The following is a 41448-nucleotide window of genomic DNA, read 5'->3' on the forward strand; positions in this document are numbered from 1 at the left end:
CGACCTGGAAGCATTGCAACCGTCAATCAACCGATTGGCCACGGCGAAGTAACGCAAGCCCCCACGCGCTCATTATGCGTGAGGCACCAGCTCACCCTTCGCGCTCACAATTAGGTGAGGCACCTCGACCCGGTCCAGGAAGCCCGCACACGACCGCAACCTTGATTACCCTGCCTACGTGGCATACGCCGGTGCTCCGCAGCAGTCATGGCCTCCTCGACCCCCTTTCGAGCGCAAAATTCGGCAAGTCGGAGCCCCGTTGGGCGTGCTCATCCTGCTCGGCACCCTCGCGGGGCTGATCGTCGTCGGCCTGACCGCGCTGAACCCCGTCGGGGCGTCGGTCGGGTTCGTACTGTCCGGGGTGGCGATCGGCGTGGTCGTCTTCGCCTACATTTGGCTCGACCGGTGGGAACCGGAACCGCCCCGCCTGCTGGTTTTCGCGTTTCTGTGGGGAGCGTCGGTCGCCGTGATCCTGTCGGTGATCATCGGCCTCTTCGTGGACTCGCTGATCGTGCAGAGCGGGTCCGAGGACGTCAGCTGGGTATCGATCGCCATCGGCGCGCCCGTCATCGAAGAGGCGGCCAAGGGCGCGTTCCTGCTGCTCATGATGACCGGGCGGCGACGCAATGAACTCAATTCCCTGACCGACTGCCTGGTGTACGCGGGGCTCGTCGGCGCCGGTTTCGCCTGGCTGGAGGACATCCTCTACATCGCAGGCGGTGAGACGCTGGGCGACTCGCTGCTGACGGCCGGCGTGCGGCTGATCATGGGACCGTTCGCGCATTCGCTGTTCACCACCATGTTTGCGCTCGGCGTGTGGTTCGCCCTGCAGAACCGCAACCCCGCCGTGAAGTCGTTCTACATCCTGCTGGGGTATCTCGGGGCGGTGATCATGCACGCGCTGTGGAACGGGTCGTCGGTGATCGGGCCGGAGACGTACCTCGTGGTGTACGTCTTCTGGATGGTGCCGGTCTTCGCTTTCGCGATCGTGCTCGGCGTACGAAGCCGTAAGAAGGAGCAACGGATCGTCGCTGCGAAACTGCCGGGCATGGTGGCCGCCCAACTCGTCACGCCGAGCGAGGCCACGTGGCTGAATTCGATCAAGAACCGAAAGTTGGCGATCGCCGCGGCCAGCCGCGCCGGCGGAAAGCCCGCCGGTAAAGCGGTCAAGGCCTTCGCCGCCCAGGTCGTGGAACTGGCGTTCGTGCGCGACCGCATCGATCGCGGTTTCGGCGACAACCGGGTCTATGCGATGCAGACCGACGAGGCCAATAGGGTGCACGCCGCCCGCATGGAGACACCCGCCCTGCAGGGACTCGTCGGGTTCCAGGCCCCGCCGGTGAAATAAAACGGCTTGCCGCCTCGGACATACTGCTCCCATGCAGGTGCAACATCTGATCGACGTCATGCCGGCGTTCCTGATCGCGTGCGTGATCCTCGCCGCCCTTCCCGGGCCGGCGACGGCGCTGTTCTTGCACCGCTCGATCCGCGACGGGCGCGCGGCGGGACTGGCCGCTGTTGCAGGCAACGAGATAGGGATTCTCGCGTGGACCCTGGCCGGTGGCGCGGGGCTGTCGGTGCTGTTGATGGCCAATCGCGCGCTGTCACTCACTCTGCACGTCGTCGGCGCGGCCATTCTGATCTGGCTCGGCGTCAGCGCCTGGCGCAACGCCAAACGTCCCGACGAGATCGAGGTGCCGCTGCCGCCACGCGGTAGGACCCCAGCGGCGGCATTCCGCGCGGCGCTGCTGTCCATCGCCGCCAATCCGAAGGCAGCCGCGTTCGGGATCGTCGTGCTGCCGCAGTTTCTACCGTCCAGTGGCACGGTGTTGCCTACCTTGTTCGTGCTCGCCGCCATTCAACTGGTCATCGACACCGCGTGGTGTGCGGGTCTGGTGCTGGCAGCGTCCCGCGCCCGAGAGGTGTTGAGCCGAGCCCATATTCGTCGCCGCATCGAACGAGCGATGGGCGCGGCGCTGATGGCATTGGGCATTGGTTTGGCCGCCGACGCCCGCTGACTAATGCGCCGCAGCATCCCAGCTTCGGCCGTATCCGACGGAAACCTCCATCGGTACGTCGAGCGGATAGGCATTGCCCATCTGCTCTCGGACCAGTTTCTCGACGGCGTCGCGCTCACCGTCGGCAACCTCGAACAGCAGCTCATCGTGCACCTGTAGCAGCATCCGCGATTTCAGCGCGGCCTCTTTGAGAGCGATGTCGACGTTGATCATCGCGACCTTGATGATGTCGGCAGCGCTGCCCTGGATCGGTGCATTCAGCGCGGCGCGCTCGGCGGCCTCGCGCACGTTGCGGTTGCTGCTGTCGAGCTCCGGCAGATAGCGGCGTCTGCCGAACACCGTCGACGTGTAACCGTCCTTGCGCGCCTGGTCCACCACGTCACGCAGATAGTCGCGGATGCCGCCGAACCGGTCGAAGTACTGGTCCATCTGTTCTTTGGCCTCCTCGGTGCTGATCTTCAGCTGCGCGGCCAGACCGTATGCGCTCAGCCCGTACGCGAGCCCGTACGACATCGCCTTGACGCGGCGCCGCAGCTCCGCGGTGACCTCGTCGATCGGCACGCCGAACGCGCGCGACGCCACGAACGAGTGCAGGTCCTCGCCGGTGTTGAACGCTTCGATCAGGCCCTCGTCTTTGGACAGGTGGGCCATGATCCGCATCTCGATCTGGCTGTAGTCGGCCGTCATGAGTTCGGAGTAACCCTTGCCGACGACGAACGCGTCCCGGATCCGTCGGCCCGCTTCGGTGCGGATCGGGATGTTCTGCAGGTTCGGCTCGGTGGACGACAACCTTCCGGTGGCGGCGATCGTCTGGTTGAACGTCGTATGAATACGGCCGTCGGAGCCCACGGCGTTGAGCAGCCCGTCGACGGTGACCTTCAGACGGGTCGCATCGCGGTGGGCCAGCAGGTGCTGCAGGAACGGATGCCCGGTCTTGTCGAACAACGACTGCAGAGCGTCCGCGTCGGTGGTGTAGCCGGTCTTGGTGCGTTTGGTCTTCGGCATCTCCAACTCGTCGAACAGCACGACCTGCAGCTGTTTGGGCGAGCCGAGGTTGATCTGCTTGCCGATAACCCCGTATGCCGCTTCGGCGGCGTCGCGGATCTGGTCGGCGAACTCGCTCTGGAGTTCGGCAAGTTGATCCAGGTCGACCGCGATGCCCGCGGACTCCATTTCGGCCAGCGCACGCTGCACCGGCAACTCCATGTTGCCCAGCAGCGACGACGAATCGATGCGGGCCAGCTCCTCGTCGAGCGCGTCGGCGAGGTCCATCACCGCGCTCGCGCGAAGGATCACCGTCTGGACGGCCTGATCGTCGACGCCATCAGTATCGTCGAGCAGCGAAAGCTGTTGCTGTTCAGGGTTATCCGCGCGGAGCTCCCGCTTGAGGTACCGCAGCGACAGATCGTCGAGAGCGAAGCTGCGTTGACCCGGCCGGACCAGGTAGGCCGCCAATGCGGTGTCGGAGGTGACACCGGCGAGCTTCCAGCCGCGGCCTTCGAGGTCGTGCATGGCCAGCTTGGCCTCGTGCAGTGCCTTCGGCTGGCCCGGGTCGGCCAGCCACGATGCGAGCGCGGCCTCGTCGTCGGCGTGCAGGGTCGCGGTGTCGAGGTAGCGGCCGTCGCCGTCGGACGCGACGATCGCCAATGCGGTGGCGTCGGCGTCGTAGGCCAGATGCGTACCGACAACGGCCATCCCGAACCGCTGGCCGGATCCGTGTTCGGACAGCCAGGCCGCCAATTCACCGTCCTCGAGCGCACCGCCTCGGACGTCGAAACCCTGGTCCACCTCGGGGTCTGTGGAGGCCAGCGTGTCGAATAGCCGGTCGCGCAGAACCCGGAACTCGAGGTCGTCGAAGAGGCGATGGATCTGGTCGCGATCCCATGGCTGCATCCGCAACGTGTCCGGCGTCTGAGCCAGCGGCACGTCCTTGACCAGCTCGGTGAGCTCGCGGTTGAGCACGACGGACGACAGGTGCGCCCGTAGCGCGTCGCCGACCTTGCCCTTGACCGTGTCCACCCGGTCGACCAACGTCTGCAGCGACCCGTACTCGGCGATCCACTTGGTGGCCGTCTTCTCCCCCACGCCGGGGATGCCGGGCAGGTTGTCACTCGGGTCGCCGCGCAGGGCGGCGAAGTCGGGATACTGCCGCGGGGTGAGCCCGTACTTGTCCAGCACTGCCTCCGGGGTGAACCGGGTCAGCTCGCTGACACCCTTACGTGGGTACAGCACGGTGACGTCATCGCTGACCAGCTGCAGCGCGTCCCGGTCACCGGTCACCACCAGAACGCGGTGGCCTTCGTTCTCGGCCTGCGTCGCGAGCGTCGCAATGATGTCGTCAGCCTCGAACCCGGCCTCCGCCAGCACCGTGATGCCGAGCGCGCCGAGGACCTCCTTGGTGATGTCGATCTGGCCGCGGAACTCGTCCGGCGTCGCCGAGCGACCCTCCTTGTACTCCGGGTACTTCTCCTTGCGGAAGGTCTGGCGGGACACGTCGAACGCGGCCGCGATATGGGTGGGCTGCTCGTCGCGCAGCAGGTTGATCAGCATCGCGGTGAATCCGTAGACCGCATTGGTGGTCAGGCCACTCTGGGTCTTGAAATTCTCGGCTGGCAGCGCGTAGAACGCCCGAAACGCCAACGAATTGCCGTCCAACAGCATCAATGTCGGCTTTTCGGTTGCCTTCTCAGTCGTTGCGCTCGCGGTCACGGCCCTACTCTATGCACGGCCGCTGACACGCCGTAGCCACCAGGCCGCTAGATCTGACCGGTGCGGATCCAGTCGATCGCCATGTCGACCGGATTCTGCGGATCGACGTACACCGCGAGCGTCATGCCTGGCTGCACCCGTACGACATGCATCTGCGCGACGACCTCATCGAAAACCGCGCCGTACGGCGGGGCGCCGTCCTCGCGTTGCACCCGCACCTGGACCCGCAGTACCGGCGACGTGTTCATATACGACCCGACCTGCCACACACCGTCGACGGTGACGGTGGCGGGCAGGCCGCCACCGTTCGACAGCTGCGAATGCCGCATCATCTTCATGCCGATCTCACTGGCATCGGCCGCCTCGTGAATGCGGTTGGGGATGTCCCCGATCTGGCCGAAGAATGACGACGGCCGGCCCTGCGACTCCAGGTACTGCTTGTTGGCGCCGTACATGCGCGCCCAGTCATTGAACGGATTGGGCATGGGAGACCAACCCTGATCAGTAGCCGAGGAACTTGCGGAACTGCTGGCCGACGGCCATCGACTGGCCCATCCGCTGCACCCAGCCGGCGAGGGCCGCTTTCGTGTCGGCCGGGTCCCAGCCGCGCTCTTGGGCGAGGGTGATCATGCCGGCCTCGTCATTGATCCCGCGGGCCTGTGCGTCGCGAGCCAACTCGGCGTAGTCCTGCAGTGAGATGCCGTTGATGGGCTGCCAGATCGGGTCGTCCGTCGACACCGAACGTGTCGAAGGGCCGCCCAGAATGGCGGGGTCGATCGGTCCGGCGCCGCGGACGTGCACCTGTCCGTCATTCTGCGGCGGAGCGAATGCCTGGCCGGCCTGCTGCGCAGCTTGCTTTGCCTTGTCGAAGAATCCCATCACTGACTCCAAATCTCCCTGGACGGCTGCCCCGATGGCGTCGCCGTTGCAGTCAGTACAGTCCGTGGCCGCGGCTACCGATCCCAAAAACCAATGCGCCATCTCCGTACCGGTACGCGCAAGCCAAACTGGAACACGTTTCAGTTCTGCCACCGGGTTGGTTAGGCTGACCGAGTGTCAGCATCTACTCAGCCAGCGGTCGACGGGTGGTTCGCCACCGACGAATCGGGCGCCGCGTACCTGATCGGCAGCAAGTGCCATGCGTGCGGGACGTTCGTGTTCCCGCCGCGCGCCAACAACTGCCCCAATCCGGCCTGTGACGGCGACGAGTTGGCCCAGGTGCCGTTGTCGCGGCGGGGAACGCTGTGGAGCTACACCGAAAATCGTTATGCCCCACCGCCTCCGTATCCGTCGCCGGACCCCTTCGAGCCGTTCGCCGTTGCCGCCGTTGCGTTGGCCGACGAGGGTGTGATCGTGTTGGGCAAGGTCGTCGAGGGTACGTTGGCCGCCGATCTGAAGGTCGGCATCGAGATGGAACTGACCACCATGCCGCTTTATGTCGACGACGACGGTATCGAGCGCGTCGTGCACGCCTGGAGGATCGCCTCATGAGTCCCGAACCGGTGTACATCCTGGGTGCGGGCATGCACCCGTGGGGCAAGTGGGGCCGTGATTTCACCGAGTACGGCGTCGTCGCCGCGCGCGCCGCACTGGCGGAGGCAGGTCTGGACTGGCGCCAGATCCAGCTCGTCGCGGGCGCCGACACCATCCGCAACGGATATCCGGGGTTCGTCGCCGGGGCGACATTCGCGCAGAAGCTGGGCTGGAACGGCGTGCCCGTCACCTCGAGCTACGCGGCATGCGCCAGCGGATCGCAGGCGCTGCAGAGCGCGCGGGCCCAGATCCTCGCCGGATTCTGCGACGTCGCGTTGGTCATCGGTGCGGACACCACGCCCAAGGGCTTCTTCGCCCCGGTCGGCGGCGAACGCAAAGACGACCCCGACTGGCAGCGCTTCCACCTGATCGGCGCGACGAACACGGTGTACTTCGCGCTGCTGGCACGCAGGCGGATGGACCTCTACGGCGCCACGCTCGAAGATTTCGCCCAGGTGAAGGTCAAGAACGCCAAGCACGGGCTGGACAACCCGAATGCGCGGTACCGCAAGGAGAGCTCGGTCGCCGATGTGCTGGCCAGCCCCGTCGTGTCCGATCCCCTTCGGCTGCTGGACATCTGCGCCACTTCCGACGGCGCGGCCGCCCTGATCGTGGCCAGCAAGTCGTTCGCCGAGAAGCATCTCGGATCGCTCGAAGGCGTGCCTTCGGTGCGTGCCGTGAGCCTCCAAACGCCGCAGTATCCTCAGCATCTGCCCGAATTACCGGACATTGCAACGGATTCCACCGCCGCAGTGCCCGCACCCGACCGGGTATTCAAGGATCAGATCCTCGACGCGGCTTACGCAGAAGCCGGTATCGGACCCGAGGACCTGAGCCTCGCGGAGGTCTACGACCTATCCACGGCGCTGGAGTTGGACTGGTACGAGCACCTCGGCCTGTGCGCCAAGGGTGAGGCCGAGAAGCTGCTGCGCAGCGGCGCGACGACGATCGGCGGCAAGATCCCGGTCAATGCGTCGGGCGGCCTGGCCAGCTTCGGTGAGGCCATTCCCGCCCAGGCGATCGCGCAGGTCTGCGAGCTCACCTGGCAGCTCAAAGGGCAGGCCACCGGCCGTCAGGTCGAAGGCGCCACGGTCGGCGTCACCGCCAACCAGGGACTGTTCGGGCACGGCTCCTCAGTGGTCGTCGCTCGTTAGTGACGCCATCGAGCGTGCGCAAAGTCAGTGATTCTGTCGGCGTGTCGGCCGCAAACACGCACGCTCGCGCGAAGTAGTGGTCGTCGCGCGCTAGGCGACGCCGAGGTAGGCGGCACGAATACTGTCGTCCCCCAACAGTTCCCGTGCATCGCCGGTGCGAGTGACCTCGCCGGTCTCCAGGATGTAGGCGCGGTCGGATCGACTCAACGCCTGTTGTGCGTTCTGTTCCACCAGCAACACCGTGGTGCCTCCGGCGTTGATCTCGGCGATGATCTTGAAGATCTGCGATATGACCATCGGCGCCAAGCCCATTGACGGCTCGTCGAGCAGTAGGACCCGTGGCCGGGCCATCAGCGCACGGCCGATCGCCAGCATCTGCTGCTCACCACCCGAAAGGGTCCCCCCGACCTGGCTGCGACGTTCCGCGAGCCGCGGAAAAGTCTCCAGAATCCAGTCAAGCCGTTGCTTGTGTTCGGCCTTGGAGTCGAACTTTCTTCCGTAGCAGCCCATTTCGAGGTTCTCGATCACCGTCATGCCCGGAAACACGCCGCGGCCCTCCGGCGCCTGCACCAAGCCGCGCGTGGCCCGCTGGTGGGCCTTGACCCTGGAGATGTCGGCACCCTCGAACCACACCGACCCCGACGTCAACGGCAGCAGGCCCGAAATCGCGCGCATCGTAGTCGTTTTGCCCGCCCCGTTGGAGCCCAGCAGCGTGACCAGCTCACCCTCCCGCACCTGCAGCGAAATACCATGCAGCGCACGGATTCGTCCATATTGCACGACGAGGTCGCGCACCTCGAGCAATATCGGCTTGTCCTCATTCGATGTCGTCATCGGGCACTCCCAAATACGCCGCGATGACCTTGGGGTCCTCGCGGATCTCGGCCGGCAGGCCGTCGGCGATCTTGCGGCCGAACTCCAGCACCACGATTCGGTCGGTCACTCCCATGACCAGCCGCATGTCGTGCTCGATGAGGAGCACGGTGTAGCCGTCGTCGCGGATCTTCTGAATCAGCTCGATCAACGCGGCCTTTTCGCGTGGGTTGAATCCCGCGGCGGGCTCGTCGAGGCACAGCAGCTTCGGCTCGGTGGCCAGCGCGCGGGCAATCTCGAGCCGTCGCTGGTCGCCGTAGGGCAGGTTCTTCGCCTTCTCCTCGCCGCGATGAGCGATGCCCACGAAATGCAGCAGGGCCGCCGATCTTTCGATCGCCGACCGCTCCTCCCTGCGATGGCGCGGTGTACGCACCAGCGCACCAGGCACCGACGTGAAGTGCCGTGCGTCCGTGCCGACCATGACGTTCTCCAGCGCGGTCATCTCGCCCCACAGCCGGATGTTCTGGAAGGTGCGGGCGATTCCGCGACGGGTGATCTGGTGCCGTTTGATGCGACCCAACGGGGCGCCGTCGAACATCACCGTGCCGGACGTCGGCCGATACACGCCGGTGATGGCGTTGAAGCAAGTCGTCTTGCCCGCGCCGTTCGGGCCGATCATGCCGAGGATCTCGCCGCGCCGAATATCGAAGGTGACCGAGTCCAGCGCGGTCAGTCCGCCGAATTTCATCGTCAGATCCATTGTCTGAAGCAGCGTTTCGCCCTCGGCCACCTCGATCTCGCGGTGGACGCCTGCCAGCTCCTCGATACTCATTTCGCGGACTCCTTCTCCGACGACCGCAGGTACTCGCGAGCGGCCTTGCCGTAGGCGAGCAGCTGCTGACGCGCCGGGAACAGACCCTGGGGTCGGAAGATCATCAGCGCCACGAGCGCCATTCCGAAGAACAGGTACTTGAGGTCGCCGAGGTTGATCCCGAGGAACTCGACGCCGAGTAGGCGGTTCGGCAGGTAGACGATGATGAACGCGCCGAACACCACGCCCAGCTTGTTGCCCTGCCCGCCGAGCACCACGGCGCACAGAAACAGCATCGAGTTGATGATGTTGAACGTCGGCGGTGCGACGAACTGCACCTGGCCGGCGTAGAGCGCTCCGGACAAGCCGCCGATCGCCGCACCGATCACGAACGCCCACAGCTTGAACTTGAACGCGTTGACGCCCATCACCTCTGCCGCGTCCTCGTCTTCGCGGATGGCCACCCAGGCCCGCCCGACTCGGCTGCGCTCGAGGTTGCCGACGAACAGCAGGATGATGACGATCATCACGATGCCCAGCCAGAACCACCAGGTGCCGTAGTTGGCATCGCCCATCGAATTCCCGCTGGAGAAGACCCCTTCGGGTAGCCGTTCGGTCTGCCCAACCCGCGGGTAGGCGACCTCGTTGAGGCCGCGGGGGCCGTTGGTGACGTCGGCCAGATTGTCGGCCAACAGTCGGATGATCTCGCCGAACCCCAGCGTGACGATGGCCAGGTAGTCGCCGCGAAGCCGCAGCGTCGGGGAGCCGAGGATCAGGCCGCTCAGCGCGGTAATGGCCATCGCCAACGGCACACACGCCAACCACGCCCAATCCTCGCTGAACCAGCCGCCGGGGCCCACCTTGTTCCAGGGGCTGTTGGGGCTGGTCAGCAGGGCAACGGTATACGCGCCGACGGCGTAGAACCCGACATAGCCGAGGTCGAGCAGACCGGTCTGGCCCACCACGACGTTGAGGCCGATCGCGATGATCGCCACCATTGCGAACTGGGCCATCGTGCCGCCGAAGCTGATGTTCGGCGTGTTCAGGAGCGGCGGCGGGAACAACGGCAGCAGGGCCAACAGCCCGAACCCGATGACTCCGAAACCCCACTTCTGTACCCGGGACAGCCGATCCCACCACCGACGCAGCCCGTCGCCGGGCGCCATCAACTTGTCGGACCAGGACGATGCGCGGTCCGCCTTCGGCGTCTCGTTGGCGCTCACGCTCTTGCCTTTCCGAGGCTTTCACCGAGTATTCCGGTCGGCCGGATCAGCAGCACCAGAACGAGGAGTACGAAGGCGACCACGTCCCGCCACTGGGTGCCGAACACCGCCTGCCCGTAGTTCTCCATGATTCCGAGTAGCAGCCCACCGAGAAGTGCACCACGCAGGTTGCCGATGCCACCGAGCACCGCGGCGGAGAATGCCTTGATACCGAGCAGGAAGCCGCCGGAGTAGATGATGCCCTGGGGCACCTTGAGCGTGTACATCAGCGCGGCGGCACCGGCCAGCAGCCCACCGAGCAGGAACGTCGTCATGATGATGCGCTCACGCGAGACGCCCATCAGCGTGGCCGTGGTGGGATCCTGAGCCACCGCGCGGATGCCCCGGCCGAACTTGGTCCGGTTGATCGCCATGTCGGTAAGCAGGGCGAAGATCAGCGCGGAAGCCACGATCACCAGCGTGACGTTGGAGACCGTCGCACCGAAGATGGTGAACTGAGTTTTGGGCTGCATCAAGATGATCGGCTGCTGGGCGTTGCTACCCCCGTAGCCCGGCAGCAGTTTCGGCAGCACGAAGTGCACGAACTCCTGGAGCACGAACGACATGCCGATAGCCGTGATCAGGAATGTCAACGAGCGCGCCCCGCGTTTTCGCAGTGGCCGATAGGCGATGAACTCGAGCCCGACCGCCGCCGAACCCGACACCAGCATCGCGAAAAGCATTGCGACACCGAGGTATAGCACCGTCAGCGCGACGCCCTTCTCATAATCGTTGCCGCTCGGGGTGAAGCCCAAGATGATGTCGAGGCAGAAGTAGGCGCCGAACATGCCGAGCATGAAGATCTCGGAATGCGCGAAGTTGATCAGCCGTAGCACACCGAACACCAGCGTGTAGCCGACCGCGACCAATGCGTAGATCGCGCCCCACGAGAGACCGTCGATCGTCAACTGCCAGAAGCCGTCTCGCAGGCCTTCGAGGTTGAAGTTGATGTTCGCGGCCACGCAGGTGTACTGATCCAGGCACTGTTGAATCATCCGGGGGCGGCTCCTTGCAAAATCACTGTGCTCACGAGAACGCGCCCGAGCCGTGAGGTCTCGGACGCGTCTCGATCAGCTTCCCTACTGAACCTTGTAGATCCAGATCAGGCTGGTGGTCAACTCACCCGTTGGTGTCCACTGGTACTGACGGGCCACGCCCTGCCCGTTGTAGGTGCGCACGAACTCCAGCAGGTCCGGACGGGTGATGGCTCCGGAGTCGATGCCCTTGAGCAGGATCGTGCCCAGGTCATAGCCTTCCGCGCTGTACGTGCCAGCCTCCTGGTTGAAGGCCTTGGAGTACTCCTCGGCGAAGGTGCCGGTGGCAGGACCGCACGGGCAGGACAGGATGGCGTCCTTCGAAGCTTCGCCGGCCTGTGCGACGAACTGGGGATCCTTGGTGCCGTCGGCACTGACGAAGGCGCCCTCGAAGCCGCCGTCCTTGAGCTGCTGAACGAAAGGCGCCGCCTCGGCGTAGTAGCCCGCGAAGAACACCGAGTCCGGGCTGGCGCCCTTGATCTGGGTCACCGCTGCGGAGAAGTCCTTGTCGCCCTTCTTCACGGAGATGTTGCAGGCCGCATCGGCAACCGGGCCGAGGGTCTCGCGCACCGCCTGTGCGAGACCGAGACCGTAGTCGGTGCTGTCATCGACCACACACACCTTTTGGTGGCTGAGCGTGTTCTTCAGATAGTTGGCGACCGACGGGCCCTGTACGCCGTCGTTGCCCAGACCGCGGAAGAACGTCCGCCAGCCATTCTCCGACAGCGTGACATTGGTGGCCGATGCGGTGGCCGCAACCAGGCCGGCCTGGTTGAACACGTCGCCGGTGGCGTTGGTCTCGCCTGAGAACGCCGGTCCGATCAGGCCGATGGTGAACGCGTCGTTGATGATCTGCGGCGCGATCTGGGTGGCCTTCTGCGGGTCGCCCTCGGTATCAAAGGTCTTCAGCTGCACCTGGCACCCCGCATTGGCGGCGTTGTGCTGGTCGACAGCCAGCTGGATGCCATTCTTGATGTTGATCCCCAGCGCGGCGTCGGGCCCATTCAGCGCGCCGGCCATGGCCAGCGACACAGGTGGGCACTGCGCGTTTCCGTCGCCGGCAGGATCGGCAGCCGCCTCTTCTGCGGGCGGTGGCACCTCAGCACCGTTCTCGTCGATCTGCACCTGTTCGACGATCCTCAGCTCAGTCGCCGCTTCACCGCCCTCACTGGGCTCGGATTGTTGTTGGCAGCCCGCTATGCCGAGCACAAGCAAGCTTGCGCTACCGATAGCAAATGCTTTCCGTGTCACGCTACCGCGCACACTTCACCTCCGGGTCAGTGGTTTCATCGGCGCCGGCGCCCCTGCGCAGGTCGGCGGGGGCGGCGATGCTTCGGGACGACCATAGCCAACACATGGCGGTGGTGCGCCGTGTTCACAAAGGGACCATGTCGTTTGGGTGGGTCATCGAAACAAATTGCGGGGTCGGAAACGCACATTTAACGGTTGGCCGGGGGAATCGCCGGTTCCACCGTTACGCGTCCTTGGGCGTGTCGAGGGTTTCGACGACCACCTCGGCGACCCGCTTCATAGTTGTCCGGCGATCCATGGCGGCACGCTGAATCCACTTGAAAGCCTCGGGTTCCGACATCTCCTGCTTGGCTTGTAGCAAACCCTTGGCGCGTTCGACGAGCTTTCGCGTCTCCAGCCGGTCCGACAACTCGGCGACTTCTTGCTCGAGAGCAGCGATTTCGCTGAAGCGGCTCACCGCCACTTCGATCGCGGGAATGAGGTCGTTGATGTTGAAAGGCTTGACCAGGTACGCCATGGCGCCGGCATCGCGCGCCCGTTCGACGAGCTCGCGCTGGCTGAACGCAGTCAGGATGACAATCGGTGCGATCCGCTTGCCCGCGATCTCCGACGCCGCGTCGATTCCGTCGCGACGCGGCATCTTCACGTCCATGATCACCAGGTCCGGCGTCAGACGCTCGGCGAGGTCGACGGCCTCCTGCCCGTCGCCGGCCTCACCGACGATCTCGTAACCTTCCTCACGCAGCATCTCGGCCAAGTCCATCCGGATGAGCGCCTCGTCTTCGGCGATGAGAACGCGCCGCGGCTTCTCATCGCCGGTCGATGCCCCAGGAGCAGCTGCCATGGCTGCCATTGTGGCGGTAGCAGCCGCGATCAGCGACCTCGGGGGCATCCTTTATCGTTGGAGGCCGCTGCGTTGTCGACACGCGAACGCCCTCGTATCCCAATTGGCAGAGGAAACGGATTCAAAACCCGTGCAGTGTGAGTTCGAGTCTCACCGAGGGCACCAGGACCGAGGGCACCACAACTGAAACCCACGGCCTTCGTGCGCAACAGCTGCGCAGCCCTGCTGCGGACCACCTAAGTGGCCCGCAGCAGGCACCCCTCGTTCTAGGCTGCGCCGCTGAAGGGTCCTAGGGCGAACGGCACGTCGCGGCATCCCCCGGAGCCACCGCGACTGGCCGAGTCATCCCCGTCGGTCGGAATCATCACGCGCAGCGCGTTGACGCCTGGCGTCCGCGCATATTCGATGCGCTCATTCAATTGCCCGGTCGGCGAGAGCAAATTGCGGTCAGGCAGACGCAGGACAGTCATCGACTTGGCGGCAACCTCACATCGCAGCAATCGGTGATTCCCGACGGGCCTCATTACCGCTCCTAGTCCAATCTCGTTGCGAGCACATCGACGGACGATGGATTGAAATTAGCCCATCGCTCGGGGCCCCGTACCGGTAATTGACAGAGAAGTAGAAGAATGATTGACACGTACTTGCGAACGGAAGGCCGGCGAGTTGCCGTACCGGGTTATTCGTGCATCGCGGTGCGGATTTAGCAAATTACGTAACGCAGATTCATCACGTTTGTTCAACCGCGACAAAACCATCCTTTCGGCTCTAAAACACCTGATAGTCAAGATATTACGCTGCACTCTCCCGGCGGCACCGGTGTCATCAGCCCCTTACACAGCATCGTAATTAGACCTGGCAACATACACACAAGTAGCTTTATCCGACGCCCATATTTTCGGTACGCCATGTAACGATAAGCCGAGTTATAGGTGTCCAATTTCGGTTCCACTAACGGGCCGACGCGGGGCGTGCCACGTGCGTCCAGTACCGCGTCCGCCTACGGATCCGATAGGTGACGAGCGGCGGGACACCGGCGTCCAACCCGGACCGTCTTCACCGGGAAACTATGCGCAGAAGCAAACGCACGGCAGCGGCCGCATTGCGGCCGCCCATCCGGGAGCAAAAGCGAGCATCCAGAAAACGAACCTTCCATCGCGTCGCCGCCGCCGCGCGAGAAAAACCGCAGGTCGCTGCCATTTCGGCAGTACGCTTTACCTGTGGCGATGAAGGTCCGGCAGGTATGCGTGCCAGACGTCGCGGTGGAAAGCCGCGGGCCCGGACGCACCCGCCTGCTCTCCGAGCGCGCTGCCCGGCACCGATCCGTGCTGAACGTGACCGCGATGATCAGCGCCGCAATCACTGCGTTCTTCGGCATTCAGGGCCTGTTCATCGGCCAGGACTGGTGGGTCACGGCCATCAACCTCGGCAGCGCGGCCGTGTTCGTCATGATTCCGCGGCTGTGCGGGATGGGCGAACTCGTCGCTCCCATAGTCTTTTTCGTGGTTTCCTACTGCACCATCACGGTGCTGTGTGTCTATCTTGGCACGGGCTACGGGCTGCAGTTCTATTTCGTGGTGGCAGCGGCGCTCGTCCTGGTCGTTCTCGGCCCCGACCACATCGTCTTGGCCTCAATACTTGCCGCCATCGGCGCCGCTACGGTGATCCTGCTCGAATTCTTCGTTCCCGCCGACACCGGGACGCAACCGGCATGGGCGTTCAAGATCTCGTTCACGCTCACGGTCATCACCGCATGGATCCTTGTCGTTGCGACCATCTGGTTTGCGCTACGCGAAATACGCCGCACCCGAGAGGCGATGGAAGCGGAGTACGAAAGATCCGAGCAGCTGCTGGCCAACATCCTGCCCGCGACGATCGCCGAGCGGCTCAAGGATCCGGCGCGAAACATCATCGCCGACAAATACGACGACGCTTCGATTTTGTTCGCCGACATCGCCGATTACACGGAGCGTGCGAGCGACACGACACCGACTGATCTTGTGCGTTTCCTCGACCGGCTCTACACCGACCTCGATCTGCTGGTCGACCAACATGGTCTCGAGAAGATCAAGACCAGTGGCGATTCCTACATGGTGGTCAGCGGCGTGCCGGAGCCTCGGCCCGATCACGTCGAGGCATTGGCCTGTCTTGCACTGGATATGGCCGCCGCGGTCGCCGACCTCAAGGATCCGAACGGCCGCGCAGTGCCGCTGCGTATCGGTCTGGCGGCGGGCCCGGTGGTGGCGGGTGTCGTTGGTGCCCGAAAGTTCTTCTACGACGTGTGGGGCGACGCCGTGAACGTCGCATCTCGCATGGAGACAACGGATGTCGAGGGGCGGATTCAGGTGCCCAACGACGTGTACGAACGCCTGAACCACGCATTCGTGCTGGAAGAGCGCGGCGAGGTGGATATCAAGGGCAAGGGCATGATGCAGACCTGGTACCTGGTCGGGCGTCGCGACGACCACGCCGTTCGCAGCGCCGTGGAACAAGGCGCGAGCGCGGGCCGCTCCTAGGCGACCCGCGCGCAACCGGTTTCGGTCAGACCTTGCGGTTCTCCGACTTGATCAGCCAGGCCAGCTTCTCCAGGCCGTCGATGAGCTGATGCAAAATGTCGGCCGTGCTGGGGTCCTCGGCGTCCACCGCATCGTGAACCGTGCGCAGGGTGTCGACGGTCGCGTAGATGCGGCCGGTGATCAGGTCGACGACCTCGGCAGTGCTGTGTTCGTATTCCGGGAACTGCGGCAGCGTGGTGCTGGCTACAACGGTGTCCGACCGACCGTCCGGCCAGGCATCGAGGGCCCGCATCCGCTCGGCGACGGTGTCGCTGGCCTCGCGCGCGAAATCAACGAGCTCGTCGAGTTGCAGGTGAAGGTCGCGGAAGTTGGTGCCGACGACGTTCCAATGCGCCTGCTTGCCCTGCAGGTGCAGCTCAACGAAGTCGACCAGAACCCGCTGGAGGTTCTTGCTGAGGTCTGCTGAGGCTTGGAATCCGTGTACGTCTGTGTCGTTGCGTCGATGTGTACCCATGCCATGATCAACGAACCCGCAATCTGGAATGACTCCAATTTATCCTGTGACTCCGGTTACACCTTGCTGTCTTGTTGCTGGTCCTGCTTCTCCAACAGGCGCGCATATCCGGCACCCATTCCCAGCAGTATCAGCCCGACCACGATGAATACCGCGACCCGGAAGATGCCGTCCAACGTGCCGAGGTCGAACAGGAACAGCTTGGCCATCGCGGCCCCGACAAGTGCCAATCCCCCTCCGATCGGCAACGACCGATTGGCCTTCGGTATGCGCGCGGCGTAGATGAACAACGCAGCGGCCATCACGATCCAGCAGATGGTCGCGGCCATGTGCCCCGCGAAGAAACCGCGCTCCTCGCCGCCGATCAGCACGCCGGCGGTGACGGTGAAGGTGATGATCGCATAGGTGGCCACCACAGCCGCGCCCGCCCACATCACCGAATCGTGATCGTCGGTGGTCCACACGATCACCGCGGCGAACGCTATCAGCAGCAGGCTGGCGATCAACGTGGAAATCGCTGTCGTGGTGGGGGTTTCGGTGGCATAGATCAGCGAGCCAGGCGGTGCGTAGCTCAGATAGAAGGCGGCGCCGACGACAGCCAGGCCGAGCGCAACCCATCTCGCGATCGCCTCGCGGCGCGCCGCGACGGCCACGACGATCGCCATTGCCAGCAGGACCGGGCCGGCGACGTGGCCGTCGAACGCCACCAGCACTGCGATGGTCGCGGAGATGGCCGACAACGCCGCCCAGATCGGCCGAACGGCGCCGTCGACGCCGGCCAGGCGGTCGCCGATGAGCACGATCGCCAGCAGTACCGCGGCGAGGACCAACGCCATCAGGGCAGCAACCGCCCGGTCGGCGACCCATGCCACGCACAACACGGGCAGTACACCTGCACCGGTCACCAGCGCCATCAGCACGCGATTGGAGGTCCGCGGCAGGAGAATCAGCGCGGCGACGATCGCGAGCCCCGCCCCGATAGCGCACGCGCTGACCAGCCACAGGTCAGTCCGTTCGTTGAAGTACAGCGCCAGCAGGGCGATGAGCAGCGGAAACGTGATGGCCCCGATGCGGGCGCAGTGCAGCCAGATCCAGTCCCTGCCCAGCTGCACCGGTAGCGATACGGCCGCGAGCGCCAACATGAACCCGACGAGGAGCAGCGTGATGCCATCGGTGACCACGGGGGCCAACACGATGAGCGGAACCAGTACCAGCACGCCTAGCTGCTGCGAGTCCCAGCGACGGGCCAATGTCAGGCCGCCGCCACCGATGACGGCGGCAAGAACCAGGCCGACGGGCGCGGACACCCACTCGTAGATGGTCGTGACCGCGATGATGTCGATATACGCTGCGGCGATCCCGGTCGCGGCCAGCGCGATGGCACCGACCCGGCCACCGGGGCGCCGGTAGAGCCATGCGCCCACCGCGACCAACGCAACGGCGAGTGCCGCACCGCCCGCGACACGGATCTCCGGGCGCAAAATGCCTGCCTGCGCGGCCAATACGACCAGCAGCACGACGCCGATCAGTGTGACGGCCACGCCGGCGACGGCGAGCAGCTTGCCAATCCACCCCTCGTCGCGCGGCGGCTTCTGCCGCTGCGGCGTGGGTGGCGCAGCCTGCGGCGTGGGTGGCGCAGCAGCTTGCAGCGGTTGATGCTGGGGCTGGTACTGAGGCCAATTCGGCACCGGGTAGGGCTGGGGCTGGGGCTGTTCGGACAGCAAACGGTCCAGGGTGCTGAGGTCCGCCGATACTCTCGCCATGTACTGCGTGATCGCCGAAAAGTCGGCGTTCACGCGGGCGATGACGGCGCGATGCGGTTCGGTCATGGGTGACATCGTGACAGGCGAGTCACCGTTTCCGGATGAGTAGGACTACTCGTCCAGGCCGTGTTCGATCGCGTACCGCGCCAATTCCACGCGATTCGCCACCTGAAGCTTGCGGAATGTGGCCTGGACGTGGTTCTCCACGGTTCGGTGGCTCAGCGACAACCGGGTGGCGATCTGCTTGGCCGTCAGCCCCTTTGCGACGTGACGCAGTATCTCCGTCTCCCTTTCCGTCAGACTCGGGATCGGAGTCCCAGGCGGCCCTTGCGTACCGGATTGCGCGATGCGCCGGTATTCACCGAGTACCAGCCCCGCGAGTCCGGGGGTGAAGACGGCGCGGCCCTCGGCGGTGGCCCGCACCGCGTCGCCGAGCTCCTGCTTCGACGCGCTCTTCACGAGATAGCCTGTCGCGCCGGCCTTTACCGCCTCCAACACGTCTTCGCGTTCGTCGGACGCCGAAAGCACCAGGATTCGTGATGATGGTGAGACCGTCAGCACTTCCGCGGTCGCCTGCGCACCGTCACCGTCGGAGAGTCGCATGTCCATCACGACGACATCCGGGAGTACCACTGCGGCACGACGACGCGCAGCGGCAACGCCGTCGGCCGTGGCGATGACACTGAATCCGCTCTCGGCGAGATCGCGAGCCACCGCGTCGCGCCAAATCGGATGGTCGTCGACCACCATCACCGTCGGGGTACTGTCAGCTCCCATTCCGTCCCACATCCCGGCGCGGTGTTGAGCTTCGCGCTCCCACCGAGCCAATCCATCCGTCCGACAATCGATTTAGCCACACCGACGCGGCCCTCGCCGACCGCTTCATCCAGCCTGCCCTCCGCGATCCCGACGCCGTCGTCGCGGATGCTCACAGTGACCGACTCGCCCAAATCCTCGAGCAGGACATAGGCGTGCGCATCGGCACCGGCATGTGCGGCCACGTTGTCCAGTGCGTTCACGGCGGCGGCGTACAACTCGGTAGCCGTGCCCGTATCCAGGAGTACCGGGTCGGCCGGCACGCTGACCGACACCAGGTCCGAGGCGCGCTTGCGCAACAGGGCGCCGACATCGGTCGTTTCTCCCGCGGGCGTCTCGATGTCGGCCGAGCTGACAAGGCGCCGCAGGGCGCGTTCCTGCTCCCCCGCCAACTCGGCCAATTCAGCGGCGTCTCCACCGATTTCACGGCCACGACGGGACACCAGCGCCAGCACCTGAATGGCGCCGTCGTGGACCTGGCGCGACAGTCTCTCCCGCTCCTGGTGTGATGCGGCCAGCCGTGCCGCCTGCTCGAGTTCGGCATGAGCGCGCCGTGCAGTCTGCGCGGCCATGCCGACGGCGAGCCCAACCGCGAGTTCGATGACGATCGTCGCGTTGCGGCCCAGGTCGTAGTTGATGAAGCCCTTCACGATCGTGCTGGCAATCATCACGGCCACGCCGGCCACCATTCCGGCGATCGGCCCGGACAGGATCGCCGCGGAGATGGTGGCGTTCGTCGCCCACAATGTCGTCGGCCACGACTGGTTGTCGAACGCCCACTGGTCGGATGCGACGAATTCAGTGGACAGGATCAGTGCGACGACGACGATGATTTCCGCCACCACCCACGGCGCCCGCCTGCCGAACCCTTCCAGATATGCGAAGGCGCACAACGCGCTCCATGCGAGGAGCACGGCGAACAGCGCCCAGCCGATCGCCGGGCGCTCGAGTTCGCCGTTCACGGCGATCTGAAAACCCATGGCGTAAATGCAGCTCAAAAGACGGAACACCTGCGCCGCCCGCCACAGCGGCGTGGCCGGATCCGGTGGACGTGCCGGCATCGGAACTACAGCACCTTTGACAGAAACGCCTTCGTTCGTTCGTGTTGCGGGTTGCTCAGCACCTCCCGCGGAGGCCCGCTTTCCACCACCACTCCCTCGTCCATGAACACCAGGTGGTTGGCGACCTCGCGGGCGAATCCCATTTCGTGGGTCACCACCACCATCGTCATCCCCTCGGCAGCAAGCTTTTTCATCACCTCGAGAACCTCACCGACCAGTTCCGGATCAAGGGCTGAGGTCGGCTCGTCGAACAACATCAGCTTGGGGCTCATCGCCAGGGCGCGCGCAATCGCCACCCGCTGTTGCTGCCCGCCGGAGAGTTGGGCCGGGTAGGCGCCTGCCTTCTCTGAAAGGCCGACCTGCCTCAGCAGATCCTTGCCCCGCGCCACGGCGTCGTCCTTCTTCACATTCTTGACGTGGATCGGGGCCTCGATGACGTTCTCCAACGCCGTGCGGTGGGGGAACAGATTGAAGTGCTGGAACACCATACCGATCTCTCGGCGCTGTTTGGCGGCATCGCGCGGCGACATCTCGTACAGCTTCGAGCCCTTGTCTCGGTAGCCGATCAACTCACCGTCGACGTACAGCCGCCCGGCATTGACCTGCTCGAGGTGGTTGATGCACCGGAGGAAGGTGGACTTACCCGACCCGGAGGGGCCGACCATGACCAACACCTCACCCTTGCCGATCTCGAGCGTGATGCCCTTCAGAACATCCAGCGCGCCAAAGCTTTTGCATACCGATTCGGCCTTCACCATCGGTGTCATGGGGTAGCTCCTGCGTCGGCGATTCCCTGCGCTTTGGCCAGCGCTTCGAGTTGTTTGGTGGTCAGTTTGCGCGATGCGCCACGGGCGAAGTGTCTCTCCAAGTAGTACTGCCCGACCATCAAGATGCTCGTGATGATGAGATACCAGAACGCGGCAACGAGCAGCAGCGGTACCGGTTCGAAGGTTCGCGCAGCGATCTCACGCGATGTGATGCCGTAAAGGTCAAGGGTAAACGGCACCGCGGTCACCAGCGATGTGGTCTTCAGCATGCTGATGACCTCGTTACCGGTCGGTGGGATGATCACTCGCATCGCCTGAGGTAACACCGTGCGGCGCATCGCCATACCCCACGACATGCCCAGTGCGGTCGACGCCTCCAGCTGGCCTTCGGGCACCGAACTGATTCCGGCACGGATGATCTCGGCCATGTAGGCCGCCTCATTGAGCGCCAGGCCGAGAATGGCCAACAGGAACGGGATGGACAACATCTGCAGGTTCAGCTCGAAGAACGTCGGCCCGAATGGAACCCCGAGCCGGATGTTCTGGTAAATCGTCGGGATCAAACCCCAGAAGACCAGCTGCACATAGATCGGCGTACCGCGGAAGATCCACAGATACACCCACGACACCGCCTTGAAGATGGGATTCGATGACAGCCGCATTACCGCCAAGATGACACCGAGCACGATCGCCAGCACCATCGAGTAGAGGGTCAACTGCAGAGTGTTGAGCAGACCGACCTTCAACACCCGCTCGTTGAAGAGGTACTCGGTAAAGACGGACCAGCGGTACGCGGGATTGGTGGCCGCTCCGTACAGGAACAGGGCGACCAGGACGATGATGACGACCGCCGCCACCCACCGCCACGGATGACGCAGTGGAATTGCATCGATAGCGGCCGGAGCGGTGGGTGACGACGTGTCGACATCGGTCATTTCGGGCGCCTTCTCAGCTGATGGCGCCGTTGATCACTGGCTTGTCGATCATTCCGTTCTCGACGCCCCAGTTCTTCGCGATCTCCTCGTACTTGCCCGACTCGATCAGATGCTCGAGGGCCTTCTGCAAAGACTGCGCCAGCGGCGAGCCCTTCTGCACCGGCCAGCCGTACGGTGCGGAGTCGAAGATCTCCCCTGCGGCTTCCAGCTTTCCGTTGCTCTGCTTGATCGCATAGGAGGTCACGGGCGAATCGGCGGACATGGCGTCCACCTGGCCGAGCACCACGGCGTTGGTCGCCGCGTCCTGCCCGTCGAACGACACGATCTCGATCGGGGGATTGCCTGCGTCGACGCACGCCTTGCTCTTGGCGGGTAGTTCCTCGGTCTCCTGAACAGTCGTGGCCTGTGCGGCGACCTTCTTGCCGCACGCGTTATTTGGATCGATCGGCGACCCCGGCCGCTGGGCCCAGAGAGTGCCCGCGCTGAAGTAGGTGACGAAGTCGACCGACTCCTCGCGTTCCTTGGTATCGGTGAACGACGACATGCCGACGTTGTAGGTGCCGCCCTGAATCGACGGGATGATCTTGGCGAAGTCCGACTCGCGGTACTCGGCCGTCAGGCCCAGCGTGCCTGCGATCGCGTTCATCAGGTCCACGTCGAAGCCGACGATCTTGCCGCTGGGATCTTTGAATTCGTTCGGCGGGTACGGAATGTTGACGCCGACGATCAGCTTGCCGGACTCTTTGATCGCTTCCGGAACGGTGTTCGCGATTTCCTCGACCATGTCGGCCGCTGCTGTCGTATTACCGGTCGTCTCTTCGCTCGTGTTGCTACCGCTCGCACAGCCCGCCAGGAGCAGCGCGCCTGTCGCAGCAAACACGCCCGCGATGCGCAGGAGTTTCCCTCGACGGTCTTGACATTCACGTAGCACAGTTGCCTCTACTTTCTGCCTCGTGGACCCAGCGCGCAGCGCCGGTAGGGGAACAGTAATGGAGACGTACGGCAGCGGCAGGGGAACACGAACGGCGGACGAATTCCATGGCGCCCTTTGACACGGTTTGCATACGGAAAAGGGAATAGCCGGGCTCCCAAATGGCCTTTGTGCCAAACTGCGCGCATGGAAAGTCCTTCTCCTCCGAGCCTGTTGAAGCACCTGTGGGCGTCCACCTTGTTGTCCGGAGTACTGGCCGTCGTCCTCGGCGTGCTGGCGTGGACGTGGCCGACCGTCACGATCATCGTGACGGCGATCTTTTTCGGCGCCTACCTTCTGATCACCGGCATCACGCAGGTGGTGTTCGCATTCAGCCTGCATGTGTCGGCGGGAGGTCGGGTGCTGCTGTTCATCAGCGGCGCCGCCGCGCTGATCCTGGCGCTGCTGTGCTTCCGCAGTCTGCAGGAATCGATTCTCCTGCTGTCCATCTGGATCGGCATCGGCTTCATCTTCCGGGGCGTCGCTACCGCCGTCTCCGCCATCAGCGACAGCACACTTCCCGGCCGGGCGTGGGAGATCGTCATCGGACTACTCAGCCTGGTGGCCGGCATTTTCATGCTGGCCTGGCCGCTGGAATCCCTCGAAACCCTGACCAGGGTCGTCGGAATCTGGCTGATCGTCATCGGCGTCTTCGAGGTCGTCTCGGCGTTCGGCATTCGCAAGGCCTCGAAGCGCCTCGGCGGCACGACCCCCGCACCTACGACAGAAGCGCCGGTGAGCTAACGCACACTGCTTTCTACTACGCTCTGTCGTAGGCTTGAGAAACAGCCACGGGAGAGGTTCACATGGACGCACTCGATGTGTCGCGGTGGCAGTTCGGAACGACCACCGTCTATCACTTCATCCTCGTCCCCCTGACCATCGGGCTGGCTCCACTCATCGCCGCCATGCAGACGGCGTGGGTGGTCACCGGCAATCCGGCCTGGTACCGGCTGACCCGGTTCTTCGGCAAGCTGTTCCTGATCAATTTCGCGCTCGGCGTCGCCACCGGCATCGTGCAGGAATTCCAGTTCGGCATGAACTGGAGCGAGTACTCCCGCTTCGTTGGCGACATCTTCGGAGCGCCGCTGGCGTTCGAGGGCCTGATCGCGTTTTTCTTCGAGTCGACATTCATCGGACTGTGGATCTTCGGCTGGACCCGCTTGCCGCGTCTCGTCCACCTCGCGTGCATCTGGATTGTCGCGTTCGCGGTCAATGCCTCGGCCTTCTTCATCATCGCCGCGAACTCGTTCATGCAGCATCCCGTAGGCGCCAAATACAACCCGGAAACCGGCCGTGCGGAACTCGTCGACTTCGGCGCACTATTGACCAACAACACCGCGATCTGGGCGTTCCTGCACGCGGTGGCGGGATCATTGCTGACCGCAAGTGTCTTCGTCGCGGCGGTGAGCGCCTGGCTGATGGTCCGGTCCCACAAGCGCACCGAAGAAACCGAAGAGGCGCGCACCATGTACCGGCCCGCCACGATCGCGGGCAGCCTCATCGCACTTGTGGCCGCCGGGGGCTTGTTCATCACCGGCGACTTCCAGGGCAAGCTGATGTTCGTCCAGCAACCGATGAAGATGGCGTCGGCAGAGTCGTTGTGCGACACCGAAACCGATCCGGACTTCTCGATCCTGACCATCGGCACCCACAACAACTGCGACAGCGTCACACACCTCATCGAGGTGCCCTACGTTCTGCCCTTCCTCGCGGAGTCCAAGTTCAGCGGTGTCACCCTGGAGGGCGTCAACGATCTGCAGCAGGAAGCCGTGGCGAAGTTCGGCCCCGGCGACTACCGACCCAACCTTTTCGTCACCTACTGGGCGTTCCGGGCGATGATCGGGCTGCTGCTCGTACCCGTCGTATTCGCACTGGCCGCACTGTGGTTGACGCGTCGCGGCCGGATTCCCGACCAGCGGTGGTTCAGCCGACTCGCCCTGATCACGCTTCCCACGCCATTCCTGGCCAACTCGGCGGGCTGGATCTTCACGGAGATGGGTCGGCAACCCTGGGTGGTGGTGCCCAACCCGACCGGTGACCAGTTGGTGCGAATGACCGTGCAGGAGGGCGTGTCCGGTCACGCGGCAGGCATGGTGGTGCTCTCACTGACCGTCTTCACTCTGCTGTACGGCGCGCTCGGCGTGATCTGGTTCTGGTTGATACGCCGGTACGTCGTCGAGGGCCCACTCGAGCATGACTCCGAACCCGTGCCACCGCCCGCGCCCGACGACGAGGACGTCGCTCCCCTGTCCTTCGCGTACTAGGAGATCGTGATGGGTCTACAAGAGTTGTGGTTCTTCATCATCGCCGCATTGTTCGGTGGCTTCGTGCTCCTGGAGGGATTCGACTTCGGGGTCGGCATGCTGATGGCTCCGTTCGGGATGGCCGGCAAAGCGACTGGCGCGGATCCCGAACAGCGTCGGCGTGCCGCCCTGAACACCATCGGCCCGGTGTGGGATGCCAACGAGGTCTGGCTGATCACCGCGGGCGCAGCCATGTTCGCCGCATTCCCCAACTGGTACGCCACATTGTTCTCGGCGCTGTATCTCCCCCTGTTGGCCATCCTGGTCGGGATGATCGCGCGCGTCGTCGGCATCGAATGGCGCGGCAAGATCGACGATCCGCGTTGGCGCGCATGGGCCGACATCGGAATTGCTGCTGGATCATGGTTGCCCGCCATCCTGTGGGGTGTTGCATTCGCGATCCTGATTCAGGGCCTGCCGATCGATTCCGACGGTCAGGCACACCTCGCGGTCAGCGATGTCTTGAACGGCTATACACTTCTCGGCGGTCTGGCGACGGCGTCCCTGTTCGCGTTCTACGGGGCCGTGTTCGTGGCGCTGAAGACCTCAGGACCGTTGCGCGACGATGCATTTCGCTTCACCCGCGTTTTGACGTTGCCCGTCATCGTGTTCGCAGGCGGATTCGGGCTCTGGACGCAACTGGCGCACGGCAGGACATGGACCTGGCTGCCGCTGGGGGTCGCCGTGATCGCCCTGTTGACGGCTGCGGCGTTGATGTGGACGCGCCGCCGGGAGGGCTGGGCGTTCGCGTCGATGATGGCGGTCATCGCCGCCGTCGTGGTGCTGCTGTTCGGATCGATGTATCCGAATCTGTTGCCATCCACGCTCAATCCGGACTGGAGCGTGACGATCTACAACGGCTCGTCGACCCCGTACACGCTGGCGATCATGTCGTGGGCGTCGCTGACGCTGCTGCCGCTGGTGCTCGGATACCAGGGGTGGACGTACTGGGTGTTTCGCCGCAGGATCTCCGCCGACGCCATCCCGGCTTCGATCGGATTGTCTCGGCGCCGCACGTGAGCGGCCCCGTCGACCCGCGCCTGTGGCGCGCATCGACCGCGATGCGCCGCTTCCTCGTGTCGTCGACCGCATGCGGCGTCCTGACCGCCGGCGCCACGATCGCCGCCGCGGTGGTGCTGGCCGACATCGTGGCCCGGGTGATCACCGAACCGGACGAACGCAGACTGGACCGTCTACTGGTCCCGCTGTCGATTCTGCTGCTGCTGTGGACATTCCGAACGCTCGTCACCTGGCAGCAGGGCCGCCTTGCTCAGCGCGGGGCGAGCGCGGTGATCGCCGATCTCTCCCACTCGGTGCTGACGGCGACGACGTCGTTGCCACCACGCCAACTCGCCGAGCGCCGCGATGACGCCGCCATCCTGGTCACCCGCGGCCTCGACGGCCTTCGGCTGTACTTCACCGCCTACCTGCCCGCACTCCTCGTCGCCGCGATCCTGACCCCAGCCACCGTCGCCGTCATCGCCGCTTACGACTGGCGGTCCGCGCTGATCGTCTCGATCGCATTGCCGCTCATCCCGATTTTCATGATTCTGATCGGCCTCACCACCTCCGAGCGTTCGGCCGCAGCGCTTCGCGCGATGGCGACCCTGCAGTCCCGGCTCCTGGACCTCGTCGCTGGCCTGCCCACACTGCGTGCTCTGCGGCGGGTGGGTGGCTCGGCGAGAAGGATCGCCGAACTCGGTGCCGCTCATCGCCGTTCCACGATGGCGACGTTGCGCATCGCATTCCTGTCCTCGCTCGTGCTGGAACTGCTGGCCACCCTCGGCGTCGCGCTCGTCGCGGTAAGTGTTGGCCTACGACTGGTCTACGGCGAAATGACGCTGACCGCGGGACTCACCGCGCTACTCCTCGCCCCCGAGGTGTTCTGGCCGCTGCGCCGCGTCGGCGCGGCATTTCACGCCGCGCAGGACGGAAAGGCGGCCGCCGACAACGCCTTCCGACTGGTCGATACCCTGCCACGGCCAACCGGCGGGCGCCATGAGGTCACGGCGGTGGGTGCAACCATCGACATCACCGCATTCGACGCCGCCGCCGAACCTGGCCGGGTGACCGTGATCGCCGGACCCAACGGCGTCGGCAAGAGCACCCTGCTGCAGGCCATTCTCGGCCTCGACGAACCCGCAGCCGGCCGGATACGGATCGACGGCATCGACGTGGCCGATCTGGACCTGCCTGCATGGTGGACGCAGGTCGCCTGGCTGGCGCATCGTCCCGCCATCATTCCCGGCACCGTCCTGCAGAATCTCGAGCTGTTCGGACCGCTCGCCGACATTGAGACAGCCTGTCAGATCGCATGTTTCGACCAAGTTCTGGCCGATCTACCCGACGGGCTGGCAACGATGCTTGGAAGCGGAGGCGTCGGTCTCTCCCTCGGGCAGCGACAGCGACTGGGGTTGGCGCGTGTGCTCGGATCGACCGCTCCTGTGCTGCTTCTCGACGAGCCCACGGCTCACCTCGATGCGGAGGCCGAAGACCGGGTGCTGCACGCGATAACTGCGCGCGCGGCTGCCGGTGCGACGGTGATCGTGGTCGGCCACCGCGCTCCGGTGCTCGCCATCGGAGATTGCGTTCTGCAGATGGGGGGTCTCGTCGATGTATGAGTTGCTGCGCCCCCGCCTGCCCCGGCTGCTGCTTGCCATCCTGTTCGGGGTGCTTTCGCTCGGCAGTGCGCTTGCCCTCGCAGGGGTTGCGGCATGGCTGATCACCAGGGCGTGGGAGATGCCGCCCGTGCTGCACCTGACGGTCGCGGTGGTGGCGGTCCGTGCACTCGGCATCTCACGCGGGGTGCTCGGTTACTGCGAAAGGCTGGCCTCCCACGACACCGCCCTGCGAGCTGCCGCCGACGTCCGAGAGCGGCTGTACACCCGGCTCGCGGCGGGGCCCGTCGACGCTGTGATGCGGCGAAACACCGGTGAGCTGGTGAGTGACATCGGCACGTCGGTCGACGAGTTGGCCGACGTGCTCGTTCGTGCCGTGGTTCCGATTTCGGTCGCCGTCATCCTCGGATCGGGTGCCACCATCGCGATCGCATTCATCTCGCCCGCGGCGGCCATGCTGCTTGCACTGTGCCTGCTGGTTTCCGGAGTTGCGGCGCCCGCGCTGTCCGCCCGTGCCGCGGTGGCCGCTGAACAGCTTGCCGCACAGCATCGTTCACAGCGTGACACCGCGGCGATGATCGCACTCGAACACGCGCCCGAACTGCGCGTCAGTGGCCACCTCGACGAGTTGCTCGCCGAGGCGGACCGGCAGCAACGCGATTGGGGGCACGCCATCGACCGGGCGGCGGCGCCGGCGGCACTGGCGTCGGCCGCTCCGATTGCGGCGATCGGCGCCAGTGTGCTGGGTGCCGTCGTGTGCGGCGTCGTATTGGCGCCGAGTTTGGCACCGACCACACTCGCGATACTGATGCTGTTGCCGCTGTCCGCTTTTGAGGCGACACTGGCGTTGCCGGGTGCCGGTGTGCAACTTGCGCGTTCTCGCGTTGCCGCGCGCCGCCTGCACATGTTGACGCACCCCGGCCCCGACGACTTGCGACGACCCACCGTCGGATCGGTCGACCTCGAACCGGGGGCCAGGCTCGCCGTCACTGGGCCCAGCGGCTCCGGCAAGACGACGCTGCTGATGAACCTCGCCGGTCTGCTGCCCAAGGAGATCGCTTCGGAAGCGGCGTTCTTCGCCGAGGATGCGCACCTGTTCGCCACGACCGTTCGCGACAATCTTTTGGTTGCCCGCGGCGACGCGGCCGACGACGAGCTCCGCGACGCCCTCTACCGCGTCGGTCTCGGTGATTGGCTCGACTCGTTGTCCGACGGGCTGGCCACCATCCTCGTCGGCGGCAGTGCCGCCGTCTCGGCCGGCCAGCGCCGACGACTCCTGCTTGCCCGCGCGCTGATTTCGACTGCTCCCACTGTGCTGCTCGATGAACCGACCGAACATCTCGACGCCGCCGACGGCAGCCGCTTTCTCATCGAACTGTTGACCCCCGGCGCTTTCTTTCCGGACCAGCGCACCGTCGTCGTCGCCACCCATCACCTGCCCGCCGACTTTGCCTGTCCCATCGTCAAGCTCGGAGCCTGCGAGTAACCTCAACCACCATGAGCGAGCCGGACAAGCCCGAAACGCCGCCACCGCCGCCGAGTGCGCCCCCGCAACCTTCGTATGGCGCGCCCCCGCCACCGTCGTACGGGCCGTACCCGGGGAGCTATCCCCCGCCACCGCAGGGGGCGCCGTACGGCGGGTACCCACCGCCGCCGTCCGCTCCCCAAAACGGCTTGGGCATCGCGTCGTTGGTCACTGCGATCATCGCGCTGCTCAGCGTCGTCGGCGGCGTTGTACTCGGCGTCGTCGCAGTGATTCTCGGCTTCATGGGATGGGGTAAGGCCAAGCGCGGCCAGGCGACCAACGGAGGTGTCGCAGTCGCCGGAATCGTGCTCGGATTCCTCAGCATCATCGAGGCGGTTGTCGTCATCGGGCTGTTCATATGGGGATTCGGTGAGGTGGGCGGCACCGACTACATCGATTGCCTGTCACAGGCGGGCTCCGATCAAGAGGCCGTCCAGCAGTGCGCCGATCAGTTCACCTCGAACCTCGAGGACGAATTCTCAATCACCGTCACCACTCCCACGCCTTAGCGCGGGAAGTGCTTGACGATGCCCTCCTGCACCACTGTGGCCAGCAACTGACCCGACCGATCGAAGAAATGCCCGGTGCCCAAACCGCGTGAATCGGCGGCCACCGGCGACGACGTCGAGTACAGCACCCATTCGTCGAACCGCACCGGACGGTGAAACCACACCGAATGGTTCGTGGTGACGGCGAAAATGCGGTCCCACCCCCACGACAGCCCGTGGGTTGTGATGATCGAATCCAGAATGGTCGTGTCCGATGCGTATGCCAGCGCTGCGGCGTTGACGGCGGGATCGTCGGGCATGGTGCCGCGCGCCTTCATCCAGACCCGGTTGTGGGTGAGCTTCTCCCCCCTGTCGCGCATCACCCAGGTCGGGTGGTTGGTATAGCGCCAGTCGATCGGCCGAAGCGCGGAGGCGAAGTGCGGGACGACTTCCTCGTATCCGCGCAGTAGGTCGTCGATCGGCGGCACCGACAGCGGGTCCGGCACCTCGGGCGGTTCGATGCCGTGCTCGAGGCTGCGGCCACCGGACAGGTAGGACACCAACGCCGTGGTCAGCACCACACCGTCTTGCACGACGTCGACTCGGCGGTTGGCGAAACGGCGCTCGTCACGCAGGCGGGCGATGTGGAACTCGAGGTCCTTATCCGGGTCCCCGCCCGCGATGAAGTGCACCGACAGCGCGCTGGGCGGCAACTCGTGCTTCAGGCTGCGGCTTGCCGCCACCAGCGACTGCGCCATCATCTGGCCGCCGAACGTGCGCACCGGATTCTTGCTCGGGTGCGAACCGACGTAGGTGTCGTCGTCTATCCGACGGAGGTCGAGTATCGCGAGCAGCTCATCCAGATCGGCCGACACTCAGACCCCTTTTAGACGTCGTCCTCCCCGATCCGATGCACGTGGATCAGGTTCGTGGAGCCCACTGTGCCAGGCGGAGCTCCTGCGATGATGACCACCAGGTCGCCACGCTTGTAACGACCGAGTTCGAGCAGCGACTTATCGACCTGTTTGATCATGCCGTCTGTGGTCAGAATGTGCGGCACGATGAATGTCTCGGTGCCCCAGCTGAGCGCGAGTTGGCTGCGGACTTCGGGCAGCGATGTGAAGGCCAGCAGCGGCAACGGGGTGTGCAGCCGCGCGAGCCGACGGACGGTGTCACCGGACTGCGTGTAGGCCACCAGCGCCTTGGCATCCAGCCGCTCGCCGATGTCGCGGGCCGCATATGAGATGACACCGCGTTTGGTGCGGGGCACATGCGTCAGCGGGGGAACGACGACCGAGTTCTCCTCGACCGCCGAAATGATTCGCGCCATCGTCCTTACGGCCTCGAGCGAGTATTTGCCCACCGACGTCTCACCCGAGAGCATCACGGCATCTGCGCCGTCGAGCACCGCATTGGCGACATCGGAGGCCTCGGCGCGGGTGGGCCGGGAGTTCTCGATCATCGACTCGAGCATCTGGGTGGCAACGATGACGGGTTTTGCGTTCTCCCTTGCCATTTGGATGGCGCGCTTCTGCACCAGCGGAACCTCTTCGAGCGGCAGCTCGACGCCGAGGTCGCCGCGGGCGACCATGATCGCGTCGAATGCCAGCACGATGGCCTCGAGATTGTCGATGGCTTCTGGCTTCTCGAGCTTGGCGATGACGGGCACCCGCCTGCCGACGCGATCCATGATCTCGTGCACGAGTTCGATATCGGCCGGCGAGCGCACGAACGACAGCGCGACCAGGTCGACGCCGATCTGCAGCGCGAACTCGAGGTCGTCGATGTCCTTCTCCGACAATGCCGGAGCCGACACGTTCATTCCGGGCAGCGACATGCCCTTGTTGTTGCTGACCGCGCCGCCCTCGGTGACGGTGCACACCACGTCGTTGCCGTCGATGGTGTTGACGACCAGGCCGACGTTTCCGTCGTCGACGAGCACCCGGTCGCCTTCTGAGGCGTCCTTGGCAAGCCGCTTGTAGGTCGTCGACACCCGGTCGTGGGTGCCGTCGCAGTCGTCGATGGTGATCCGCACCGTCTCGCCCTCGGCCCAATAGGTGGGCCCGTCCGCGAACCGACCAAGTCGGATCTTGGGGCCCTGGAGATCGGCGAGGATGCCGACTGCACGCCCCGTGGAGTCGGAAGCGGCACGAACACGCTTGTAGTTGGCTTCGTGATCGGAGTAGTCGCCGTGGCTGAAGTTGAGCCGCGCGACGTCCATTCCGGCCTCGACCAGTGCCCTGACGGCGTCGTCAGTCGCGGTGGCCGGACCCAGGGTGCAGACGATCTTTCCGCGTCTATTCACGACTAGTGAGCATAGTCGTTAATCGATTCAGACGACGGCCAGCGGCAGGGTGCCCGGAATGACCGGTGCGGGCAGGTCTGACTCCCCCATCAGGTATTTGTCGACCGCATGAGCCGCGCTGCGGCCCTCGGCAATGGCCCAGACGATCAGAGAGGCGCCACGGTGAGCATCGCCACACACAAACACTCCCGGTGCGTCCGTCTGCCAGTCCGAACCGCATGGCAAAGCACCGCGACCATTGAGTTTTAGGTCGAACGCATCCAGTAGCGGCATGTGCTCGACACCGTCGAACCCGATCGCCAGCAGTGCTAGGTCACATGGAAGTTCCAGTGGGTCCCCGACGGGTGTGATGATTCGTCGTCCGTTCGTGTCACGCACAACCTTCACCTCGGCGACCTCGATCGCACGCAGGTTGCCCTGGTCGTCGCCGAGGAAGCGCTGAACCGCCACCTCGTAGCGGCGGTCGCCGCCTTCAGCGTGGGCCGGTGAAAGACGCGTGCGCAGCACGATCGGCCACATCGGCCACGGCGAACGGGATTCGTCGCGATACTCCGGCGGCTCGGGGTTGTAATCCAACTGGGTGACCGATTTCGCGCCTTGGCGATGCGCGGTGCCCAGGCAGTCGGCTCCGGTGTCGCCGCCGCCGATGATCACGACATGCTTGCCCTCCGCGGAGATCGGACTCGGGCCGTCGCCCTCGCACTCCTTGTTGGCGGGCACCAGATGGTCCATCGCAAGGTGCACACCCGCCAGAGATCGGCCCTCCACGTTGTTGTCGCGTGCCCGCAGTGCGCCGACTGCCAGCACCACGGCGTCGTACTGCTCCCTGAGGCGCTCGACGGGAAGGTCCACCCCGACTTCGCATTCGGTGACGAACCGCGTTCCCTCGGCGCGCATTTGGGCCAGCCGTTGGTTGAGCACGGACTTTTCGAGCTTGTACTCCGGAATGCCGTACCGCATCAGCCCACCGATGCGATCATCGCGTTCGTACACGGTGACATCGTGGCCGGCGCGCGTGAGTTGTTGTGCCGCGGCGAGTCCGGCGGGACCCGACCCCACGACCGCCACCCGCCTGCCGGTGGCGATGGCGGCGGGCTGGGGTTCGACGATTCCGTCCATCCAGGCCTGATCGGCGATGGTCTGCTCGATGCGCTTGATCGTGACGCTTCCGCCCGTCTGCTCCTCGCCGATGGACAGCACGCACGCGGCTTCGCACGGCGCAGGGCACAACCGTCCGGTGAACTCCGGGAAATTGTTGGTCGCGTGCAGGCGGTCGCTCGCCGCGTCCCATCGGCCGCGCCGCACCAGGTCATTCCATTCCGGGATGAGATTGCCCAGCGGGCAGCCCGCGGTTCCGGAGTGGCAGAACGGGATTCCGCAGTCCATACATCGACGCGCCTGCTGCGAGACCTCGCCTGCACGCTGGTGGGGATCCTGTTGTTCGTAGACCTCGCGCCAATCGCCGACCCGCTCGTCGACGGCCCGCTTGGCGGCTTCGATCTTCGGAACCTTGAGAAAACCTGTCGGATCAGCCACGGCTTGCCTCCATGATCGCGGTGTCGACGTCGCGGCCCTCGCGCTTGGCGACCAACGTGGCCTCCAGCACGCGCCGGTAGTCACGGGGCATCACCTTGGTGAATTGTGCGCTGCGCCTGGGCCAGTCGGACAGCACGCTGGCCGCCAAGGTACTTCTGGTGAGTTTCGCGTGCGTCGCGATGACATCGCGCAGCCACACCAGATCCTCGGGTTCGAGGCGCTGCAACTCGACCATCTCGGCGTTGACCTTCTTCGGGTCGAGGCCGAGCACGAACGCGATACCGCCGGACATACCGGCCGCCAGGTTGCGGCCCGTCTTGCCCAGCACCACCACGCGACCGCCCGTCATGTACTCGCAGGCGTGGTCGCCGACCCCCTCGACGACGGTCAGCGCTCCGGAGTTGCGTGCAGCGAACCGCTCCCCGACCCGGCCCCGCAGGTAGAGCTCACCGGAGGTGGCGCCGAAAAGCAGGGTATTGCCCGCGATCACGTTGTCCTCGGGCAGGAAGAGGACGTCGTCTGGCGGCCGGACGATGATCCGACCGCCGGACAATCCCTTGCCCACATAGTCGTTGGCGTCGCCGATCAGCTCCAGCGTGATGCCGGGTGGCAGGAAGGCCCCGATGGACTGTCCTGCGGATCCGGTCAGCGTGACGTGAATGGTGTTGTCCGGCAGCCCCGCCGCGCCGTAGCGCCGCGTGACCTCGGAACCGAGCAGTGTGCCGACGGTGCGGTTGACGTTGCGCACCGGCAGTTCGAGCCTGACCGGATGCGCGTCTTCCAGCGCGCCGTCGGCGAGCTGGATGAGCGTGCGGTCCAAGGCTTCTTCCAGGCCGTGCTCCTGGGCCCTGGTGCGGCGGCGCTCTCCGCTCGGGTCCGGCACCGCGAACACCGGCGTCAGGTCCAGACCCCTGCTCTTCCAGTGCGCGACGCCCTCGTCGGTGTTGAGCATCTCGGCGTGGCCCACGGCCTCGTCGATGCTGCGGAAGCCGAGTTCGGCGAGATAGTGCCGGATGTCCTCCGCGATGAAGCGGAAGTAGTTCTCGACGAACTCCGGCTTACCGTTGAATCGTGACCGCAGCTCAGGGTTCTGGGTCGCGACACCGACGGGACACGTGTCGAGGTGACAGACCCGCATCATGATGCAGCCCGAAACCACCAGCGGCGCTGTCGCGAAGCCGAACTCCTCGGCACCGAGCAGCGCGGCTACCACCACATCGCGGGCGGTACGCATGCCGCCGTCGCACTGTACGGTGATGCGGTCGCGCAAACCGTTGAGCATCAGCGTCTGCTGGGTGTCGGCCAGCCCGATCTCCCAGGGGACGCCCGCATGCTTGAGGCTGGTGAGTGGGGCGGCGCCGGTGCCGCCGTCGTATCCGGAGATCAGCACCACGTCGGCGTGCGCCTTGGAGACGCCCGCCGCGACCGTGCCCACGCCGACACTGCTGACGAGCTTCACGTGGATGCGGGCATTGGCGTTGGCGTTCTTCAGATCGTGGATGAGCTGCGCCAGGTCCTCGATCGAATAGATGTCATGGTGCGGCGGCGGCGAGATCAGACCTACGCCCGGCGTCGAGTGCCGGGTCCGCGCGATGTTCGGATAAACCTTGTAACCCGGGAGTTGCCCACCCTCACCAGGTTTGGCGCCTTGGGCCATCTTGATCTGGATGTCGGTGGCGTTCAGCAGATAGTCGCTGGTGACGCCGAAGCGACCGGAGGCGACCTGTTTGACCGCGCTGCGCCGTCGTGGATCGTACAGACGGTCGGTGTCCTCGCCTCCCTCGCCTGAGTTGGACCGGCCACCGAGGTTGTTCATGGCGATGGCCATGGTCTCGTGTGCCTCGGCCGAGATGGAGCCATAACTCATCGCGCCGGTGTTGAACCGGGTGACGATCGAATCGACCGACTCGACCTCGTCCAGCGGGACGGCCGGCCTAAGGTTCTTCTTGAATCCGAACAAGCCCCGCAGGGTGCCCCCCTCCCTGGAGAGCCGGTTCACCTCCTCGGAGTATTGCTTGAAGATGTCGTGGCGGCCGGTGCGCGTCGAATGCTGAAGCAGAAAAACGACTTCGGGGGTGAACAGGTGTAGTTCGCCCTCACGGCGGAACGCGTATTCGCCCCCGACCTCGAGCCGCCGGTGCACACGCTCGGTCGGGTTCTCCGGATACGCCCGCCGGTGCCTGACTTTGACTTCTTCGGCGAGCACGTCCAATGCGACGCCGCCGAGCTGGCTCGGGGTGCCGGTGAAGTACTCGTCGATGACATGCTTGTCGATACCGACGGCCTCGAATGCCTGTGCCGCCGTGTAGGAGGCAACGGTCGAGATGCCCATCTTGCTCATAACCTTCGTCACGCCCTTGCCGAGCGCCTTGAGGTAGTTGCGCACGGCCGCAGCGGGTTCGATGCCGGTGAGCTCACCCTCGCGGATGAGGTCTTCGATCGACTCGAATGCCAGATAGGGGTTGACCGCGGCGGCACCGAAACCGATGAGCATCGCGATGTGATGCACCTCGCGCGCGTCGCCACTTTCCACCACCAGGGCGACGGTGGTGCGTTCCTTCGTGCGGACGAGGTGATGGTGCACGGCCGAAACCGCCAGCAGCGACGGGATGGGCGCTCTCATGTGGTCGGAGTCGCGGTCGGAGATGACCAGGGTGCGTGCGCCTCTGGCGATGGCGTCGCACGCTCGCAGCCGCAGGTCCTCCAGGGCGTCGGCGAGGCCCTCACCACCGCGTTCGACGTCGTAGAGAGCCTTAAGGACGGCGGTCCTCAGGCCGCCGTGTTCGCCGTCGTCGTTGATGTGGACGAGCTTGTTGAGTTCATCGTTGTCGAGAACCGGCCAGCCCAGCACGATCTGGCGGCAGGATGACGCGGTCGGCTCGAGGAGATTCTGCTCGGGCCCCATCACACGGGCCATCGAGGTGACGACCTCCTCGCGGATGGCGTCCAAGGGCGGGTTGGTCACCTGCGCAAAGAGTTCGACGAAGTAGTCGTAGAGCAGCCGGGACCGCTGCGACAGCACCGCCGTCGGAGTGTCAGTGCCCATCGAGCCCAGTGGCTCGGCGCCAGAGGCGGCCATCGGGGTGAGCAGGATGCGCAGGTCTTCTTCGGTGTAGCCGAAGGCGATCTGCCTGCGCACGACAGACTCGTGGTTCGGCTGAACGCGGGCACGGTCGGCCAGCGTCTTGATGTCGAGCAGTCCGGCGTGCAGCCATTCACCGTAGGGCTCGTGTCCGGCCAGGGACTCCTTGATCTCGTCGTCTCCCACGATGCGACCGGCCGCGGTGTCGATGAGGAGCATCTTTCCCGGCTGTAGCCGACCCTTGGCGACGATCTGCGCGGACGGCACGTCCAGCACGCCGCTCTCGCTGGCGAGGATGAGGCGGTCGTCGAGGGTGCGCCACCAGCGCCCTGGCCGTAAACCGTTGCGATCCAACACCGCTCCCACCAACGTGCCGTCGGTGAACGTCACGCAGGCCGGGCCGTCCCACGGCTCCATCAGCGAGGCGTGGAACTGCCAGAACGCCCGCTCGGCGGGGTCCATCGTGGTGTTGTTCTCCCACGCCTCGGGGATCATCATCAGCACGGCGTGCGGCAGGCTGCGCCCGCCGAGGTGTAGGAGTTCGAGTACTTCGTCGAACGACGCCGAATCGGATGCCTCCGGCGTGCAGATCGGCGAGAGCCGGGACAGGTCGCCTCCAATCTTGGTGCTGGCGAGCATGGCCTCCCGTGCGTGCATCCGGTTGCGGTTACCGCGCACGGTGTTGATTTCGCCGTTGTGCGCGACGAAGCGGAAGGGATGCGCCAACGGCCAGGACGGGAAGGTGTTGGTCGAGAAGCGGCTGTGCACGATCGCGATCGCGCTGCGGCAACGCTCGTCGCGTAGATCTGGAAAGTATTGGGGCAGTTGCATTGTGGTGAGCATGCCCTTGTAGACCATCGTGCGGCTGGACAGCGAAGGGAAGTACACGCCGTTGCGCTCGGCACGCTTGCGGAGCGGATAGACGCGACGATCGAGATCGATACCACCAAGGTGGTGCGGCGAGGCGACGAACAGCTGCTCCATGTGCGGCATACAGCTGAGTGCCGTCGCTCCGACCTCCGCTCCGTCCGGGTCGGTGGGGACGGCACGCCAGCCGAGCACAGTGAGCCCTTCTTCGAGGGCGATGGCTTCGACGCCTTCGCGCGCGGTCGCGCGGGCGTCGGAGTCCTGCGGCAGGAAGCAGATTCCGGCGGCGAAGGTGTTGGCGCCGTCAGCGGTTGGCGGCGGCAACTCGAAGCCGGCGACGTCGCACAGTAGTTCCACGGGCAGCTGGATCAGGATGCCCGCGCCGTCACCGCTGTTGGGCTCGGCGCCCGCGGCTCCACGGTGTTCGAGATGCTCCAAGGCGACCAGCCCGTCGACGACGATGGCGTGCGACCGGCGGCCTTGGATGTCGGTGATCATGGCGACGCCACAGGAGTCCGACTCATTGTCGGGGTCATAGAGGCCCTGGGGCTCGGGGAATGCCGAATAGAGCATCGAGGAAAGAACCTCCGCAGTCCGGGTAAATCATGTCCCGGGACTGCACCGGCCCGAATTGCGATTGTATCAGCGCAAAGCTGCAGCTACCCGTCGAGAAGCGTCGGGACCAGCGGAAAACCGGGCAGATTGCGTACCACCATCCAGCTGACGGCGATGGTGACGATGACGGCGGCGGAGACCGGTGTCATCCACGGCCGCGCACTGCGCCGACGCAGGAGAATCCATGCCAGCAGTAGCGGCAGACCGATCAGGGCGACGACATTGTCGACGACGGCGGCGGCGAAGTCGCCGTGCAGAACGTCGTGAATCATCCGCAAGCCGCCGCAGCCCGGGCAAAACAAGCCCGTAGCCGCGTGAAAAGGGCACGCGGGGAACAGAAAATTCGATCGATGCGGGTCACCGAGTCCGATGTAGGCCAGGCCCCCCACCACCACCGCGCCCGTCCCGAGCGCGGTGTAGAGCCGTCCCCGATTGGGGGTCGTGCTAAGTGCCATCGCGCAGCGGACGTCCCTGCGGATCGCGCACCTTATCGGTGAGGATCAGAATCGCGTCGATGATGCCCCAGATGACCGCACCGATCCCGCAGGTCACCAGGCCGACAACGAGCTGGCCGACGCCGAGACCGACTTGGCCGAGATACATCCGGCCGACGCCGACGATCCCGAACAGCCCGAGCAACTGCAGCAGGCCGGCGACGATCTTGGATTTATCCGAGTACGGCTCACCGGTCATCGGTTGCCGGCCGAACGGCGCGGCCGGGTCCTGGTAGGCCTGCGGGTACTGGCCTGCGGGCGGCGGATATGGCGGTGGATAGCCAGACTGCGGCGGGGGCGGGGGCGTTGGTTGGCTTCCAAATTCGTTGCCACCGTACTGCGGCTCAGTCATGCCTGACAGCATGCCAGACGCAGCCGCGATTACTTCAGGTTTGGCCGCTGACCAGGCGCAGGACATCGACGAGGCCGTCGACCGGGATGGACGGGTCGATCGACCGCAGCAACCCGAGGCCGACACCGAGCGCGAGCATCACGGTGGCTGTTTCACCGCCCGGCAGACGCGGCTTGGTGCCGTCGGCGGATTCGGCTGCACCGGTCAGCATTTGGAGAATCGCAGTGAGGCGCGAGGCCAGATCCTGCCGCAGCGGTTCACTGTGACGGGCGTGCGCGGCGAACTCGACCTCCAGCGATGTCCACGCCGGATCGCCGATGACCCGTTCGGCCCATACCTGCAAGCCCTCGACGCGTGACGAAGTGTCCGGTGTGGCCATGATGTCGAGAATCTCCGCGAGACGCTCGGCCCTGACCTCGTCGAGTACGGCGATGCACAGCTCGTCTTTATTGCGGAAGTTCGAGTAGACCGCGCCCTTCGAGAAGCCCGCGGCGTCAGCGACCTTTTCCAGCGATGTCGGGTGATAGCCGTCGTCGAAGAAGAGCTGCCTGGCGGTCTTGACCAGCTGCGACCTGGTCTGGGCCTGGCTTTCGGCGCGAGTCATCCGAGGCACGGCGCGATTCTATCCCATTGACATTCCATCGGTCTCTAAATACCGTCGGTTTTTCAATGGAGGGAGCCCGGTATGCCGATGAACCGCGAACCTCGGGTTGTCATCATCGGTGCGGGCGTTGCCGGCATTGCCACCGCAGTAACGCTGCAGCACGCCGGTTTCAACGACTTCACGATTCTGGAGAAGGGTTCTGACGTCGGCGGGGTGTGGCACTGGAACCGCTACCCCGGCCTCACCTGCGACGTGCCCTCGCAGCTGTACCAGTTCTCGTTCGCGCCGAAGCCGGATTGGTCGGGCCTGTTTGCGCCGGGGGCAGAGATCCAGCGCTACCTCCACGACGTCGTCGACCGCGAGGGTCTCGCGGGGCGTCTGCGGCTGAATGCGGAGGTGCAGTCAGCCGTGTTCACCGGATCAAGCTGGTGCATAACGACGTCTGACGGTCACGAGTTGAAAGCAGACTTCCTGATATCTGCGACCGGAGTGCTCCATCATCCGTTCACTCCCGACATCCGGGGATTGGACAGCTTCGCGGGCGATGTCGTCCACACCGCACGATGGGACGACGACTTGGTCACCGAGGGGCGGCGGATCGCGGTGATCGGCACCGGGTCCACGGGCGTGCAGGTGGTGTCCGCGCTCCAACCCGGGGCCGCGTATATCAGCCATCTGGTGCGGTCGCCGCAGTGGATCATCTGGGCGCCGATGGATCTGGGTCAGGCAGCGGCGATCGGTCGGTTCCTGCAGCAGCGGCCGAGGCTTCACCGGAAGCTGTATGACGTATTGCTTTGGGGTTCAGGGATTCTCGCTGACATCACCACGCGGCCGAGCTGGCGTCGGCGACTGGTACAGGCGTATGCACGCTGGTCGTTGCGCACTCAGATCCGCAGCCCCGAGCTTCGCGATCGACTCACCCCGGACTACCAGCCGCTCTGCAAGCGTCAGGTCATATCGAGCTCGTACTACCGCGCGATCCGTGCGAAGAATGCCGAGCTGGTCACCGCGGCGATCCAACGAGTCACACCGGACGGTATCCAGCTGACCGACGGTCGCTCGATCGATGTCGACCTCGTGGTGCTGGCGACCGGTTTTCGCACCCACAACTACATGCGGCCCATGCGGTTGCGTGGTCGCGACGGTCTCTCGATCGACGACGCGTGGGCCAAGGGTCCGCGGGGGTATCGGATGACGGCGATTCCGGGCTTCCCCAACTTCTTTACCGTGCTTGGCCCCAACTCACCGACGGGCTCGATCTCGCTGCATTACTCCTCCGAACTCACGGCAAGGTACATCACCCACTGGCTGCGTCGGTTCCGCAACGGCGAGGTAGATACCGTCGAGGTCACCGAAGAGGCCACCGCGAGGTTCAACGACGACGTGGCGGCCGCGCTGGGCCCCACGGTGTGGAATACCGGTTGCAACTCTTGGTATCTCACCGATGAAGGCAATGTCGACCTATGGCCCTACGACCGAAAGACGATGACCGCCATGCTCAGCCGACCCGATGATCGCGACTACCACATTCAGAAGGGTGGTGGTTGGTAGTTGGCGGCCAGCCAGGCTTGGCGTTGGCGTTCTTCTTCGGCGATGAGTTCGGTGCGTTCTCGGCGTTCGGCGTTGATGCGGTCCTGGCGGTCCTGAGCGCGGGTTTGTCTGCGCCGCGGCATCATCACGCTGCGATCGGCCTCGGGGTCCGCCATGTGTGGTGGGAGGTCGAGTTCACCGGTGGACTGCCCCAGCGCGGGAAACATTGCCGCGCCGTGAGCTTCGGTGGTGTAGGTGTGCCCGCTCGGGGACGTCAGCACAATCGTGCCGTCCGGCAGTTGGCGGTCACTCCAACCGCAGGCTCCGGTGTGAAACGTCTTGATCAGATGGTGAA

General features: G+C 65.0%; 36 protein-coding genes, 1 tRNA gene and 1 pseudogene. 13 read left to right on the forward strand and 25 right to left on the reverse strand.

Going from position 1 to position 41448, the window contains the following annotated elements; genetic code table 11:
• Positions 1-178: 178 nt before the first annotated feature.
• Together CSQ99_RS26465 and CSQ99_RS26470 are read left to right on the forward strand one after the other, a co-directional pair.
• Entirely contained in the window at positions 179-1348 is a 1170-nt protein-coding gene (locus CSQ99_RS26465; RefSeq protein WP_099041977.1) for a PrsW family intramembrane metalloprotease, read from the forward strand.
• A 31-nt stretch (positions 1349-1379) separates the two neighbouring features.
• The gene (locus CSQ99_RS26470; RefSeq protein ID WP_099041978.1) at positions 1380-2018 is read left to right on the forward strand and encodes a LysE family translocator; all 639 of its coding nucleotides are present in this window, start codon (positions 1380-1382) and stop codon (positions 2016-2018) included.
• On the opposite strand, the gene polA is transcribed toward CSQ99_RS26470, so the two are convergent.
• The 3 genes from polA to CSQ99_RS26485 form a co-directional block, all read right to left on the reverse strand.
• The gene (gene polA, locus CSQ99_RS26475; protein ID WP_176561234.1) at positions 2019-4679 is read right to left on the reverse strand and encodes a DNA polymerase I; all 2661 of its coding nucleotides are present in this window, start codon (positions 4677-4679) and stop codon (positions 2019-2021) included.
• Positions 4680-4774: 95 nt separating this feature from the next.
• A complete protein-coding gene (locus CSQ99_RS26480; protein ID WP_099041980.1) occupies positions 4775-5212 on the reverse strand; it encodes a hypothetical protein in 438 nt (145 codons plus the stop codon).
• Positions 5213-5228: 16 nt separating this feature from the next.
• Positions 5229-5606, reverse strand: coding sequence for a hypothetical protein (locus CSQ99_RS26485; RefSeq protein WP_099042007.1), 378 nt, complete (start codon positions 5604-5606; stop codon positions 5229-5231).
• Between the two features lie 174 nt (positions 5607-5780).
• Between CSQ99_RS26485 and CSQ99_RS26490 the strand changes: the two genes are divergently transcribed.
• The gene (locus CSQ99_RS26490) at positions 5781-6218 is read left to right on the forward strand and encodes a Zn-ribbon domain-containing OB-fold protein (protein WP_099041981.1); all 438 of its coding nucleotides are present in this window, start codon (positions 5781-5783) and stop codon (positions 6216-6218) included.
• Positions 6215-7414, forward strand: a complete 1200-nt coding sequence (locus CSQ99_RS26495; protein WP_099041982.1) for a lipid-transfer protein — start codon at positions 6215-6217, stop codon at positions 7412-7414. The genes CSQ99_RS26490 and CSQ99_RS26495 overlap by 4 nt, the downstream gene beginning before the upstream one ends.
• Before the next feature lie 90 nt (positions 7415-7504).
• On the opposite strand, the gene CSQ99_RS26500 is transcribed toward CSQ99_RS26495, so the two are convergent.
• From CSQ99_RS26500 to CSQ99_RS26525, 6 genes are all read right to left on the reverse strand, one after another.
• Positions 7505-8248: an ABC transporter ATP-binding protein gene (locus tag CSQ99_RS26500; protein WP_099041983.1), complete on the reverse strand. Its 744-nt coding sequence runs from the start codon at positions 8246-8248 to the stop codon at positions 7505-7507.
• Complete coding sequence (locus tag CSQ99_RS26505) at positions 8232-9059, reverse strand: ABC transporter ATP-binding protein (RefSeq protein WP_099041984.1); 828 nt, start codon at positions 9057-9059, stop codon at positions 8232-8234. Before CSQ99_RS26505 ends, CSQ99_RS26500 begins: the two co-directional genes overlap by 17 nt.
• Positions 9056-10204: a branched-chain amino acid ABC transporter permease gene (locus CSQ99_RS26510; protein WP_099042008.1), complete on the reverse strand. Its 1149-nt coding sequence runs from the start codon at positions 10202-10204 to the stop codon at positions 9056-9058. Before CSQ99_RS26510 ends, CSQ99_RS26505 begins: the two co-directional genes overlap by 4 nt.
• Before the next feature lie 53 nt (positions 10205-10257).
• On the reverse strand, positions 10258-11295 hold the full coding sequence (locus CSQ99_RS26515) for a branched-chain amino acid ABC transporter permease (RefSeq protein ID WP_099041985.1): 1038 nt from the start codon (positions 11293-11295) through the stop codon (positions 10258-10260).
• 84 nt (positions 11296-11379) lie between these two features.
• Positions 11380-12597, reverse strand: a complete 1218-nt coding sequence (locus CSQ99_RS26520) for a branched-chain amino acid ABC transporter substrate-binding protein (protein ID WP_099041986.1) — start codon at positions 12595-12597, stop codon at positions 11380-11382.
• Positions 12598-12808: 211 nt separating this feature from the next.
• A complete protein-coding gene (locus CSQ99_RS26525) occupies positions 12809-13429 on the reverse strand; it encodes an ANTAR domain-containing response regulator (protein ID WP_099042009.1) in 621 nt (206 codons plus the stop codon).
• Positions 13430-13517: 88 nt separating this feature from the next.
• Between CSQ99_RS26525 and CSQ99_RS26530 the strand changes: the two genes are divergently transcribed.
• Positions 13518-13594 (forward strand) — tRNA-Leu (locus CSQ99_RS26530).
• A gap of 101 nt (positions 13595-13695) precedes the next feature.
• On the opposite strand, the gene CSQ99_RS26535 is transcribed toward CSQ99_RS26530, so the two are convergent.
• The gene (locus tag CSQ99_RS26535) at positions 13696-13953 is read right to left on the reverse strand and encodes a hypothetical protein (protein ID WP_099041987.1); all 258 of its coding nucleotides are present in this window, start codon (positions 13951-13953) and stop codon (positions 13696-13698) included.
• Between the two features lie 702 nt (positions 13954-14655).
• On the opposite strand from CSQ99_RS26535, the gene CSQ99_RS26540 reads away from it, so the two are divergent.
• Positions 14656-15945: an adenylate/guanylate cyclase domain-containing protein gene (locus CSQ99_RS26540; RefSeq protein ID WP_099042010.1), complete on the forward strand. Its 1290-nt coding sequence runs from the start codon at positions 14656-14658 to the stop codon at positions 15943-15945.
• A gap of 25 nt (positions 15946-15970) precedes the next feature.
• On the opposite strand, the gene CSQ99_RS26545 is transcribed toward CSQ99_RS26540, so the two are convergent.
• Genes CSQ99_RS26545 through CSQ99_RS26575 form a run of 7 tightly spaced genes read right to left on the reverse strand, consistent with a single transcriptional unit; the run spans position 15971 to position 22732 of the window.
• The gene (locus CSQ99_RS26545; protein ID WP_099041988.1) at positions 15971-16459 is read right to left on the reverse strand and encodes a Dps family protein; all 489 of its coding nucleotides are present in this window, start codon (positions 16457-16459) and stop codon (positions 15971-15973) included.
• A 56-nt stretch (positions 16460-16515) separates the two neighbouring features.
• Entirely contained in the window at positions 16516-18288 is a 1773-nt protein-coding gene (locus CSQ99_RS26550; RefSeq protein ID WP_176561233.1) for a DUF2339 domain-containing protein, read from the reverse strand.
• Positions 18289-18333: 45 nt separating this feature from the next.
• Entirely contained in the window at positions 18334-18999 is a 666-nt protein-coding gene (locus CSQ99_RS26555) for a response regulator (RefSeq protein ID WP_099041990.1), read from the reverse strand.
• Complete coding sequence (macS, locus tag CSQ99_RS26560) at positions 18972-20099, reverse strand: MacS family sensor histidine kinase (protein WP_099041991.1); 1128 nt, start codon at positions 20097-20099, stop codon at positions 18972-18974. Before macS ends, CSQ99_RS26555 begins: the two co-directional genes overlap by 28 nt.
• A 5-nt stretch (positions 20100-20104) precedes the next feature.
• Complete coding sequence (locus CSQ99_RS26565) at positions 20105-20857, reverse strand: amino acid ABC transporter ATP-binding protein (RefSeq protein ID WP_176561235.1); 753 nt, start codon at positions 20855-20857, stop codon at positions 20105-20107.
• A 5-nt stretch (positions 20858-20862) separates the two neighbouring features.
• Entirely contained in the window at positions 20863-21801 is a 939-nt protein-coding gene (locus tag CSQ99_RS26570; RefSeq protein WP_099041993.1) for an amino acid ABC transporter permease, read from the reverse strand.
• Positions 21802-21814: 13 nt separating this feature from the next.
• A complete protein-coding gene (locus CSQ99_RS26575) occupies positions 21815-22732 on the reverse strand; it encodes an ABC transporter substrate-binding protein (protein WP_099041994.1) in 918 nt (305 codons plus the stop codon).
• Positions 22733-22918: 186 nt separating this feature from the next.
• Here CSQ99_RS26575 and CSQ99_RS26580 point away from each other — a divergent pair, with 186 nt between their 5' ends.
• From CSQ99_RS26580 to CSQ99_RS26605, 6 genes are all read left to right on the forward strand, one after another.
• Complete coding sequence (locus CSQ99_RS26580) at positions 22919-23515, forward strand: HdeD family acid-resistance protein (protein ID WP_099041995.1); 597 nt, start codon at positions 22919-22921, stop codon at positions 23513-23515.
• A 62-nt stretch (positions 23516-23577) separates the two neighbouring features.
• Positions 23578-25038 (forward strand): cytochrome ubiquinol oxidase subunit I, encoded by a 1461-nt coding sequence (locus CSQ99_RS26585; RefSeq protein WP_099041996.1) that lies wholly within the window; start codon positions 23578-23580, stop codon positions 25036-25038.
• Positions 25039-25047: 9 nt separating this feature from the next.
• A complete protein-coding gene (cydB, locus tag CSQ99_RS26590; protein ID WP_099041997.1) occupies positions 25048-26097 on the forward strand; it encodes a cytochrome d ubiquinol oxidase subunit II in 1050 nt (349 codons plus the stop codon).
• 41 nt (positions 26098-26138) lie between these two features.
• Positions 26139-27698, forward strand: a complete 1560-nt coding sequence (gene cydD, locus CSQ99_RS26595) for a thiol reductant ABC exporter subunit CydD (RefSeq protein ID WP_176561236.1) — start codon at positions 26139-26141, stop codon at positions 27696-27698.
• The gene (locus CSQ99_RS26600; RefSeq protein ID WP_099041999.1) at positions 27691-29181 is read left to right on the forward strand and encodes an ATP-binding cassette domain-containing protein; all 1491 of its coding nucleotides are present in this window, start codon (positions 27691-27693) and stop codon (positions 29179-29181) included. Before cydD ends, CSQ99_RS26600 begins: the two co-directional genes overlap by 8 nt.
• Positions 29182-29192: 11 nt before the next feature.
• A complete protein-coding gene (locus tag CSQ99_RS26605) occupies positions 29193-29729 on the forward strand; it encodes a DUF4190 domain-containing protein (protein WP_099042000.1) in 537 nt (178 codons plus the stop codon).
• Here the strand turns inward: CSQ99_RS26605 and CSQ99_RS26610 are convergent.
• The 7 genes from CSQ99_RS26610 to CSQ99_RS26640 all read right to left on the reverse strand — a co-directional run bounded on the left by CSQ99_RS26610 (position 29726) and on the right by CSQ99_RS26640 (position 39563).
• Positions 29726-30583: an acyl-CoA thioesterase gene (locus CSQ99_RS26610; RefSeq protein ID WP_099042001.1), complete on the reverse strand. Its 858-nt coding sequence runs from the start codon at positions 30581-30583 to the stop codon at positions 29726-29728. The genes CSQ99_RS26605 and CSQ99_RS26610 overlap by 4 nt on opposite strands.
• A gap of 11 nt (positions 30584-30594) precedes the next feature.
• Positions 30595-32013 carry a pyruvate kinase gene (pyk, locus tag CSQ99_RS26615; RefSeq protein ID WP_099042002.1) on the reverse strand — a complete coding sequence of 473 codons (1419 nt, stop codon included), beginning with the start codon at positions 32011-32013 and terminating at the stop codon, positions 30595-30597.
• Between the two features lie 27 nt (positions 32014-32040).
• On the reverse strand, positions 32041-33549 hold the full coding sequence (locus CSQ99_RS26620) for a glutamate synthase subunit beta (protein WP_099042003.1): 1509 nt from the start codon (positions 33547-33549) through the stop codon (positions 32041-32043).
• Positions 33542-38071: a glutamate synthase large subunit gene (gltB, locus tag CSQ99_RS26625; protein ID WP_099042004.1), complete on the reverse strand. Its 4530-nt coding sequence runs from the start codon at positions 38069-38071 to the stop codon at positions 33542-33544. The genes CSQ99_RS26620 and gltB overlap by 8 nt, the downstream gene beginning before the upstream one ends.
• Before the next feature lie 86 nt (positions 38072-38157).
• Complete coding sequence (locus CSQ99_RS26630; RefSeq protein ID WP_099042005.1) at positions 38158-38568, reverse strand: DUF2752 domain-containing protein; 411 nt, start codon at positions 38566-38568, stop codon at positions 38158-38160.
• The gene (locus CSQ99_RS26635; protein WP_425437884.1) at positions 38558-38971 is read right to left on the reverse strand and encodes an NINE protein; all 414 of its coding nucleotides are present in this window, start codon (positions 38969-38971) and stop codon (positions 38558-38560) included. Before CSQ99_RS26635 ends, CSQ99_RS26630 begins: the two co-directional genes overlap by 11 nt.
• Before the next feature lie 22 nt (positions 38972-38993).
• Entirely contained in the window at positions 38994-39563 is a 570-nt protein-coding gene (locus tag CSQ99_RS26640) for a TetR/AcrR family transcriptional regulator (protein ID WP_099042006.1), read from the reverse strand.
• A gap of 87 nt (positions 39564-39650) precedes the next feature.
• Between CSQ99_RS26640 and CSQ99_RS26645 the strand changes: the two genes are divergently transcribed.
• Complete coding sequence (locus CSQ99_RS26645; protein ID WP_099042012.1) at positions 39651-41114, forward strand: flavin-containing monooxygenase; 1464 nt, start codon at positions 39651-39653, stop codon at positions 41112-41114.
• Here CSQ99_RS26645 and CSQ99_RS26650 read toward each other — a convergent pair.
• A pseudogene (locus tag CSQ99_RS26650) lies at positions 41093-41448 on the reverse strand (HNH endonuclease); the annotation flags it as partial. The gene CSQ99_RS26645 and the pseudogene CSQ99_RS26650 sit on opposite strands and share 22 nt — an antisense overlap.

Origin of the sequence: Mycobacterium neglectum, assembly GCF_002591975.1 — a bacterium.
GTDB classification, from domain to species: Bacteria; Actinomycetota; Actinomycetes; order Mycobacteriales; family Mycobacteriaceae; genus Mycobacterium; species Mycobacterium neglectum.

What these genes read in the sequence shown, in the direction of transcription:
- CSQ99_RS26470 (WP_099041978.1), top strand. Translation starts at nt 1,380, where the DNA reads ATGCAGGTGCAACATCTGATCGACGTCATGCCGGCGTTCCTGATCGCG.
- polA (WP_176561234.1), bottom strand. Translation starts at nt 4,679, where the DNA reads ATGCTGTTGGACGGCAATTCGTTGGCGTTTCGGGCGTTCTACGCGCTG.
- CSQ99_RS26480 (WP_099041980.1), bottom strand. Translation starts at nt 5,212, where the DNA reads ATGCCCAATCCGTTCAATGACTGGGCGCGCATGTACGGCGCCAACAAG.
- CSQ99_RS26485 (WP_099042007.1), bottom strand. Translation starts at nt 5,606, where the DNA reads ATGGGATTCTTCGACAAGGCAAAGCAAGCTGCGCAGCAGGCCGGCCAG.
- CSQ99_RS26495 (WP_099041982.1), top strand. Translation starts at nt 6,215, where the DNA reads ATGAGTCCCGAACCGGTGTACATCCTGGGTGCGGGCATGCACCCGTGG.
- CSQ99_RS26500 (WP_099041983.1), bottom strand. Translation starts at nt 8,248, where the DNA reads ATGACGACATCGAATGAGGACAAGCCGATATTGCTCGAGGTGCGCGAC.
- CSQ99_RS26505 (WP_099041984.1), bottom strand. Translation starts at nt 9,059, where the DNA reads ATGAGTATCGAGGAGCTGGCAGGCGTCCACCGCGAGATCGAGGTGGCC.
- CSQ99_RS26510 (WP_099042008.1), bottom strand. Translation starts at nt 10,204, where the DNA reads ATGGCGCCCGGCGACGGGCTGCGTCGGTGGTGGGATCGGCTGTCCCGG.
- CSQ99_RS26515 (WP_099041985.1), bottom strand. Translation starts at nt 11,295, where the DNA reads ATGATTCAACAGTGCCTGGATCAGTACACCTGCGTGGCCGCGAACATC.
- CSQ99_RS26525 (WP_099042009.1), bottom strand. Translation starts at nt 13,429, where the DNA reads ATGGCAGCTGCTCCTGGGGCATCGACCGGCGATGAGAAGCCGCGGCGC.
- CSQ99_RS26535 (WP_099041987.1), bottom strand. Translation starts at nt 13,953, where the DNA reads ATGAGGCCCGTCGGGAATCACCGATTGCTGCGATGTGAGGTTGCCGCC.
- CSQ99_RS26540 (WP_099042010.1), top strand. Translation starts at nt 14,656, where the DNA reads ATGAAGGTCCGGCAGGTATGCGTGCCAGACGTCGCGGTGGAAAGCCGC.
- CSQ99_RS26545 (WP_099041988.1), bottom strand. Translation starts at nt 16,459, where the DNA reads ATGGGTACACATCGACGCAACGACACAGACGTACACGGATTCCAAGCC.
- CSQ99_RS26550 (WP_176561233.1), bottom strand. Translation starts at nt 18,288, where the DNA reads ATGACCGAACCGCATCGCGCCGTCATCGCCCGCGTGAACGCCGACTTT.
- CSQ99_RS26555 (WP_099041990.1), bottom strand. Translation starts at nt 18,999, where the DNA reads ATGGGAGCTGACAGTACCCCGACGGTGATGGTGGTCGACGACCATCCG.
- macS (WP_099041991.1), bottom strand. Translation starts at nt 20,099, where the DNA reads ATGCCGGCACGTCCACCGGATCCGGCCACGCCGCTGTGGCGGGCGGCG.
- CSQ99_RS26565 (WP_176561235.1), bottom strand. Translation starts at nt 20,857, where the DNA reads ATGGTGAAGGCCGAATCGGTATGCAAAAGCTTTGGCGCGCTGGATGTT.
- CSQ99_RS26570 (WP_099041993.1), bottom strand. Translation starts at nt 21,801, where the DNA reads ATGACCGATGTCGACACGTCGTCACCCACCGCTCCGGCCGCTATCGAT.
- CSQ99_RS26580 (WP_099041995.1), top strand. Translation starts at nt 22,919, where the DNA reads ATGGAAAGTCCTTCTCCTCCGAGCCTGTTGAAGCACCTGTGGGCGTCC.
- CSQ99_RS26585 (WP_099041996.1), top strand. Translation starts at nt 23,578, where the DNA reads ATGGACGCACTCGATGTGTCGCGGTGGCAGTTCGGAACGACCACCGTC.
- cydB (WP_099041997.1), top strand. Translation starts at nt 25,048, where the DNA reads ATGGGTCTACAAGAGTTGTGGTTCTTCATCATCGCCGCATTGTTCGGT.
- cydD (WP_176561236.1), top strand. Translation starts at nt 26,139, where the DNA reads ATGCGCCGCTTCCTCGTGTCGTCGACCGCATGCGGCGTCCTGACCGCC.
- CSQ99_RS26600 (WP_099041999.1), top strand. Translation starts at nt 27,691, where the DNA reads ATGTATGAGTTGCTGCGCCCCCGCCTGCCCCGGCTGCTGCTTGCCATC.
- CSQ99_RS26605 (WP_099042000.1), top strand. Translation starts at nt 29,193, where the DNA reads ATGAGCGAGCCGGACAAGCCCGAAACGCCGCCACCGCCGCCGAGTGCG.
- gltB (WP_099042004.1), bottom strand. Translation starts at nt 38,071, where the DNA reads ATGCTCTATTCGGCATTCCCCGAGCCCCAGGGCCTCTATGACCCCGAC.
- CSQ99_RS26630 (WP_099042005.1), bottom strand. Translation starts at nt 38,568, where the DNA reads ATGGCACTTAGCACGACCCCCAATCGGGGACGGCTCTACACCGCGCTC.
- CSQ99_RS26635 (WP_425437884.1), bottom strand. Translation starts at nt 38,971, where the DNA reads ATGCTGTCAGGCATGACTGAGCCGCAGTACGGTGGCAACGAATTTGGA.
- CSQ99_RS26640 (WP_099042006.1), bottom strand. Translation starts at nt 39,563, where the DNA reads ATGACTCGCGCCGAAAGCCAGGCCCAGACCAGGTCGCAGCTGGTCAAG.
- CSQ99_RS26645 (WP_099042012.1), top strand. Translation starts at nt 39,651, where the DNA reads ATGAACCGCGAACCTCGGGTTGTCATCATCGGTGCGGGCGTTGCCGGC.